The organism is Mycobacterium sp. NGS41, from assembly GCF_059812725.1.
This window is the reverse complement of record NZ_JCALDF010000028.1, coordinates 1-57,133: the sequence shown is the minus strand read 5'-3', so window position 1 is coordinate 57,133 and position 57,133 is coordinate 1. Positions and strand designations below refer to the sequence as shown.

The 57,133-nt window shown below is 66.6% G+C and carries 51 protein-coding genes, 2 tRNA genes and 2 pseudogenes; 38 read left to right on the top strand and 17 right to left on the bottom strand.

Translation table 11 applies throughout. The features are described 5' to 3' along the window. The first annotated feature begins 237 nt into the window (after positions 1-237). From AC5Y21_RS20880 to ilvC, 3 genes are read left to right on the top strand one after another with little or no spacing between them, the layout of a single operon-like run. On the top strand, positions 238-2,094 hold the full coding sequence (locus AC5Y21_RS20880; protein ID WP_499915103.1) for an acetolactate synthase large subunit: 1,857 nt from the start codon (positions 238-240) through the stop codon (positions 2,092-2,094). Further along, on the top strand, positions 2,094-2,612 hold the full coding sequence (ilvN, locus tag AC5Y21_RS20875) for an acetolactate synthase small subunit (RefSeq protein ID WP_499915102.1): 519 nt from the start codon (positions 2,094-2,096) through the stop codon (positions 2,610-2,612). Before AC5Y21_RS20880 ends, ilvN begins: the two co-directional genes overlap by 1 nt. A gap of 33 nt (positions 2,613-2,645) precedes the next feature. Beyond that, positions 2,646-3,647, top strand: a complete 1,002-nt coding sequence (gene ilvC / locus AC5Y21_RS20870) for a ketol-acid reductoisomerase (RefSeq protein WP_499915116.1) — start codon at positions 2,646-2,648, stop codon at positions 3,645-3,647. A gap of 85 nt (positions 3,648-3,732) precedes the next feature. Here ilvC and wrbA read toward each other — a convergent pair whose 3' ends face one another. From wrbA to AC5Y21_RS20855, 3 genes are read right to left on the bottom strand one after another with little or no spacing between them, the layout of a single operon-like run. Continuing rightward, positions 3,733-4,332: an NAD(P)H:quinone oxidoreductase gene (gene wrbA / locus AC5Y21_RS20865; protein WP_499915101.1), complete on the bottom strand. Its 600-nt coding sequence runs from the start codon at positions 4,330-4,332 to the stop codon at positions 3,733-3,735. Next, complete coding sequence (locus AC5Y21_RS20860) at positions 4,329-5,768, bottom strand: phytoene desaturase family protein (RefSeq protein ID WP_499915100.1); 1,440 nt, start codon at positions 5,766-5,768, stop codon at positions 4,329-4,331. Before AC5Y21_RS20860 ends, wrbA begins: the two co-directional genes overlap by 4 nt. Before the next feature lie 29 nt (positions 5,769-5,797). Beyond that, positions 5,798-6,256: a DUF4262 domain-containing protein gene (locus AC5Y21_RS20855; protein WP_499915099.1), complete on the bottom strand. Its 459-nt coding sequence runs from the start codon at positions 6,254-6,256 to the stop codon at positions 5,798-5,800. 239 nt (positions 6,257-6,495) lie between these two features. Between AC5Y21_RS20855 and serA the strand changes: the two genes are divergently transcribed. Beyond that, complete coding sequence (serA, locus tag AC5Y21_RS20850) at positions 6,496-8,082, top strand: phosphoglycerate dehydrogenase (RefSeq protein ID WP_499915098.1); 1,587 nt, start codon at positions 6,496-6,498, stop codon at positions 8,080-8,082. After that, positions 8,079-9,089 carry a 3-isopropylmalate dehydrogenase gene (locus AC5Y21_RS20845; RefSeq protein WP_499915097.1) on the top strand — a complete coding sequence of 337 codons (1,011 nt, stop codon included), beginning with the start codon at positions 8,079-8,081 and terminating at the stop codon, positions 9,087-9,089. Before serA ends, AC5Y21_RS20845 begins: the two co-directional genes overlap by 4 nt. On the opposite strand, the pseudogene AC5Y21_RS20840 reads toward AC5Y21_RS20845, so the two are convergent. Continuing rightward, a pseudogene (locus tag AC5Y21_RS20840) lies at positions 9,076-10,393 on the bottom strand (MFS transporter); the annotation flags it as partial. The gene AC5Y21_RS20845 and the pseudogene AC5Y21_RS20840 sit on opposite strands and share 14 nt — an antisense overlap. A gap of 232 nt (positions 10,394-10,625) precedes the next feature. On the opposite strand from AC5Y21_RS20840, the gene AC5Y21_RS20835 reads away from it, so the two are divergent. The 4 genes from AC5Y21_RS20835 to AC5Y21_RS20820 all read left to right on the top strand — a co-directional run bounded on the left by AC5Y21_RS20835 (position 10,626) and on the right by AC5Y21_RS20820 (position 13,266). Then, positions 10,626-11,432 carry a fumarylacetoacetate hydrolase family protein gene (locus AC5Y21_RS20835; protein ID WP_499915096.1) on the top strand — a complete coding sequence of 269 codons (807 nt, stop codon included), beginning with the start codon at positions 10,626-10,628 and terminating at the stop codon, positions 11,430-11,432. After that, positions 11,429-12,895, top strand: a complete 1,467-nt coding sequence (gene gltX, locus AC5Y21_RS20830; RefSeq protein WP_499915095.1) for a glutamate--tRNA ligase — start codon at positions 11,429-11,431, stop codon at positions 12,893-12,895. The genes AC5Y21_RS20835 and gltX overlap by 4 nt, the downstream gene beginning before the upstream one ends. A 131-nt stretch (positions 12,896-13,026) precedes the next feature. Next, positions 13,027-13,098 (top strand) — tRNA-Gln (locus AC5Y21_RS20825). 95 nt (positions 13,099-13,193) lie between these two features. Further along, positions 13,194-13,266 (top strand) — tRNA-Glu (locus tag AC5Y21_RS20820). A 77-nt stretch (positions 13,267-13,343) separates the two neighbouring features. On the opposite strand, the gene AC5Y21_RS20815 is transcribed toward AC5Y21_RS20820, so the two are convergent. Then, a complete protein-coding gene (locus AC5Y21_RS20815; RefSeq protein WP_499915094.1) occupies positions 13,344-13,844 on the bottom strand; it encodes a PPOX class F420-dependent oxidoreductase in 501 nt (166 codons plus the stop codon). A 125-nt stretch (positions 13,845-13,969) separates the two neighbouring features. Beyond that, on the bottom strand, positions 13,970-14,671 hold the full coding sequence (locus tag AC5Y21_RS20810) for an IclR family transcriptional regulator (protein ID WP_499915093.1): 702 nt from the start codon (positions 14,669-14,671) through the stop codon (positions 13,970-13,972). An 83-nt stretch (positions 14,672-14,754) separates the two neighbouring features. Between AC5Y21_RS20810 and leuC the strand changes: the two genes are divergently transcribed. The 3 genes from leuC to AC5Y21_RS20795 all read left to right on the top strand — a co-directional run bounded on the left by leuC (position 14,755) and on the right by AC5Y21_RS20795 (position 17,672). Then, positions 14,755-16,188 carry a 3-isopropylmalate dehydratase large subunit gene (leuC, locus tag AC5Y21_RS20805; RefSeq protein WP_499915092.1) on the top strand — a complete coding sequence of 478 codons (1,434 nt, stop codon included), beginning with the start codon at positions 14,755-14,757 and terminating at the stop codon, positions 16,186-16,188. A gap of 32 nt (positions 16,189-16,220) precedes the next feature. After that, positions 16,221-16,817 carry a 3-isopropylmalate dehydratase small subunit gene (gene leuD, locus AC5Y21_RS20800; RefSeq protein ID WP_499915091.1) on the top strand — a complete coding sequence of 199 codons (597 nt, stop codon included), beginning with the start codon at positions 16,221-16,223 and terminating at the stop codon, positions 16,815-16,817. Between the two features lie 213 nt (positions 16,818-17,030). After that, positions 17,031-17,672: an HU family DNA-binding protein gene (locus tag AC5Y21_RS20795; RefSeq protein ID WP_499915090.1), complete on the top strand. Its 642-nt coding sequence runs from the start codon at positions 17,031-17,033 to the stop codon at positions 17,670-17,672. Positions 17,673-17,735: 63 nt separating this feature from the next. Here AC5Y21_RS20795 and mutT1 read toward each other — a convergent pair whose 3' ends face one another. The 3 genes from mutT1 to cofC all read right to left on the bottom strand — a co-directional run bounded on the left by mutT1 (position 17,736) and on the right by cofC (position 21,712). Further along, positions 17,736-18,713: an 8-oxo-(d)GTP phosphatase MutT1 gene (gene mutT1 / locus AC5Y21_RS20790; RefSeq protein WP_499915089.1), complete on the bottom strand. Its 978-nt coding sequence runs from the start codon at positions 18,711-18,713 to the stop codon at positions 17,736-17,738. Positions 18,714-18,788: 75 nt separating this feature from the next. Continuing rightward, entirely contained in the window at positions 18,789-20,984 is a 2,196-nt protein-coding gene (locus AC5Y21_RS20785; RefSeq protein ID WP_499915115.1) for an RNA degradosome polyphosphate kinase, read from the bottom strand. A 77-nt stretch (positions 20,985-21,061) separates the two neighbouring features. Beyond that, positions 21,062-21,712, bottom strand: coding sequence for a 2-phospho-L-lactate guanylyltransferase (cofC, locus tag AC5Y21_RS20780; RefSeq protein WP_499915088.1), 651 nt, complete (start codon positions 21,710-21,712; stop codon positions 21,062-21,064). Positions 21,713-21,825: 113 nt separating this feature from the next. On the opposite strand from cofC, the gene AC5Y21_RS20775 reads away from it, so the two are divergent. Then, positions 21,826-22,842 carry an NAD(P)H-dependent glycerol-3-phosphate dehydrogenase gene (locus AC5Y21_RS20775; protein ID WP_499915087.1) on the top strand — a complete coding sequence of 339 codons (1,017 nt, stop codon included), beginning with the start codon at positions 21,826-21,828 and terminating at the stop codon, positions 22,840-22,842. Between the two features lie 128 nt (positions 22,843-22,970). Continuing rightward, positions 22,971-24,125 carry a D-alanine--D-alanine ligase family protein gene (locus tag AC5Y21_RS20770; RefSeq protein WP_499915086.1) on the top strand — a complete coding sequence of 385 codons (1,155 nt, stop codon included), beginning with the start codon at positions 22,971-22,973 and terminating at the stop codon, positions 24,123-24,125. A 9-nt stretch (positions 24,126-24,134) separates the two neighbouring features. Here AC5Y21_RS20770 and AC5Y21_RS20765 read toward each other — a convergent pair whose 3' ends face one another. Further along, positions 24,135-24,686, bottom strand: a complete 552-nt coding sequence (locus AC5Y21_RS20765; protein WP_499915085.1) for a DUF3515 domain-containing protein — start codon at positions 24,684-24,686, stop codon at positions 24,135-24,137. A 104-nt stretch (positions 24,687-24,790) separates the two neighbouring features. On the opposite strand from AC5Y21_RS20765, the gene AC5Y21_RS20760 reads away from it, so the two are divergent. The 3 genes from AC5Y21_RS20760 (at position 24,791) to AC5Y21_RS20750 (ending at position 26,838) form a co-directional block, all read left to right on the top strand. Then, on the top strand, positions 24,791-25,753 hold the full coding sequence (locus tag AC5Y21_RS20760) for a thiamine-phosphate kinase (RefSeq protein ID WP_499915084.1): 963 nt from the start codon (positions 24,791-24,793) through the stop codon (positions 25,751-25,753). Between the two features lie 114 nt (positions 25,754-25,867). Continuing rightward, a complete protein-coding gene (locus AC5Y21_RS20755) occupies positions 25,868-26,158 on the top strand; it encodes a DUF1330 domain-containing protein (RefSeq protein WP_499915083.1) in 291 nt (96 codons plus the stop codon). Continuing rightward, positions 26,155-26,838, top strand: coding sequence for a uracil-DNA glycosylase (locus AC5Y21_RS20750; protein ID WP_499915082.1), 684 nt, complete (start codon positions 26,155-26,157; stop codon positions 26,836-26,838). Before AC5Y21_RS20755 ends, AC5Y21_RS20750 begins: the two co-directional genes overlap by 4 nt. Positions 26,839-26,911: 73 nt before the next feature. Here AC5Y21_RS20750 and AC5Y21_RS20745 read toward each other — a convergent pair whose 3' ends face one another. Both AC5Y21_RS20745 and AC5Y21_RS20740 read right to left on the bottom strand, forming a co-directional pair. Then, a complete protein-coding gene (locus AC5Y21_RS20745) occupies positions 26,912-27,577 on the bottom strand; it encodes a response regulator transcription factor (RefSeq protein WP_499915114.1) in 666 nt (221 codons plus the stop codon). A gap of 5 nt (positions 27,578-27,582) precedes the next feature. Beyond that, positions 27,583-28,815 (bottom strand): sensor histidine kinase, encoded by a 1,233-nt coding sequence (locus tag AC5Y21_RS20740; protein WP_499915081.1) that lies wholly within the window; start codon positions 28,813-28,815, stop codon positions 27,583-27,585. A gap of 134 nt (positions 28,816-28,949) precedes the next feature. Between AC5Y21_RS20740 and AC5Y21_RS20735 the strand changes: the two genes are divergently transcribed. After that, positions 28,950-29,330, top strand: a complete 381-nt coding sequence (locus tag AC5Y21_RS20735; RefSeq protein WP_499915080.1) for a hypothetical protein — start codon at positions 28,950-28,952, stop codon at positions 29,328-29,330. Further along, positions 29,323-32,178 carry an MMPL/RND family transporter gene (locus AC5Y21_RS20730; RefSeq protein WP_499915079.1) on the top strand — a complete coding sequence of 952 codons (2,856 nt, stop codon included), beginning with the start codon at positions 29,323-29,325 and terminating at the stop codon, positions 32,176-32,178. The genes AC5Y21_RS20735 and AC5Y21_RS20730 overlap by 8 nt, the downstream gene beginning before the upstream one ends. 109 nt (positions 32,179-32,287) lie before the next feature. On the opposite strand, the gene rpmB is transcribed toward AC5Y21_RS20730, so the two are convergent. After that, positions 32,288-32,482 carry a 50S ribosomal protein L28 gene (rpmB, locus tag AC5Y21_RS20725; protein ID WP_066930307.1) on the bottom strand — a complete coding sequence of 65 codons (195 nt, stop codon included), beginning with the start codon at positions 32,480-32,482 and terminating at the stop codon, positions 32,288-32,290. Between the two features lie 235 nt (positions 32,483-32,717). On the opposite strand from rpmB, the gene AC5Y21_RS20720 reads away from it, so the two are divergent. From AC5Y21_RS20720 to AC5Y21_RS20700, 5 genes are read left to right on the top strand one after another with little or no spacing between them, the layout of a single operon-like run. After that, complete coding sequence (locus AC5Y21_RS20720) at positions 32,718-34,406, top strand: DAK2 domain-containing protein (RefSeq protein ID WP_499915113.1); 1,689 nt, start codon at positions 32,718-32,720, stop codon at positions 34,404-34,406. A 2-nt stretch (positions 34,407-34,408) separates the two neighbouring features. Continuing rightward, on the top strand, positions 34,409-36,628 hold the full coding sequence (recG, locus tag AC5Y21_RS20715) for an ATP-dependent DNA helicase RecG (RefSeq protein WP_499915078.1): 2,220 nt from the start codon (positions 34,409-34,411) through the stop codon (positions 36,626-36,628). An 8-nt stretch (positions 36,629-36,636) separates the two neighbouring features. Further along, the gene (locus tag AC5Y21_RS20710; protein WP_499915077.1) at positions 36,637-37,350 is read left to right on the top strand and encodes an HNH endonuclease family protein; all 714 of its coding nucleotides are present in this window, start codon (positions 36,637-36,639) and stop codon (positions 37,348-37,350) included. Between the two features lie 52 nt (positions 37,351-37,402). Continuing rightward, entirely contained in the window at positions 37,403-37,627 is a 225-nt protein-coding gene (locus AC5Y21_RS20705; RefSeq protein WP_499915076.1) for a FitA-like ribbon-helix-helix domain-containing protein, read from the top strand. Continuing rightward, complete coding sequence (locus AC5Y21_RS20700; protein WP_499915075.1) at positions 37,624-38,013, top strand: type II toxin-antitoxin system VapC family toxin; 390 nt, start codon at positions 37,624-37,626, stop codon at positions 38,011-38,013. The genes AC5Y21_RS20705 and AC5Y21_RS20700 overlap by 4 nt, the downstream gene beginning before the upstream one ends. A 14-nt stretch (positions 38,014-38,027) precedes the next feature. Here the strand turns inward: AC5Y21_RS20700 and AC5Y21_RS20695 are convergent, their stop codons facing one another. Next, positions 38,028-38,873, bottom strand: a complete 846-nt coding sequence (locus tag AC5Y21_RS20695; RefSeq protein ID WP_499915074.1) for an aldo/keto reductase — start codon at positions 38,871-38,873, stop codon at positions 38,028-38,030. Next, positions 38,873-39,060, bottom strand: a pseudogene (locus tag AC5Y21_RS20690) (aldo/keto reductase); the annotation flags it as partial. The pseudogene AC5Y21_RS20690 and the gene AC5Y21_RS20695, both read right to left, overlap by 1 nt. A 215-nt stretch (positions 39,061-39,275) precedes the next feature. On the opposite strand from AC5Y21_RS20690, the gene AC5Y21_RS20685 reads away from it, so the two are divergent. The 5 genes from AC5Y21_RS20685 to rsmD all read left to right on the top strand — a co-directional run bounded on the left by AC5Y21_RS20685 (position 39,276) and on the right by rsmD (position 45,927). Then, a complete protein-coding gene (locus AC5Y21_RS20685) occupies positions 39,276-40,415 on the top strand; it encodes an alpha/beta hydrolase (RefSeq protein WP_499915073.1) in 1,140 nt (379 codons plus the stop codon). Positions 40,416-40,493: 78 nt separating this feature from the next. After that, a complete protein-coding gene (locus tag AC5Y21_RS20680; RefSeq protein WP_499915072.1) occupies positions 40,494-41,297 on the top strand; it encodes a DsbA family protein in 804 nt (267 codons plus the stop codon). Further along, positions 41,294-41,935, top strand: coding sequence for a vitamin K epoxide reductase family protein (locus AC5Y21_RS20675; RefSeq protein WP_499915071.1), 642 nt, complete (start codon positions 41,294-41,296; stop codon positions 41,933-41,935). Before AC5Y21_RS20680 ends, AC5Y21_RS20675 begins: the two co-directional genes overlap by 4 nt. Before the next feature lie 40 nt (positions 41,936-41,975). Beyond that, on the top strand, positions 41,976-45,359 hold the full coding sequence (locus tag AC5Y21_RS20670; RefSeq protein WP_499915070.1) for a pyruvate carboxylase: 3,384 nt from the start codon (positions 41,976-41,978) through the stop codon (positions 45,357-45,359). 13 nt (positions 45,360-45,372) lie between these two features. After that, entirely contained in the window at positions 45,373-45,927 is a 555-nt protein-coding gene (gene rsmD, locus AC5Y21_RS20665; RefSeq protein WP_499915069.1) for a 16S rRNA (guanine(966)-N(2))-methyltransferase RsmD, read from the top strand. Positions 45,928-45,930: 3 nt separating this feature from the next. On the opposite strand, the gene AC5Y21_RS20660 is transcribed toward rsmD, so the two are convergent. Further along, entirely contained in the window at positions 45,931-47,298 is a 1,368-nt protein-coding gene (locus AC5Y21_RS20660) for an HNH endonuclease signature motif containing protein (protein WP_499915068.1), read from the bottom strand. Positions 47,299-47,578: 280 nt separating this feature from the next. Between AC5Y21_RS20660 and coaD the strand changes: the two genes are divergently transcribed. The 6 genes from coaD to mutM all read left to right on the top strand — a co-directional run bounded on the left by coaD (position 47,579) and on the right by mutM (position 51,870). Beyond that, on the top strand, positions 47,579-48,058 hold the full coding sequence (gene coaD, locus AC5Y21_RS20655; protein ID WP_499915067.1) for a pantetheine-phosphate adenylyltransferase: 480 nt from the start codon (positions 47,579-47,581) through the stop codon (positions 48,056-48,058). Then, positions 48,051-48,527: a nuclear transport factor 2 family protein gene (locus AC5Y21_RS20650; protein WP_499915066.1), complete on the top strand. Its 477-nt coding sequence runs from the start codon at positions 48,051-48,053 to the stop codon at positions 48,525-48,527. The genes coaD and AC5Y21_RS20650 overlap by 8 nt, the downstream gene beginning before the upstream one ends. 189 nt (positions 48,528-48,716) lie before the next feature. Further along, positions 48,717-49,454 carry a cell division protein SepIVA gene (gene sepIVA / locus AC5Y21_RS20645; RefSeq protein ID WP_499915112.1) on the top strand — a complete coding sequence of 246 codons (738 nt, stop codon included), beginning with the start codon at positions 48,717-48,719 and terminating at the stop codon, positions 49,452-49,454. 60 nt (positions 49,455-49,514) lie between these two features. Continuing rightward, entirely contained in the window at positions 49,515-50,105 is a 591-nt protein-coding gene (locus AC5Y21_RS20640) for a YceD family protein (RefSeq protein ID WP_499915065.1), read from the top strand. Next, entirely contained in the window at positions 50,102-50,839 is a 738-nt protein-coding gene (gene rnc, locus AC5Y21_RS20635) for a ribonuclease III (protein WP_499915064.1), read from the top strand. The genes AC5Y21_RS20640 and rnc overlap by 4 nt, the downstream gene beginning before the upstream one ends. Before the next feature lie 161 nt (positions 50,840-51,000). Next, positions 51,001-51,870, top strand: coding sequence for a DNA-formamidopyrimidine glycosylase (mutM, locus tag AC5Y21_RS20630; protein ID WP_499915063.1), 870 nt, complete (start codon positions 51,001-51,003; stop codon positions 51,868-51,870). On the opposite strand, the gene AC5Y21_RS20625 is transcribed toward mutM, so the two are convergent. Further along, positions 51,867-52,652 (bottom strand): PIG-L deacetylase family protein, encoded by a 786-nt coding sequence (locus AC5Y21_RS20625; RefSeq protein WP_499915062.1) that lies wholly within the window; start codon positions 52,650-52,652, stop codon positions 51,867-51,869. The two genes, mutM and AC5Y21_RS20625, sit on opposite strands and share 4 nt — an antisense overlap. A gap of 117 nt (positions 52,653-52,769) precedes the next feature. On the opposite strand from AC5Y21_RS20625, the gene AC5Y21_RS20620 reads away from it, so the two are divergent. The 3 genes from AC5Y21_RS20620 to smc are packed head-to-tail and all read left to right on the top strand — an operon-like array spanning position 52,770 to position 57,071. Further along, positions 52,770-53,192 carry an OsmC family protein gene (locus tag AC5Y21_RS20620; RefSeq protein WP_499915061.1) on the top strand — a complete coding sequence of 141 codons (423 nt, stop codon included), beginning with the start codon at positions 52,770-52,772 and terminating at the stop codon, positions 53,190-53,192. Beyond that, a complete protein-coding gene (locus AC5Y21_RS20615; RefSeq protein WP_499915060.1) occupies positions 53,170-53,460 on the top strand; it encodes an acylphosphatase in 291 nt (96 codons plus the stop codon). The genes AC5Y21_RS20620 and AC5Y21_RS20615 overlap by 23 nt, the downstream gene beginning before the upstream one ends. 11 nt (positions 53,461-53,471) lie before the next feature. Next, positions 53,472-57,071 carry a chromosome segregation protein SMC gene (smc, locus tag AC5Y21_RS20610; protein WP_499915059.1) on the top strand — a complete coding sequence of 1,200 codons (3,600 nt, stop codon included), beginning with the start codon at positions 53,472-53,474 and terminating at the stop codon, positions 57,069-57,071. The last annotated feature ends 62 nt before the right edge of the window (positions 57,072-57,133 follow it).

Genomic DNA, 57,133 nt, shown 5'->3' with positions numbered 1-57,133 from the left:
AGGGGGGCATCCGGGTCGCTCCCGATGCCGAGTGCGCGGCACCGGATTTGACTGCTGAACTGTGCGAAGGCTACCGTCGAACGCTATGGATACCGCCGGAAAGCCCGGAATGCTCGTAGTAATTGGTCGGCGCGTTGGTGCCTGACTAGCCCAATCGAGCACCAACGCGACCCTCGTGCAGCAGCAGAGCTGACGGGGGTTTTTTGTTGCCCCGAGATGTGAGGACCGAAGAAGACAGTGAGCGCACCCGCCAAGCCACACGCCCAGCCGCCGGGGGCCAATGGCGCGCCAGCTACGGCCAAACCAGCCGCAAAGCCCGCGAGCCAGCCGAAACGCATTGCCCCCGAGCAACTTACCGGTGCACAGTCGGTAGTCCGGTCATTGGAGGAACTCGGCGTCGACGTCATCTTCGGCATTCCTGGCGGCGCCGTGCTGCCGGTGTATGACCCCCTGTTCGACTCGCAGCGGCTCCGCCACGTGCTGGTCCGCCACGAGCAGGGCGCCGGTCACGCCGCCAGCGGCTACGCGCACGCCACCGGCAGGGTTGGCGTGTGCATGGCCACCTCCGGACCCGGCGCCACCAACCTGGTGACGCCGCTGGCCGACGCGCAGATGGACTCCGTGCCCGTGGTCGCCATCACCGGCCAGGTCGGACGGGGGCTGATCGGGACCGATGCTTTCCAGGAGGCCGACATCTCGGGCATCACCATGCCGATCACCAAGCACAATTTCCTGGTCCGCTCCGGCGACGACATTCCCCGGGTGCTGGCCGAGGCCTTCCACATCGCGGCGAGTGGACGTCCTGGGGCTGTTCTCGTTGATATCCCCAAGGACGTGCTGCAGGGCCAGTGCACGTTCAGCTGGCCGCCCCGCATGGACCTGCCCGGCTACAAGCCGAACACCAAGCCGCACAGCCGGCAGGTGCGCGAGGCCGCCAAGCTGATCGGGGCCGCCCGCAAACCGGTGCTCTACGTCGGCGGCGGCGTCATCCGCGGCGATGCGACCGAGCAGCTGGCCGAACTGGCCGAACTGACCGGTATCCCGGTGGTCACCACGCTGATGGCGCGGGGCGCATTCCCGGACAGCCACCCGCAGAACCTGGGCATGCCCGGCATGCACGGCACCGTGGCGGCGGTGGCGGCGCTGCAGCGCAGCGATCTGCTGATCGCGCTGGGCACCCGCTTCGACGACCGGGTGACCGGCAAGCTCGAGTCGTTCGCGCCGGAGGCCAAGGTCATCCACGCCGACATCGACCCGGCCGAAATCGGGAAGAACCGGCACGCCGACGTGCCCATCGTCGGCGACGTTCGGGCCGTCATCGCCGATCTCATCGCGATGCTGCGTCACTACGGGGACGCCACCCCGGACATGACCGAATGGTGGGCATATCTGGACAGCGTTCGGTCCACCTATCCGCTGAGCTACGGCCCGCAGAGCGACGGCAGCCTGAGCCCGGAGTACGTGATCGAAAAATTGGGTGAGATCGCCGGGCCCGACGCCGTCTACGTCGCGGGCGTGGGCCAGCACCAGATGTGGGCGGCGCAGTTCATCAAGTACGAGAAGCCGCGCACCTGGCTGAACTCCGGCGGCCTGGGCACCATGGGTTTCGCGATCCCGGCGGCCATGGGTGCCAAGATCGCTTGCCCGGACGCCGAGGTCTGGGCGATCGACGGCGACGGCTGCTTCCAGATGACCAACCAGGAACTGGCCACCTGCGCCATCGAGGGAGCACCGATCAAGGTGGCGGTGATCAACAACGGCAACCTGGGCATGGTGCGCCAGTGGCAGAGCCTGTTCTATCAGGAGCGCTACTCGCAAACCGACCTTGCCACGCATTCCCACCGCATCCCGGACTTCGTCAAGCTGGCCGATGCGCTGGGCTGTGTCGGATTGCGTTGCGAGCGTGAAGAAGACGTCGTCGACGTGATCAACCAGGCGCGCGCGATCAACGATCGCCCGGTGGTGATCGACTTCGTCGTCGGCGCCGACGCGCAAGTGTGGCCGATGGTGGCCGCCGGCACCAGCAACGACGAAATCCAGGCCGCCCGCGGCATCCGCCCGTTGTTCGACGACATCACCGAGGGCCACGCCTGATGAACAGCGCACACGCACAAAAAACGCACACGCTGTCGGTGCTGGTCGAAGACAAGCCGGGTGTGCTGGCGCGGGTCGCGGCGCTGTTCTCGCGGCGTGGTTTCAACATCGAGTCGTTGGCGGTGGGTGCCACCGAGCAGAAGGACATGTCGCGGATGACGATCGTGGTCTCCGCCGAGGAGACTCCGCTCGAGCAAATCACCAAGCAGCTCAACAAGCTGATCAACGTCATCAAGATCGTCGAGCAGGACGACGACAACGCGATGTCCCGCGAGCTGGCCCTGATCAAGGTGCGTGCCGACGCCGGTACTCGCAGCCAGGTGATCGAGGCGGTGAATTTGTTCCGCGCCAAGGTCATTGATGTATCGCCGGACGCGCTCACCGTCGAGGCGACCGGTGACCGCGGCAAGCTCGAAGCACTGCTGCGGGTATTGGAGCCGTTCGGTATCCGCGAAATCGCCCAATCCGGAATGGTGTCGCTGTCCCGCGGCGCCCGGGGCATCGGCACCGCCAAGTAACTGACAAGGAGAAATTCAACAGTGGCATTGGAAATGTTCTACGACGACGACGCGGATCTATCGATCATCCAGGGCCGCAAGGTCGGTGTGATCGGATACGGCAGCCAGGGGCACGCACACTCGTTGAGCCTGCGGGACTCGGGCGTGCAGGTGCGCGTCGGGCTCAAGGAGGGTTCGAAGTCGCGGGCCAAGGTTGAGGAGCAGGGCCTGACGGTCGACACCCCCGCCGAGGTCGCCAAGTGGGCCGACGTGATCATGCTGCTGGCACCCGACACCGCCCAGGCCGACATCTTCAAGAACGACATCGAGCCCAACCTCAAGGACGGCGATGCGTTGTTTTTCGGTCACGGCCTCAACATCCACTTCGACCTGATCAAGCCGCCCGCTGATGTCACCATCGCGATGGTCGCCCCGAAGGGCCCTGGCCACCTGGTGCGTCGCCAGTTCGTCGACGGCAAAGGGGTGCCTTGCCTGATCGCCGTCGACCAGGACCCGACCGGCAACGGTGAAGCGCTGGCCCTGTCCTACGCCAAGGCCATCGGCGGCACCCGCGCCGGGGTCATCAAAACCACCTTCAAGGACGAGACCGAAACCGATCTTTTCGGCGAGCAGGCCGTATTGTGCGGTGGCACAGAGGAATTGGTGAAGACCGGGTTCGACGTGATGGTCGAGGCGGGCTACCCGCCGGAGATGGCCTACTTCGAGGTGCTGCACGAGCTCAAGCTGATCGTCGATCTGATGTACGAGGGCGGCATCGCGCGGATGAACTACTCGGTGTCCGACACCGCGGAGTTCGGCGGCTACCTGTCCGGTCCGCGGGTCATCGACGCCGACACCAAGCAGCGGATGCGCGACATCCTGCGCGACATCCAGGACGGCAGTTTCACCAAGAAGCTGGTGGCCAACGTCGAGGGCGGCAACAAGCAGCTCGAGCAGCTGCGCAAGGAGAACGCCGAACACCCCATCGAGGTCACCGGCAAGAAGCTGCGCGATTTGATGAGCTGGGTCGACCGGCCCATCACCGAGACGGCTTAGCTCTTCCGCACTCTTCCGCCGAAAGTGAAGCTGTTGCGAACTTTCCGGCCATTTCTCGCAACAGTTTCACTTTCGGCGCGGGGGATTACCGCGCGAGGCGGCCCGCCGTCTGCACCACCCGGCGCGCCATGTGGTCGAGCGCGTTGACCGTGGCCTCGTCGAACTCGTGGATGTTGTCGTGGGTGGATACCAGACTCACCCCGTACGGGTTGCCGTCGACGAACTTGACCGGATCGGTGTATCCCGGCGGCACGATGATGCCGCCGAAGTGCATCAGCGTGATGTACAGCGACAACAGTGTGGTCTCCTGGCCGCCATGCAGCGTGTTGGACGACGTGAACGCCGCATACACCTTGTCGGCGAGCTTGCCTTCGGACCACAAACCGCCGAGCGAGTCGAGGAAGTCGCGCAACTGTGACGCAACCGAGCCGAACCGGGTGGGCGAGCCGAAGATCACCGCGTCGGCCCAGACGATGTCGTCGCCGGTTGCCGTCGGAAGGTCTTTGGTCGCTTCGTAGTTCGCCGTCCACGCAGGATTCCTGGCGAACGACTTCGGGTCGCGTGTTTCGGCGACGTGCCGCACCCGGACTTCGGCGCCTGCCGCCTCGGCCGTCGCAGCCACACGCTTGGCCATCGAGGTGCCGTGACCGGTGGCCGAGTAGTAGATGATCGCGAGTTTCGTCACGGAGCCATACTAGGCAGCTCCGTGATACCGAATTCGCGGCGCAGCAGCGTGCGCGCGGCGTAGTAGCCGGCCATGCCGTGCACGCCGCCGCCGGGCGGGGTTGCCGCCGAACACAGATACACCCTGGGAACCGGTGTGCTCCAAGGGTTCAGCCGCGGAGTGGGTCCGGCAATTGCACGCCAAGCGTTGTTTCCGCCCACCCCGATGTCGCCGCCGACGTAGTTGGCGTTGTGTCGGGACATTTGTGCGGCGGGCACGGCGCGAGCCGCCACGACGATGTCGCGGAAGTCGGGTGCGAACCGCTCGACCACCCCCACCACTGCCTCGGTTGCATCGAGCGGGGAACCCGACGGTACGTGGGCGTAAGTCCAGAACGGACGGCGGCCCTGGCCGTCTATGCGGCCTGGATCGCAGACATGCGGTGCGGAGGCCAGCACCATCGGCCACTCGGCGTGGCGTCCGGCCGCAACGTCTGCCTCGGCACGCGCCATCTGCTCGCGGGTGCCGCCGAGATGAAATGTCGGGACCTGCCGCAGTCTTGGGTCCGACCACGGAATGTCGTCGCTGAGCACGAAGTCGACTTTGGCAACTCCCGGCCCGAATCGGTAGCGGCGCAACGCTTTAGCATATCGAGACGGAAGCGCGTCACCGTAGACCCCCAGCAGCGCGGTGGGCGCGGTGTCGAACGCGACCACTGAGCCCGGCGGACCCGGTGGAGAAGTGACTTCGACGTCGGCGGTCAGCTCGCCGCCGTGCGCGCGCAGGTCGGCGATCAGGGCATCGCTGATCGCACGGGTGCCGCCCACCGGAATGGGCCAGCCGACCGCATGGGCGAGGATGGACAGCATCAAACCGGCGCCGGCCGCCGCGAGTGACGGCATCCGTGAAATCACATGCGCGGCAACGCCGGTGAACAATGCGCGGGCATCCTCGCCGATCAGCGTCCCCCACGCCGGGGTTCCCTGCGCCAGCGTCGCCAGCCCGAGACGCAGCGCGGGCAATGCCGAACGGGGCACCGAACGCTTGTCGCCGAGCAGCAATCCCACTACCGCCTGCCATTCGGACACCAACGGGCCCAGCAGGCGCCGCCAGGACGCGCCGTGGGCCAGCTCGGCGCAGGTGCGCTCGAGATCGAGGTACGCGATTGCCGCCGGACGCCCCGGCAGTGGGTTTCCGTAGGCGATCTCGGGTACCTGCAGCTGCACCCCGCGTGCGGGCAGGTCGAACTCCGCGAAGAACGGCGACGCCAGCGCCAGCGGGTGAACCGCCGAGCACACGTCGTGTAAGACTCCGGGATATTCGACGTCGGCCGCGGTACGGGCGCCGCCGCCAAAGGTCGGCTGAGCTTCGAGGACCTGGACCTTCAGCCCCGCACGGGCGCAGATTACGGCTGTGGCGAGCCCGTTGGGCCCGCTGCCGACGACGGTGACGTCCACCCTGCGATGGTAAGGACCCTGCGGTCAGGTCAGGTCAGGTCAGGGCGCACCCCCAGCACCGGTTGCCGGACCTCGCCGTTGCTGAATTCCGGGCACCACGGTCGGTGACCGCGGACGTCGGCCCATACCAGCTGCAGGGCGTGCAGCTGACGGCCGTAGAACGCCACTGCCACGCCCATATGCACGTCGGGATGCTCCACCTGGACCACTGCCAGCATCGGCCCATCAGTTATCGAGATCCATTCGCCGGGCACCGGTCGTCCGCCATTTATCAGATACTCGGCGACCGTGTTGAGCAGCCGGGCCGTCGGCTGCGGCGGAAGGCCGGTCACCAACAGCTCGGGCAGGCCATGTTCGTGCAAGCCGACCGTGTAGGCGTAGGGCGCGCAGTCACTCTCGACGTATTGCACCGCCCAACCGCGTTTTGACTTTGTTTTCTCAATCTCCGCGAACCACTCGTCAACGGTGCTCCCGGGGTGATCGCACATCCAGCACATGGGTGCCGTCCCTTCTCTCGTCGGACTTACCGTCACCATGCACCCGGGTACCGACAACCCCGACCGGCCGCTCCCGCGGCTTGCGTCCAGATTGACGTCAGCGCGAAAAAGGCCGAGTGGGCCGCACGCTAACGTCGATCTCGGCGTAGTTTTCCGCCCGGCTACGCCCGATGGCGGTGACCCGCAGCGCCCGGCTCCGCCGCGCTCGCGATCACCGCTACGCTGGCCGCGTGAACCTGCCTGTTGTATTAATCGCCGACAAACTCGCCCAATCAACCGTTGCCGCCCTGGGAGACCAGGTCGAGGTGCGCTGGGTAGACGGTCCCGACCGAGAGAAGCTGCTGGCCGCGGTGCCTGAGGCCGACGCGCTGCTGGTGCGGTCGGCCACCACTGTCGACGCTGAGGTGTTGGCAGCGGCCTCCAAGCTGAAAATCGTCGCCCGCGCCGGAGTGGGGCTGGACAACGTGGACGTGGATGCCGCCACCGCACGCGGCGTGTTGGTGGTCAACGCGCCGACGTCGAACATCCACAGCGCCGCCGAACACGCCCTGGCCCTGCTGCTGGCCGCGTCCCGGCAAATTCCGGCGGCCGACGCCTCGCTGCGCGAACACGCCTGGAAGCGGTCTTCCTTCTCAGGCACCGAGATCTTCGGCAAGACCGTCGGCGTCGTGGGGTTGGGCCGGATCGGCCAGCTGGTTGCCCAGCGGATCGCGGCCTTCGGCGCCCACGTCGTCGCCTACGACCCATATGTGTCAGCTGCGCGCGCCGCGCAGCTCGGCATCGAACTGCTGTCCCTCGACGAGCTGCTGGCCCGGGCCGACTTCATTTCCGTGCATCTGCCCAAGACGCCCGAGACCGCAGGCCTGATCGACAAGGAGGCGCTGGCCAAGGCCAAGCCCGGCGTGATCATCGTCAACGCCGCGCGCGGCGGCCTGGTGGACGAGGCGGCACTGGCGGAAGCGATCACCAGCGGACATGTGCGCGCCGCCGGTATCGATGTGTTCGCCAGCGAGCCCTGCACTGACAGCCCGCTATTCGAGCTCCCGCAAGTGGTGGTCACTCCGCATCTGGGGGCGTCAACCGCCGAGGCACAGGATCGAGCCGGCACCGACGTGGCCGAGAGTGTGCGGCTGGCGCTGGCCGGGGAGTTCGTGCCCGACGCGGTCAACATCGGGGGCGGGGTGGTCAACGAAGAGGTGGCGCCCTGGCTGGATCTGGTGCGCAAGCTCGGAGTGCTGACCGCCGCGCTGTCCGACGAATTGCCGGCATCGCTATCGGTGCAGGTTCGTGGTGAGCTGGCCGCCGAAGATGTTGAGGTGCTGAAGCTTTCGGCTTTGCGCGGCTTGTTCTCGGCGGTCATCGAGGATGCCGTGACGTTCGTCAACGCGCCGGCACTGGCCGCCGAACGTGGCGTTTCCGCCGAGATCAACAAGGCCTCCGAAAGCCCGAACCACCGCAGCTTGGTCGACGTCCGGGCGGTCGCCGCCGACGGGTCCGTGGTCAATGTGGCCGGCACGCTGTCCGGGCCGCAGGAGGTGCAAAAGATCGTGCAGATCAACGGCCGCAACTTCGATCTGCGTGCTCAGGGCACCAACCTGGTGATTAACTACGCCGACCAGCCGGGAGCGTTGGGCAAGATCGGCACCCTGCTCGGCGCCGCCGGGGTGAACATCCAAGCCGCGCAGCTGTCCGAGGACGCTGAGGGCCCCAGCGCCACGATCCTGTTGCGGCTGGACCAAAACGTGCCAGACGACGTCCGTTCGGCGATCAGCGCGGCGGTGGGGGCCAACATGCTCGAAGTGGTTGATCTGTCGTGAAACTGGCGGTTATCGCGGGCGACGGGATCGGTCCGGAGGTAACTGCCGAGGCGATCAGGGTGCTCGATGCCGTCCTGCCCGGTGTGCAGAAGACCGACTATGACCTGGGCGCTCGCCGGTATCACGCCACCGGCGAGGTGCTACCGGACTCGGTGGTCCCCGAGCTGCGCCAGCACGACGCGATTCTGCTCGGCGCCATCGGTGACCCGTCGGTCCCCAGCGGCGTCCTGGAGCGAGGCCTGTTGCTACGACTGCGCTTCGAGCTGGATCATCACGTCAACCTTCGGCCCGGGCGGCTATACCCCGGGGTGAGCAGCCCGCTCGCCGGAAAGCCTGACATCGACTTCGTGGTGGTGCGCGAGGGCACCGAAGGTCCGTACACCGGCAATGGCGGCGCAATTCGCGTCGGCACGCCCAACGAAGTCGCGACCGAGGTCAGCGTGAACACCGCCTTCGGCGTGCGCCGAGTGGTAGTCGACGCGTTCGAGCGGGCCCTGCGGCGTCGCAAACACCTGACGTTGGTGCACAAGAACAATGTGCTGGCGTTCGCCGGGAAGCTGTGGTCACGCATCGTGGCCGAGGTCGGCGAAGAATATCCCGACGTCGAAGTGGCATATCAACATGTCGACGCTGCGACGATCTTCATGGTCACCGACCCCGGACGGTTCGACGTGATCGTCACCGACAACCTGTTCGGCGACATCATCACGGACTTGGCCGCGGCGGTCTGCGGCGGAATCGGCTTGGCCGCCAGCGGAAATATCGATGCGACACGGACAAATCCGTCGATGTTCGAGCCGGTGCATGGCAGCGCGCCGGATATCGCCGGGCAGGGCATCGCCGATCCCACCGCGGCGATCATGTCGGTCGCGCTGCTGCTGGCCCATCTTGGCGAGGACGAGGCAGCCGCCAGGGTGGATCGGGCCGTCGCGACGTATCTGGCAACTCGCGGCGACGAGCGGCTGGCCACCCGCGCCATCGGCGAACGAATTGCCGCCGCGCTCTAACCTTGCTCACTTGGGGAACGGGCCGTCGAGGCCTGCCTGGCGCGGGAGCGAATAGCTTGCCGCCAGCGATGTCGGCGAATCGACTGCCGTCGCGCTCTGGTCTCCAATCCGGGCGGTAGCAGTCGGATCGGCACAAATGGCACCGCGATCAGCGGGAACAATCCGCACAGCGCCCACGCGGGCGGGTACCTGGCGGCGCTGATCAACGCGCCGAAGAGCGGGGGACCGGCGGCCGCCATGAGCCGCTGCGTGGTGTTCTGGACGCCCAGCGCGCGTCCGCTCCAGAACGGCCCGGCGAACTCGGTGATCGCCGTTGCCTCAAGCCCGTTGTCGAGCACCGCGATCACCGAGATAAGGATCATGAGCGGCACCTCGTAACGCGAACCCTGGTGATCGGCGTAGGCCAGCAGGAACAGGGTCAGGGCGGCGCCGGCGGCGATGACGGCGACGGGCTGCATTCGCGAGCCGATCCGATCAGACCAGCGGCCGACCAGAATACGGCCAAGCGCGCCGAGCAGCTGAGAGATCGTCATCACCCCACCGGCGGCGGCGATGGACCAGTGGTCGTTTCTGACCAGCCAGACGAGCATGAACGTCACGGTCACCGTCTGCGGCATCATCAGCAGCGCCGATACCACGTGGATTCGCCATAGCACCGACGACCCGCGATAGGGGCTGGCCAGTTCCTGCTCGGTGGCCGTCGCACGCGATTTGCGCGGCGGGTCTACGACGCCGACGAGGCTGACCACCGCGGCTACCGCGCACGCGATCGCCGGGAACATCAGGCCGGCGCGAGCGCCATGTTCGGCCAGCTTTGGGATGACCAGCGCGCCGAGGGCGATTCCAAGTGGCTGTGCGGTCTGGCGGATTCCCATGGCCAGGCCGCGCTGCTCCGGTGGAAACCAGCCTGACACCAGTCGCCCGCCGGCACTGTTACAGCTGGCGGTGGCCATGCCACCGAGAAACAGGAAAACGCCGATCCACAGCAGTGAATGCATGGATGCTGCGGCGTAGGCCGCCGCCGCGGTCAGGGCCGAGCCGACCGTCATGACGATCCGCTCACCCAGGCGGTCGAGTACGTAGCCCCACGCGACCAGGGTGACGACCATGCCCCAACTGGGCATCGACGCCAACAGACCTGCCTGTGTCAGCGGGGTTCCGCGCGCGGCTTCCAGCCGGGGGATCAAAAAAGCTGGACCGTTGATGAAGACAAACGAACTCGCCGTCACTGCCAGCGAGACGATGAGGATCCGCCAGCGTGCGCCCGTAGTCAGCGGGCCCGTGTCGGTCGGGTCCTTTGGCATCCGCTCATGCTCGCATGTGACACGCGCGGCTCAAAGGCGACTGTCGGTAAGAGTGCTGGATTGCGAGTGCCCCGCTGCACCCGGCTACGCCGCCCTCGCGACCCTCGCTGTGCTGATGGCGAGGGCCTGCTGCGGCCGGCTGCGCCGGCCTGACAACCCTCGCTGTGCTGATGGCGGCGCTCCTCGTCGGGCCGATCCGGCCCGAATCGTCGCCGCCGCTAGGCTCAACCGAATGCGCCTTGGTCGAATCGCCAGCCCAGACGGCGTCGCCTTCGTCAGCATCGAGGGAGACCCGGACGATTCCGGCGGGATGACTGCCCGCGAGATCGCTGAGCATCCGTTCGGCACGCCGACCTTCACCGGCCGATCCTGGCCCTTGGCCGATGTCCGGCTGCTGGCCCCGATCCTGGCCAGCAAGGTCGTCTGCGTCGGCAAGAACTACGCCGACCACATCGCCGAAATGGGTGGCGCAACCGGATCAGCGCCCGCGGATCCGGTGGTTTTCCTCAAACCCAATACCGCGATCATCGGACCGAACGTGCCGATTCGCCTGCCCGCCAACGCATCACCCGTCCACTTCGAGGGCGAATTGGCGATAGTGATCGGCCGGGCGTGCAAAGACGTCACAGCCGCCCAAGCCGCTGAGAACATCCTCGGTTACACCATCGCCAATGATGTGTCGGCGCGCGATCAGCAGCAGTCGGACGGCCAATGGACCCGGGCCAAAGGCCACGACACCTTCTGCCCGGTCGGGCCGTGGATCGTCACCGACCTGAATCCTCTCGACTCGGCCGACCTCGAGCTGCGCACCGAGGTCAACGGCGAAGTCAAACAGAACAGCCGCACCTCGTTGATGATTCACGACGTCGGCGCCATCGTCGAATGGATTTCGGCGGTGATGACGTTGCTGCCCGGTGACCTCATTCTCACCGGAACACCTGCCGGTGTCGGTCCTCTCGAGGACGGTGACACCGTTGCGATAACTGTGCAGGGTATCGGTACTCTGACCAATCCCGTAGTCCGCAAAGGAAAGTCGTGACCGCATCTGACCAAGTCCGGGTCCGGTTCTGTCCGTCGCCAACCGGCACTCCGCACGTCGGCATGGTCCGCACCGCGTTGTTCAACTGGGCCTACGCCCGTCACACCGGCGGCACCTTCGTGTTCCGCATCGAGGACACCGACGCCGAACGAGACAGGGAGGAAAGCTATCTGGCGCTGCTCGACGCGTTGCGCTGGCTCGGCCTGAACTGGGACGAGGGGCCCGGGGTCGGCGGACCGTACGGCCCCTACCGGCAGTCGGAGCGCACCGAAATCTACCGTGACGTGGTCGACCGGCTGCTGGCGGCAGGAGAGGCCTACTACGCGTTCTCGACATCGGAAGAGGTTGAAGCCCGCCACATCGCGGCAGGACGCAATCCCAAACTGGGCTATGACAATTTCGATCGTCAGCTGACCGACTCGCAGCGCGCGGCATACCTGGCGGAGGGTCGTCAGCCGGTGGTGCGGTTACGGATGCCCGACGAAGACCTCCGTTGGAATGATTTGGTGCGTGGGACCACCACGTTCGCGGGCGGCACGGTGCCCGATTTCGCGCTGACCCGCGCGAGCGGAGATCCCTTGTATACCTTGGTCAACCCGTGCGACGACGCGTTGATGAAGATCACGCACGTGCTGCGCGGCGAGGACCTGCTGCCGTCGACTCCGCGGCAGCTGGCGCTGTATCAGGCGCTGATCCGAATCGGGGTCGCGGAGCGTATTCCGGAATTCGCCCATCTCCCAACGGTGTTGGGCGAGGGAACGAAGAAACTTTCGAAGCGCGACCCGCAGTCGAATCTTTTCGCCCATCGTGAACGCGGTTTCATCCCCGAGGGGCTGCTGAATTATCTTGCGCTGCTCGGCTGGTCGATCGCCGACGATCGCGACCTGTTCAGCCTCGACGAGATGGTGGCCGCCTTCGACGTCGCCGACGTCAACTCCAACCCCGCACGGTTCGACCAGAAAAAGGCCGACGCGCTCAACGCCGAACACATCCGGATGCTCGACCCCGACGATTTCACCACCAGGCTGCGCGACTACTTGGATGTGCACGGCCACCACATCGATTTAGACGACGCGCGATTCGGCGTGGCGGCTCAGTTGGTGCAGACCCGCATCGTCGTCCTCGGTGACGCGTGGGATCTGCTGAAATTCCTCAACGACGACCAGTACGCAATCGACCCCAAGGCCGCCGCCAAAGAGCTGGGACCCGACGGGGACCGAGTGCTCGACGCCGCGCTGGCCGCGCTGGACGGCGTGGCGGACTGGACCGCGGCAAATATCGACACCGCTCTCAAGTCGGCGCTGATCGAGGGTCTGGGTCTGAAGCCGCGCAAGGCGTTCGGCCCGATCAGGGTTGCGGCGACGGGAACCTCGATCAGCCCGCCGTTGTTCGAATCACTCGAGCTGCTGGGCCGTGACCGCAGTTTGCAGCGGCTGCGGGCCGCCGTCGGCCGCCAGCACTGATGGCACTGAATGAGGAGTGCGCGTCGAGTCTTTGGTAGTCTGCACGTCGGCCCACAACGGCGGGCAGCGGCGTTCGCAGGACTCGGTTGAGGTCCGCGAAAGCGGTCTGACCAGCGGTTTTAGGCAGCCAATGGGGTATGGTGTAATTGGCAACACAGCTGATTCTGGTTCAGCCATTCTAGGTTCGAGTCCTGGTACCCCAGCAAAGTTCGTGTTGTTGTGAGCAGCCGCTAAGGCCAGTCCAAGCGATTAGGTGGCCCTTTCCGGGTGAGATATGCTGACTGCTCGGATCGGTTCTGGCCCCGTCGTCTAGCGGCCTAGGACGCCGCCCTCTCACGGCGGTAGCGTGGGTTCGAATCCCATCGGGGCTACAAAACCGAGCAGACGCAGAATCCCCCAATTTCGTGCCGAAACGGGGGATTCTGCGTCTGCTCGCCGTTGCTAGTCGTCAGCCGACCGCAGGCGCGGTGGAGCCGCCCACCGGCATGTGCGGCAAGCCGAGCTTGCGATGATCCCACGAGCGGGCCCGCCGGCTGACAATCCGCACGCCGACGCGCTTGTTCATCATCTGGTCGACCATCGGCTTCAAATCGTCGGTGTACGGACCGGTATAGCGCTCCCACACACTGACCCCGACCCGATGTAATGCGTCGGGGTCATCGACGATCTCCGCAACGCCTTCGAAGGACACGCCGCGCAGCGTGTCATAGGTATCGCCGTCCTCGATCATGAAGCTAACCCGCGGATCGCGTTTGAGATTGACCGCTTTCTGCGACTTTGCCTTGGTCTCCAGCCAGACTTCGTCGTCGACCACGGCGTACCACATCGCCGTCAAATGGGGTTGGCCGTCAGGACCAATGGTGGCAAGGGTGCCAGTACGGCTCTTGACGACGAAATCGATGATTTCGGCCTCGGACATGACGATGCTCGCGCGCTGGTTGGTTCCCATGGCGTCAGTTTGTCAGGCCGTCTGCATCGACTCTGCAGTGGTGGCATCCATCCTGCGGCCAGGGGCGGGTTTCGGCGATGCACCCGCCCTGGATGCAGTCTCGACGCCCAGGACCGAAGCGCCGATCAAAGCCGACGAGTGAGCGCGTCGGCCGCGGCCACCAAATCGGCTGCCCAACGTACGCCGGGACGTCGCCCCATCCGGTCGATGGGTCCAGATACCGAGATCGCAGCAATCACCGCACCGCGGCCGTCGCGCACCGGCGCCGACACACTGGCGACCCCGGGCTCGCGCTCGGCAACGCTTTGCGCCCATCCGCGCCGGCGCACTTCAGCCAGCACCCGGCCGGTGAATTTCGCCGTCGGCAACACGGCCGCCTGGATGGCCGCGTCGCTGTGGGCCAATAGGACTTTCGCGCCCGAGCCAGCCGTCATCGGCAGTCGTGCACCAACAAGGACCGTATCGCGAAGGCCTGCAGGCGGTTCCACTGCGGCAATGCAGACCCGCGAAATGCCCTCTCGACGGTACAACTGCACGCTTTCGCCGGTGGTCTCGCGCAGCTGGGGCAACACCGCTGAACTCGCCGCCAGCAGCGGATCGTCGACGTGTGCCGCGAGCTCGGTGACCGCGGGCCCAAGGCACCACCTGCCCTCGTCGTCGCGGCCCAGCAGGCGATGAAACTCACAGGCGGCCGCCAACCGGTGCGCGGTGGCCCTGGGCAAGCCGGTTCTCTCACACAATTCGGCCAGACCGCACGGAGATTCCGCGATGGTGTGAAGTATGTCCACGGCTTTGTCGAGCACGCCGATACCGCTATGCTGTCTCACAAGGAGATACTAGCGTCTCGCATTTTGAGATCCAATCCAGATGCCCGGCGAGCCGCGAAAGACCGAACAGAGGCGACTTCGAGATGGAATCCACTACCGGCAAGCCGCGCACGCTGGCCGAGAAGGTCTGGGACGACCACGTTGTGGTAGGAGGCAAGGATTTACAGAAGGGCACAGCGCCCGACTTGATCTACATCGATTTGCATCTGGTGCACGAGGTGACCAGTCCGCAGGCGTTCGACGGCCTGCGCCTGGCGGGCCGCCCGGTCCGCCGGCCCGACCTGACGCTGGCCACCGAGGATCACAACGTGCCCACCATCGACATCGACAAGCCGATCGCCGACCTGGTGTCGCGAACCCAGGTGGAGACATTGCGCCGGAACTGCGCGGAATTCGGTGTCCGGCTATATCCGATGGGTGATATCGAGCAGGGCATCGTGCATGTCGTGGGACCGCAACTGGGTCTCACCCAACCGGGCATGACGGTCGTTTGTGGCGACAGTCACACCTCTACCCATGGCGCATTCGGCGCGCTGGCGATGGGTATCGGAACCTCGGAGGTTGAGCACGTGCTCGCCACCCAGACGCTGCCGCTGCGCCCGTTCAAAACCATGTCGGTCAATGTCGATGGCCAGCTGCCCGACGGCGTGACGGCCAAGGACATCATTTTGGCGTTGATCGCCAAGATCGGTACCGGCGGCGGACAGGGTCATGTCATCGAATATCGGGGCAGCGCCATCGAATCGCTGTCCATGGAAGGGCGGATGACGGTCTGCAACATGAGCATCGAAGCCGGCGCCCGTGCCGGCATGGTTGCTCCCGACCAGACCACCTACGAGTTCCTGCGCGGCCGCCCGCACGCTCCGACGGGTGCGCAGTGGGACACCGCCGTCGCGTACTGGGAGCAGTTGCGCACCGACGCCGGAGCCGTCTTCGACACCGAGGTCTATCTCGATGCCACCTCGTTGAGCCCCTTCGTCACCTGGGGCACCAACCCCGGCCAGGGCGTGCCGTTGGCCGCGGCCGTGCCGGATCCCGAGCTGATGGCCGACGACGCCGCGCGTCAGGCCGCCGAGAAAGCATTGGCATACATGGACCTTCGACCTGGAACGGCGATGCGCGATATCGCGGTCGACGCCGTGTTCGTCGGATCCTGCACCAACGGTCGCATTGAAGATCTGCGGGTGGTGGCCGACATATTGCGCGGCAACCAGGTGGCGCCAGGGGTGCGGATGCTGGTGGTGCCGGGTTCGATGCGGGTGCGCGCGCAGGCCGAAGCCGAAGGGCTGGGTGAGGTTTTCACCGCCGCAGGTGCCGAATGGCGGCAGGCGGGATGCTCAATGTGCCTGGGGATGAACCCCGATCAACTTGCACCCGGGGAGCGGTGTGCCGCCACGTCCAACCGCAATTTCGAAGGGCGGCAGGGCAAGGGAGGCCGGACACACCTGGTGTCCCCGGCTGTCGCCGCCGCCACCGCGGTTCGCGGCACACTGTCCGCGCCGGCCGACTTGAACTGAACTACCCGACAGACCCAGAGGACGAAACCAATATGGAAGCCTTTCACACCCACACCGGGATCGGCGTGCCGCTGCGGCGGTCCAACGTCGACACCGACCAGATCATCCCTGCGGTCTTTCTGAAGCGCGTAACCCGAACCGGTTTCGACGACGGCTTGTTCGCCACCTGGCGATCGGATCCGTCATTCGTGCTAAACCTCAGCCCTTTTGACAAGGGCTCGGTCTTAGTCGCTGGACCCGATTTCGGCACCGGGTCGTCGCGTGAGCATGCGGTGTGGGCGCTCATGGACTACGGGTTCCGGGTCGTCATCTCATCTCGATTCGGTGACATTTTCCGGGGCAACGCGGGCAAGTCGGGTCTGTTGGCTGCCGAAGTTTCTCAAGAGGGTGTCGAACTACTTTGGAAGCTCATCGAGCAGAGTCCGGGATTGGAAATCACTGCCAATCTTCAAGATCGAAATATCACCGCGGGAACAGCGGTGCTGCCGTTCAAGATTGACGATCACACCGCGTGGCGACTGCTCGAAGGACTTGACGATATAGCCCTTACGCTGCGGAAACTCGACGAGATCGAGGCATTCGAGGCGACTTACCCGGACTGGAAACCGCGCACTTTGCCCACCTCCTGACTCCTCGGAGAGCGGCGAATTCGCCTCCGCCGCGGCGACCACACCGGGCCGATTTCTCGGCTGCGCCACCGATCAAGGGCGGCAACCGGATTGCGAAAATTCTGATTGCTGGTGCCTGAAATTGCGCGTGGCTCTTGGAAATCAAGTGGGTAAGGGTTTACCGTGTCTGCTAGTCGGTTCCGAAACGAGGACCACTGGCTTGGAGGGTTTTGGATGAACAAAGCAGAGCTCATAGATGTGCTCACACAGAAATTGGGCTCGGACCGTCGGCAGGCGACCGCCGCCGTCGAGAATGTCGTCGACACCATTGTGCGTGCGGTGCACAAGGGTGACAGCGTCACCATTACCGGGTTCGGTGTGTTCGAGCAGCGGCGCCGCGCGGCGCGGGTTGCCCGCAATCCCCGTACCGGCGAGACGGTGAAAGTGAAGCCGACTTCCGTCCCGGCGTTCCGGCCGGGTGCTCAATTCAAAGCGGTTGTCTCTGGGGCACAAAAACTTCCGTCGGAAGGACCTGCTGTGAAGCGTGGCGTCGCAACAAGCGCAGCCAAGAAGACCGCCAAGAAGGCGCCGGCCAGGAAGGCCGCGAAGTCCACGGCCCGGAAGGCTGCAAGCAAGGCTCCGGCCAAGAAGGCCGCGAAGTCCACGGCCCGGAAGGCTGCAAGCAAGGCTCCGGCCAAGAAGGCCGCGAGCAAGGCACCGGCCAAGAAGGCCAGCAAGGCTCCGGCTAAGAAGGCCGCCAGCAAGTCGACGGCCCGGAAGACGGCGAGCAAGGCTCCGGCCAAGAAGGCTGCGGCAAAGAGGTCGGCCAGCAAGGCACCTGCCAAGAAGGCGACCGCACGGCGGGGCCGCAAGTAACGCAGTAAGTCTCAGGCACAGATACCCTTCGGGTGGCAAGCGCCCCCGAAGGGTATCTGCGTGTTAGGTCGGCTCCTTCACGCCCAGTGCACCGCCGATGTGGTCGGCTGACACCAGGCGGCCCGCGGCCAGTGACAGCACCCAGGTACTGCCCTTGTGGTTGCGGGATTTGTCGGCACGTATCCCGTCGCGCTCACACCACCACGCGATCAGGTCCGGAATCACCTTGCCCTGCGAGCAGATCACCGGTGTGCCCGACCGTTCGGCGATCTGCAGCATCCGGTTTCGGGCGCGTTTGGGGTTCTTGGCGTAAGCCTCCTCGGTAAGGCTCGGCTCGTTTTCGATAGGCACACCCAGTTCGGCGGCGAGGGGTTCCAGCGTCTGGTGGCAGCGCACCCGGTCGGCCGCAAAGGCGTCGGTGGCGCCAAACGCCAGCAGCTGCGCAACCAGCGCCTCGGCCTGTGCACGTCCCTTCTTGTCCAGCGGTCGTTTAGTGTCATCGCCTTTGTAGCGTGCTTTGCTGCCCGCTGTTCCATGCCGGACCACCAGCACGGTATGCGTGTCGACCGGTTGTTTGCCAAACCGGCGCAAGACCTTTCGATCCTGCGGATAGTCGAGCTTCTTCATCGCATCGGCGAACGGCAGCCAGACCAACTCGTCGACCTCGTTACCGGGGACGAAGTTCCCGCCGGTGCTGCGCGCCGCCCAGTAGCACACCTTCTTGACGCCTCCAGCGGGTGAGGCGATCGGATAAGTCACCGTGGTCAGCCGCCGGCCAAGTACGGCACGGTGACCGGTCTCCTCGAATATCTCGCGCGCCGCGGCCACCGCAGACGTCTCGCCGGGGTCCACTTTGCCCTTGGGCAGCGACCAGTCGTCGTATCGGGGCCGGTGGATCACCGCGATTTCAGTGGCTTCCTTGGCGGTCTTGGCGGTGTTCTTGGCCGATTTGGTCGGCGCGGGTCGCCACAACACCGCGCCCGCGGCGCAGACGATCCGATTCCCCGAGCGCCGGCGGCTGGACGAGTTCTGGGGCGACACCTCAACTCCTGCAGGTCAATTCGGGCAAGGGCAATGTGCTCTTGGATGTGGCGATATGGCCTGATAACGGCGGTGTCAGGGGCTGCGGTGTCGCTCCATCAGCGATACCTGGTGGTCGCGCACGTTCTCGCCTTCCTGCGGCGCGGCGGTCCACTGTCCGTCGGACCCGAGCTCCCAGCACCGGGTGGCGGGGTCCAACGCCGACTCGAACAACTCGTCCAGTTGGGCGGTGAGTCTCGGGTCTTTGACTTGCGCCATCACCTCGACCCGACGGTCCAGATTGCGGTGCATCATGTCGGCGCTCCCGATCCAGAACTCGTCGATGGCATTGAAGTGGATGATTCGCGAGTGTTCCAGGAAGCGGCCAAGAATCGAGCGGACGACAATGTTCTCGGAAAAGCCTTCGGTGCCGGGGCGCAGTGCGCAGATGCCGCGCACCACGATCTCGACCCGCACACCTTCCTGCGATGCGCGATACAGTGCGTCGATAACCTGTTCGTCGACAAGCGCGTTCATCTTCAGCCGAATCCGCCCCTTGCCGTTTGCCCGGTGCGCGGCAACCTCCTGCTCGACACGTTCGATGATGCCCGTGCGAATGCCTTGCGGGGCTACCAAAAGATTGCGGTAAGCCAACTTACGCGAATAGCCCGTCAGCGAATTGAACAAGTCGGTCAGGTCGGCACCGATGTCGGGCGCGGCCGTCAGCAAACCGACGTCCTCGTACAGCCGAGCGGTCTTGCCGTTGTAGTTGCCGGTCCCGATGTGGCAGTAGCGCCGGATCGTCGGTCCCTCGCGGCGCACCACCAGGCACGTCTTGCAATGTGTTTTGAGTCCGACGAATCCGTATACGACGTGCACGCCCGCCTGCTCGAGCTCACGCGCCCAACGGATATTGGCCTGTTCGTCGAAGCGCGCCTTGATCTCGACCAGTGCCACGACTTGTTTTCCGGCTTCCGCGGCGTCGATGAGCGCTCTGACAATCGGCGAGTCACCGGAGGTGCGGTATAGCGTCTGTTTGATCGCCAGCACGTTGGGATCGAGGGCGGCCTGCTCGATGAATCGCTGCACGCTGGTGGAGAACGAGTCATACGGATGGTGAACCAGCACATCGCCTTCGCGCAGCGTCGCGAAGATGCTCTTGGGTGTTTCGCCTTCGGCGAAGGCGGGATGGGTGGCGGGAATGAACGTCCGGTCTTTGAGGGCCGGCCGGTCCAGGCCGTAGATCTGCCACAACGACGACAAGTCCAGCAGTCCGGGCACTTCGATGACATCCCCGGGATCCACGTCGAGCTCGCGCAGCAGTAACTCGAGCATGCTCTCGGTCATGTCGTCGGCGACCTCGATTCGCACTGGCGAGCCGAACCGGCGTCGCGCCAATTCCCGCTCCAGCGCCTGCAGCAGGTCTTCGTCGCGGTCCTCCTCGACCTCGAAATCGGCGTTGCGGGTAATGCGAAAGGCGTGATGCTCGACAATCTCCATGCCTGGAAACAGCACCGGGAGGAAGGCCGCGATCAATTCCTCCATCGGCAGGAATCGCACTTCGACTCGATCCTCGCCGTCATCAGCGCTATCCCGGGCCTCCAACTCGACGAAGCGATCGACGTTGTCGGGCACCTTGACCCGGGCGAAGTGCTGGCCGCCGTCGTCGGGTTGCCTGACGGTGATTGCCAGGTTCAGGCTCAGCCCGCTCACAAACGGGAAGGGGTGGGCGGGGTCGACCGCAAGCGGTGTCAGGACCGGGAAGACCTGCTCGTTGAAATACGTCGACAATTGGTCGCGCTCAGCCGGATCCAGATCCTCCCACGTGACGATCGAGATGCCCTCCTCGCCGAGCGCCGGCAGCACCGAATCCAGGAAGACCCGCGCGTGCCGGCTGGCGATGTGCTGTGTCTGTTCACCGATGCGGCGCAATTGCTCACGCGGGGTCAGACCGTCGGCGGACCGCACCGATAGACCCATCTGGTCGCGGCGTTTCAGGCCGGCCACCCGGACCATGTAGAACTCGTCGAGATTGGACGCGAAGATCGCCAGGAACTTCGCTCGCTCGAGCAACGGCAGTGAGTTGTCGTCGGCCAGCGCGAGCACCCGCGCGTTGAAGTCCAGCCAGCTCAGTTCGCGGTTGAGGTAGCGGTCTTCTGGCAGTTGGTCGGTGATCGCCGCGGGAGTGGCGGCCGGTGGTGCTGCCAGGGCCGAGTCGCCGGGCGACCACAGGCTCTCGTCGGGCCGCACCTCAGCTTCGATTTCAGTCACCCTGCGATCATTGCTCATCACCCATCGGTGCGGCCAGCGGTCGAACGACATCCATCGGACGTTGTTTGCCGTTCACCGGCTGGCCAGGTGCCGGACGGTCAATGCTGTGCGACGGCGCGCGCGGTTGCGGGCCCGACGCCGAGCCGGCGGGCGGCCGCGAGGTCGGCGGGTGTGTCGACGTCACATCGCAGTCCGGGCCAGGCGCCGGTGAGCTCGATGGCGCCCGAACGGCGATGCCGCGCCGACGAATCCGGCCCGAACTGCGGATCGAGTGCGGTGCCGAACGCGCAGAGCGCCGAGGTGCCGGTGCCCAGCCGGTCGGCGACGAAGCTGCGCCGGTGGTGGCGTGCCGCCGCGATCGCCTCGTGCAGCTCCTGCGTCTGTAGGGCGGGCAGATCACCTTGCAGCACAACGAAATTGGCAGACGAGCCGGAGACCGCGCCTTCCGCGGCGGCGATGGCGTGGTTGAGCGGGTCGCGATGCCCCTCGGGCGTCGGGTCGGTCAGCACCTCGGCGCCGAGGTCGGCTGCGGCGGCCGCCGCGGCTTCGTCGGGCGTGACGACGGTGATCGAGCGCAGTGATCGAACGCGTGAGGCCGCGGTCAGCGTGTCGATCAACATTGCCAGCACCACGTTCTCCCGGGTACGCGCCGAGAACACCGGTGCCAGCCTCGTCTTGGCGGCGGCCAATCGCTTGACGGCGATGATCAACGCGATATCGCTTGCACCATCGGCCTGTGTGCCGCTCATGAGGTCATCCTGCCAGCGGCGCCGTTCGTCCCCCGCGAGTGTCACGCTAGCGTGATCCAGACAGCGGAGCGTCACGCCAGCGTGACGACCGGCGACGAGACCCGGGAGCGTGTATGGCCGTTGCGGTGATGGGCGCCGGTGCGTGGGGCACCGCGCTGGCCCGGGTGCTGGCTGAGGCCGGCGGGCCAGAGACCCAGGTCATCCTGTGGGCGCGCCGCCCTGAGGTCGCCGAGCAGATCAACACCACCCGATACAACCCCGGCTACCTGCCCGGCGCGCTGCTGCCAGCGAGCATCCGTGCCACCACTGACGCCGAGGAGGCGCTGCACGGCGCGACGACGGTGTTGCTGGGCGTGCCCGCGCAGACGATGCGCAGCAATCTCGAGCAGTGGGCTCGGCTGTTGCCGCATGGCGCGACCCTGGTCAGTCTGGCCAAGGGCATCGAGTTGGACACGCTGATGCGGATGAGTCAGGTCATCGTTTCGGTGACCGATGTGGACCCGAGTCAGGTCGCGGTGATCTCCGGACCGAACCTGGCCACCGAGATCGCCCAGCGCCAGCCCGCCGCCACCGTCGTCGCGTGCAGCGACTCCGGTCGGGCGGTCGCCGTGCAACGCATGCTGAACAGCGGGTACTTCCGGCCGTACACCAACGCCGACGTCGTCGGCACCGAGATCGGCGGGGCGTGCAAGAACGTCATCGCACTGGCGTGCGGGATGGCGGCCGGCGTCGGCCTCGGCGAGAACACCGCGGCCGCGATCATCACCCGGGGCCTGGCGGAGATCATGCGGCTCGGCATAGCGCTCGGGGCCAAGGGCGCGACCTTGGCCGGACTGGCCGGAGTCGGCGACCTGGTAGCCACGTGCACCTCCCCGTATTCACGCAACCGTTCGCTGGGCGAACGCCTGGGCCGGCGTGAGAATGTGCAGGAGGCGTTGCAAGCTCGCCCCAATGGCGGGGACGGGCATGTCGTCGAGGGGGTGACGTCGTCTCAGTCGGTGCTCGCGCTGGCGTCCAGCTACGACGTCGAGATGCCACTTACCGACGCCGTGCACCGGGTCTGCCACAAGGGGCTGTCGGTCGACGAGGCGGTGGCGCTACTGCTGGGGCGCAGCACAAAGCCCGAATGAGCAACTGGTGGGGCGTTCAGCGCATCGCTTCCGTGGCCGGGGCGGACAAGCGCGAGTAGGCGCGCCACGAGCGCACAGTTAACGGCAAAAACCCCCGGTAGCGCCCTACCCGGTAGCCTCTGTAGGTTGTGACCGCATCCGAGACGCCCCCGACGTCGCGCGACCGGCGCGTGCGCGTGGCTGTCGTGTTCGGCGGTCGCAGCAACGAGCACGCCATTTCGTGTGTGTCCGCGGGCAGCATTCTGCGCAATCTCGACCCGGAGCGCTTCGACGTGATCGCGGTGGGCATCACCCCGGAAGGTTCCTGGGTGCTCACCGACGGCAACCCGAGTGCGCTGGCCATCACCAACCGGGAGCTGCCCGCTGTGACCTCCGAGTCGGGCACCGAGCTGGCGCTGCCAGCCGATCCCCGCCGCAGTGGTCAGTTGGTGTCGTTGACGTCGACGCCGGCCGCCGCCGGTCAAACGGCAGGCGAGGTGCTGACGTCGGTCGACGTGGTCTTCCCGGTGCTGCACGGGCCCTACGGCGAGGACGGCACCATCCAGGGGCTGCTCGAGCTGGCCGGTGTGCCCTACGTCGGCGCTGGTGTGCTGGCCAGCGCCGCGGGCATGGACAAAGAATTCACCAAGAAGCTGCTGGTCGCCGATGGGCTTCCGGTTGGTCCGCATGTGGTGTTGCGCCCGTCGCGGCCGACGCTGCATCCCGAGGAGTGCGAGCGGCTGGGCTTGCCGGTCTTCGTCAAACCCGCCCGGGGTGGCTCGTCGATCGGCGTGAGCCGGGTGTCGAGCTGGGATCAGCTGCCCGCCGCGATTGCCGGCGCTCGTCGCCATGACCCGAAAGTGATCGTCGAAGCGGCAATCAGCGGCCGCGAGCTGGAGTGCGGCGTTCTCGAAATGCCGGACGGCACAGTGGAAGCCAGCACGCTGGGCGAGATCCGGGTGGCCGGGGTGCGTGGACGCGAGGACGCGTTCTACGACTTCGCGACCAAATATCTGGACGAGGCAGCCGAATTGGACGTGCCCGCCAAGGTCGACGATGACGTTGCCGACGCGGTGCGGCAGTTGGCGGTACGGGCGTTTCGGGCGATCGACTGCCAGGGCCTGGCCCGGGTGGATTTCTTCCTCACCGACGAGGGACCGGTGATCAACGAGATCAACACGATGCCCGGCTTCACCACCATCTCGATGTACCCGCGGATGTGGGCGGCCAGCGGTGTCGACTACCCAACGCTGTTGACCACCATGGTGGAAACGGCGCTGGCTCGCGGCGTGGGACTGCGGTAATTTGGGTCGCTAACGCGCGGGCGCCGGGTCGATAGGGACCGCGCCGACGGTGTGATCGATCACGTCGGAGAGCTCCTGGATCGGCGTTGGTCCGGAGCCCGACGGCAGCGTCAACGCCAGGTACACCGGCCGATCCACCGTGTACCAGGTGGATCTACTCGCGTCGGCTTCCGGCTGCGCTTTCACCTGGAACCACTGCACCCGGTCGACCACCTGGATTGGGGAACCCACCACGAAGTCGGCCGGACGGTCCAGCCCGCAGCGCAGCACAACCGGCTCGCTGTCCGGGCCGGCCCGCCAAGCCGCGGCCCCTTCGGGTGCAGGTTGCGCCAAGGTCGCGCGCTCAAAGCGCCCGAGCCGCTGCGGCAGCGCAGCCGTCACGGCTTTACATGCGGGAGCGGAGGCCTGCGGCGCGACGACGCCGGGAAGGGCAACGGGCTGTGGTGGTGCCTCACGGCGCGCGGCGATGACCAGGATGACGCCGATCGCCGTCACGCCCAGCAACACCGCGGCGATGATCAGCGCGCGTGGCGGACCGTCTGAATCGGTATGCGGTGTCATCGGGCCTGTCACCTGCGTGGCTACCTCGGACTCTCATACACTGGCGCCGTCTGCCCGGGCGGGCGGGCATCCAACTTACCCGAGGTCGGGGGCGTGGAGGTGGCGTGCGCGACGACACAGCACGGGAGTCTTCGACGCTGCAGCAGCTCGGTGAGTTCGCCGTGATCCAGCGGTTGACGCGGGGCCGCCGACAACCCGACGCGGTGCTGCTGGGTCCCGGCGACGACGCGGCGGTGGTTGCTGCCAACGACGGGCGTGCCGTCGTGTCGACCGATGTGCTGGTGCAGGATCGGCACTTTCGGCTGGACTGGTCGACACCTCACGACGTCGGCCGCAAGGCGATCGCGCAGAATGCCGCCGACATCGAGGCGATAGGCGGACGGGCCACCGCGTTCGTGGTGGGCTTCGGGGCGCCGGGCGACACGCCGGCGGCGCAGGTGGATGCGCTGGCCGACGGGATGTGGGACGAGGCGGAGCGGATCGGCGCCGGCATCGTGGGCGGTGATCTGGTCAGCTGCCCGCAGTGGGTGCTGTCAGTGACCGTCCTGGGCGAGCTCGACGGCCGCGCGCCGGTGCTGCGGTCCGGGGCGAAAGCCGGGTCGTTGCTTGCCGTCACCGGCGAGCTGGGCCGTTCGGCTGCCGGTTATGCGTTGTGGCGCAACGGGATTGAACAGTTCGACGATCTGCGGCAACGCCACCTGGTGCCGCAACCGCCCTACGGCCAGGGAGCGGTGGCCGCCACCGCCGGAGCCGAGGCGATGATCGACGTGTCCGACGGTCTGATTGGCGACCTGCGGCATGTCGCCGAGGCTTCCGGAGTAGGCATCGACCTGTCCGCGGCGGCGCTGGCGGCAGACCGCGACGCACTGGCAGCGGCGGCTGAGGTGGTGGGCGCGGACCCGTGGGGATGGGTGCTGGGTGGCGGCGAAGACCACGCCCTGGTGGCCTGTTTCGGCAGTTCGGCGCCTGACGGGTGGCGTGTCATCGGACGCGTGCTCGACGGTCCGGCCCGGGTCCTCGTCGACGGCGAGGTGTGGGGAGGGCATGCGGGCTGGCAGTCCTTTTAAGGGGTAGCGAGATCCCGAGCGTGCGCAGAATGCCAGTCCACACGGAGTGTCGCTGTACAGACACGCACGCTCGCGGGCGAAAACCCCGACATCGGGGTGGCTTAGGGTGGGCCCGTGACCGTCTACGCGATCGCGCAGCTGAGATTCACTGACCGGGCAGCTTACGACCGGTACCAGGCGAAGTTCATGGAAGTCTTCCGTCGTCACCCGGGAACACTGCTGGCGGCCGACGAGTCGCCTCAGGTCATCGAGGGTCAGTGGGACCGCGAGAAGGTGGTGGTGATGTCGTTTCCCGACGAGGCCGCGTTCGACGGCTGGGCGCAATCGGCGGAGTACCAGGACATCTCGAAGGATCGCCACGCGGGCGCCGACACGGTGGTGCTGCTGGTCAAGGGTTTGCAGTGACCGCGCGGCCGCTGAGTGAACTCGTCGAACCCGGCTGGGCGGCGGCACTCGAGCCGGCCGCCGGCCAGGTCGCCCAGATGGGGCAGTTTCTGCGGGACGAGCTGGCGGCCGGGCGCAGATATCTGCCGGCGGGCCCGAACGTTTTGCGCGCCTTCACTTTCCCGTTCGACCAAGTCCGGGTGCTGATCGTCGGGCAAGACCCCTACCCGACTCCGGGACATGCTGTGGGCCTTAGCTTCTCGGTTGCTCCCGAGGTGCGGCCGCTGCCCCGCAGTCTGGCCAACATCTTCGACGAGTACAGCGCCGACCTGGGCTACCCCCAGCCGATGTGCGGGGACCTGACGCCCTGGGCGCAGCGCGGTGTGCTGCTGTTGAACAGGGTGCTCACGGTGCGCCCCAGCAATCCGGCGTCGCATCGGGGCAAGGGCTGGGAAGCGGTCACCGAGTGCGCGATCCGGGCGCTGGCCGCGCGCGCAGAGCCGATGGTGGCGATTTTGTGGGGGCGTGACGCGTCGACGCTCAAGCCCATGTTGGCCGCGGGCAAGTGCGTCGCCATCGAGTCGCCGCACCCGTCGCCGTTGTCGGCGTCGCGCGGGTTTTTCGGGTCGCGTCCGTTCAGTCGTGCCAACGAGCTGCTCGCAGGGATGGGTGCGGACCCTATCGACTGGCGCCTGCCCTGAATCTGTGCCGAGCAGACGCAAAAGCACCCGCACGCACGGCGTGTCGGGTGCTTTTGCGTCTGCTCGCGGCGGGTTAGCGCGGGGCGACGACGCCGTTGTCGTAGGCGTAGACGATCGCCGCGGCGCGATCGCGCAGGTCCAGCTTTACGAAGATCCGGCCGATGTGGCTCTTAACGGTGACCCCCGAGATGCACAGTTCGTCTGCGATCTCGTTGTTGGAGAGGCCTTTTCCGATCAGGGTGAGTACGTCCAGCTCGCGGGCGGTCAGCCCGGCGATGTCGTTTCCGTGCTTTTCCAGCGGGGTGTGGACCGCCTTGCGGTAGGTGCTGAGCACGCGTGAGGTCACCGCGGGGTCCAGGTAGCTGTCGCCGCGCGCGACGGCCCGAACCGCGCGGATCAGCTCCTCGGCAGAAGAGTCCTTGAGCACAAAGCCCGCCGCCCCCGCGCGCAGCGCGCCGGAGAGCAGCTCGTCCTCGTTGAACGTCGTCAGTGCCAGCACCGGCGGCGTCCCACCCAGCCTCCGCGTCGCCTCGATGCCGTCGACTCGCCGCATTCGCAGGTCCATCACCACGACATCGGGTTGGTGCCGGGCAACGGCGTCAGGCACCTCGTCGCCGTCGGCGCATTCGGCGACGATGGTGAAACCGTCTTTGCGGCGCAGGATTCGGCGCAGCCCGGAGCGCACCAGGTCCTGGTCGTCGACGAGCAGCACGGCGATATCAGGCGTTTCCTCGGTCATGCGGGTCATGTCGAATGACACCACCAGGGGCGCCATCCGGTGTTGCCCTCCTCCAGCGGTATTTCGGCGTTCACCGACCACCCGTCATGACTCGGCCCGGCCTCGATGGCCCCGCCGAGCAGCTCGACGCGCTGGCGCATGCCGCGCAGCCCGCGACCCTCCGGGGAGTCGGCGGCCGCAACGGTGGCCGGGAGCTGATTGTTGATGGCGAGCTTCGCTGATGCCGTCGAAATATCCAGCACCACTGCAGATCTGGAATCGGGTGCGTGCTTGGCGATGTTGGCCAACGACTCCTGGGTGATCCGGTACAGGGCGAGGCCGACCGCGGCCGAGACGCGGCTGGTGGGGCCGTCGATGCGCAGCGCGACGGCCAGGCCTGCCCGTGCGAAATCCTCGACAAGAACACCGATGTCGTCGATGCCGGGTTCGGGTGCGGTCTGCGCGGCTTTCCTTAAGCCGTTCGAGGGCCCCGAGTCCAGTAGGCCGACGGTACGGCGAATGTCGGCCATCGCCTGGCGGCCGAGCCGCTCGGCCTGCTCCAGCGCCTCGATGGCGTCGTCGACGTCGCGATCCTGCTGTAGCGCCCGCCGCGCGCCGGTCATGTGCAGCAGTGTGACGGAAAGCGAGTGGGCGATCACGTCGTGCACTTCGCGCGCGATACGCCGTCGCTCATCGGCCGCGGCATGCTCGGCTAACGCTTCCTGCGCCTGGATCTGTTCGGCCAGCAGCATCCGTTGGGTGTGCATCAGGTAGCCGATCAGCCAGCCGCCCGCGACGAACAACAGATACAGCGCCACCACATCCAGCCGGTGCAGCCCAGCGGCGGTGAGCAGCAGCGCGGTTGCCGACACCGCGGCCAGGAACCCGCCGACACCGGAGGTCAACGTACCTACGACGCCGACCATCAGCACCAGCAGCGCCGGCGCGAAATCGGCGCGTATAGGGGTTGATGTGGCGAACAGCATCACCGCCGTGGCCGTCGACCAGGTGACCCACATCAACGCGGGGCGGAACTTCATGTTGAAGAAGAAGAACGCCAGCAGCGGAGACACCGCGATCGCGGACGCGAGCAGGACGGCGGGCAGATCCGACGAAGGTCGTTGCAGTACCGCGATCGCCCCGCCGAACAGCAAAAGGCCGTCGGTGATGATCACGAACGGCCAGGTGATCCCGACCGGGATCCGCTCACCCCGTTGGCGCAGCCTCTCTCGCAGATAGCCCGTCGCGGCACGCAACATCGTCCAATCCTAAAAGAGCCGCGTGCCCGTCCACATCATGCTGGGGTCCATATCGGCCTCATACCGTGGTAGGAGACAAAGACCGAACCTCGGCACGACGCGCGGCAGCGGTCCGCATTCCTAACGTTTCGGCTATGACATGGAAACTTCTGCACGAGCGCATGGCCTTCATGGCCGAAATGATCCAGGCCGCCGAGATCGACCCAGATGCGGCGCTTGATTTGGCCGACAAGGCATCCGAGGTGTCCCGGCTGTTCGGCGACGAGGAGGGGCTGCTGCTCTCGCTGCGACAGCGTTGGCTGACGATGCTGTACGCGAGGCTGGATCAGGCGGAGTACGACGGCCTTACGGACAAAGAGGCGATGGCCGAGCTGGCCGTCGCGAATCCCGGACTGCGCGCGCTGTTGGACGCAGCTTCCCGACGATCACTGCGGCTGCGTGCGCTATCTCACGTCGACCACCGGGTCGTGGGTCTCTTCGACGGATCGACGAGCGATCGGCTGACCGTTGCGTGACCAGAAGACACGGCGATATGCGATCCTGGTCATCGGCCTCTGGGTTCTCGCGGCGGCCGTCGGCAATCTGGCTGTGCCGCAACTGGAGCGAGTCGTCGACTCGCACTCCCGGTCCTTCATGCCTCCCCACGCGCCCAGCTCGATCGCCGCCAACCGCGCCGCCCAGCTGTTCGGCCAAACTCCGAGCAACAACTTCATTTTCGTGGTGCTGGAACGAAACGCACCGCTGACATCGCAAGACCGCAAGTTCTACGACGCGCTGACGGCCGCGCTGGAATCCGATCGCCGTCATGTGTATTCGGTGACGGACCTGTGGTCGCAGCCCGCGACCGCCGCCGGTGCTCAGAGTCGCGACGGGCATGCGGTCAGCGTCATGGTCCGGCTCGCCGGCATGCTCGGCACCTCCCAAGCGCGCGATTCGGTGAATTTCGTGCGCAATACCGTCACCGCGCTGTCGCCACCGGCGGGTCTGCAAGCTCGTGTCACCGGACCCGGCGCCACGATCGTCGACGAATTCGCCGCCATCGACCGGCAGATGCTGTCGATCACCGCGGCAACGGTCGCCCTGATCCTGATGCTGCTGCTGGTGGTGTACCGGTCGCCGATCGCCGCTGCGGTCCCGCTGCTATCGGTCGGTCTGGCCCTGGCCGTAGCGCGTTCCGTCGTTGCGGCACTTGGGTTGTCCGGCACGGTTGAGGTGTCGCTGTTCTCGGTGGCGCTGATGGCGGCGATGACGCTGGGTGCGGGCACCGACTACGCGATCTTTCTCGTCGGCCGCTACCAGGAGGGCCGGCGCCGCGGTGTGGTGCCGGCGCAGGCGTTGAGCGACGCCTACCGCGCCGTCGCACCCGTGATCATCGGATCGGCACTGACGGTGTCGGTGGCGCTGGCCTGCCTGGGCTTCGCCGAGGTGGGGATGTTTCGTAGCGCCGGAATACCCTGCGCCGTGGGAATTCTCGTGACAATGGCGGCGGCGTTGACGCTGACGCCCGCGCTTATGGGACTGGCGGCGCAACGCGGAATGCTCGAACCGCGACCATCGAAGACGGCGCGGCGCTGGCGGCGCGTCGGAGCCGCGGTGGCGCGGTGGCCGGGGCCGGTCCTGATCACCGCCGGCGCGCTTATTCTGCTGGTGGCGCTGCCACTGGCGGGGCTTCGGGTCGGCTGGAATGAGCCGGCGGCCACACCTTCTGACGCCGAATCCAGCCGTGGCTATGCGGCCACCGATCGGCACTTCGCGGCCAACACACTGCTGCCCGACGTCATCACGATTGAGGCCGACCACGACCTGCGCAACCCGGCAGGGCTTATCGCGATCGAGCGGATCACCCGCCAGATCATGGCTGTTCCGGGTGTGCGGTTGGTGCAGTCGGCGAGCCGCCCGGACGGTAGGGTGCCCGAACAGGCGACGCTGAGCTACCAAGCCGGGACGCTCGGTCGTCAGTTCGGCGAGGCGGTCGACTCGTTGACCCAACGGCTGAGCCGGATCTCCGAACTGGACAGCGCGTTGGCGCAAACCCAGGCGGCGGTAAACCAACTCGGCAGCGGCCTGCGCGGCGGCAGCGTGGGACTGGCCGACATGTCCGCAGCCGCAACCGATATGCGCAGCGGTCTCGACGGGGTGCAGCGCACGGTCACCACGGTGTCGAGCTACCTGGACCCACTGCGGGACTTTGTCACCCGGACTCCGGACTGCGCCGCGAATCCGTTGTGCGAAACGGTCAATCGGGTACTGGAACCCGTCGACGGTCTGCTGCAGACCTCGACGCGCCTCGGTGACGGCGCCGCCAAGCTCACCGGCGGGTCGAACACGGCCGCCCAGGCGCTGGCGGGCATGCCGCAGGCCGTCGCATCGATGAACGCCGCACTGGCGCAAGCACGTTCGGCCACCCACGACTTGCTGGGGCTCAATGACACCATCGGGCCGCAGCTGCGCCAGCTGACCGACTACCTCACCGAGATCGACGCACAGTTCCAGGGCAGCGCCGCCTCGGGCTTCTACCTGCCGCAGCGAGCGCTCTCTGACCCGCGCTACATCGCCGTGCTGCACAACCTGGTTTCCGCGAACGGACGTGCCACCTATCTGCTTGTCTACGGCGATGGTGACGAGTGGGGAAGTGACGGCGCCAAACGGGCAGAGCAGGTGCGCGTCGCGATCAAGGAGGCCACCAAGGAGGGGACACTGACCCCGACGGGAGTCGACCTGGCCGGCGTCGGACCCGCGACAGCCGACCTGCAGCGCTCCGTCGCCCGCGACACGGCACTGCTGGTGGGAGCGGCGCTGGTACTGATTTTCCTGATCGTCATGACGATGCTGCGCAGCCCGGTTGCCGGATTGGTTGTCGTGGGTACCGTCGTCGCGTCCTACGCGTCGGCGCTGGGGGCCAACGTGCTGATCTGGCAGTACCTGTTACATCAGCCGCTGCACTGGGCGGTGGCGCCGATCGCCTTCATTGCGTTGATCGCCGTCGGCGCGGACTACAACCTGCTGTTGGCGCTGCGGATCAAACAGGAAGCGGAGGCGGGCCTGAAGACGGGCATCATTCGTGCCTTCGGCGGGACGGGCGGCGTGGTCACCACCGCGGGCATCGTCTTCGGGATCACCATGCTGGCGCTGCTGGCCAGTAGCGTGCTCAGCATCGCCCAAGTCGGCACCACCATCGCGGTCGGTCTGTTGATCGACACCCTCGTGGTGCGGGCGCTGGTCGTGCCGTCCATCGTGGCGCTGCTGGGCCGGTGGTTCTGGTGGCCGCGTCGCGTGACGGTGAAACGTACGGCGCGGGCCGAACCGCTTAGCCATACTGAGCCAGCAGCCTTGCTCGACGCTGCCGGTACAGCCAGCCGTTGACCGAAGCGAACTCGTCGTCGCGAGACTGAAAATACGCAGACCCGCCCCGGCGTGTCTTGTGTGTGGTTGCAGTGTCGCGGGTGTCGGTCGCGGTGTGACGGCCGATAGGTCAGCCGCGGACGACCTTGCCGGCCTTGATGCAGGATGTGCAGACGTTGAGCCGCTTCTTGTTGCCGCCGGGCCGCGTCACGACGTGCACGGTCTGAACGTTGGGGTCCCACCGGCGGCTGGTGCGGCGGTGGGAGTGCGACACCGACTTGCCGAAGCCGGGGCCTTTCCCGCAGATATCGCACACAGCGGCCATTCTGAGCTCCTCAAATCTCTGGGGTCCGGCAATATCGGACAAGCTCTGCCGGGACAGCCCGGACCTGCCGGGCCGTCCCAGGATAGCCGGGGCCGGGCGCAACCACCAAAACGATCCACCGCCGCAGATGCGTCATGGCCTGTGCTGTCGGGGTCGCTGGTTAGGCTCAATGCGCTGGGCTGGAGCGTAGGAAGGGAGGTCAGCAGTGGGCAGTTGCGCCGGACAAGATCGTCCGCTGGACGCATCCGCGCTGCGTGACTGGGCGCATACCGCCGTCAGCGACCTGATCACCCATATCGACGAGATCAACCGGCTCAACGTCTTCCCGGTCGCTGACGCCGACACGGGCGCCAACCTGCTGTTCACCATGCGTTCCGCGCTGGCCGAGGCCAATGCGGGCTCAGAGGGCGGCCACGGCGACGTCACCCGGGTCGCGGCCGCCCTGTCCACCGGCGCGCTCAACGGCGCCCGCGGCAACTCCGGGGTCATTCTGTCCCAGATCCTGCGCGGCATCGCCGACGTCACGGCGACGGCGGCCGCGGACCGTGGCGGTGAGCTGCCCGACATCGACGCGGCCATGCTTGGGGCGGCGCTGCGGCGCGGCGTCGAACTGGTCATCGCGTCGATGGGCGGCCAAGAGGTGCCGGGGACCATCGTGTCGGTGTTGCGGGCCGCCGCCAGGGCCGTCGAGGAGTGCGGCACAGACGGAACGGGCCTGGCCCGGGCGGTCACCGCCGCCGGCAATGCGGCGGTCGTGGCGCTGGAGAAGACCACCGAGCAGCTGGACGTGCTCGCCGATGCGGGCGCGGTGGACGCCGGCGGGCGTGGCCTCCTGGTCTTGCTGGACGCGCTGCGCACGACGATCACCGGCCAGGCACCCGCCCGCGACGTGTACGAGCCGTCGCCGCGCGCGCAGGCCGCGGAGGCCGGGGAGGCCGTGGCGCGGCCCGCACCGCAGTTCGAGGTCATGTACCTGCTGGACGGTTGTGACGCCGCAACCGCCGACGCACTGCGCGACCGCCTGGCGGACCTGGGTGAATCCGTGGCCATTGCCGCCGCGGCTTCTTCTTCACAGGCCACCGGCGGCGCTTATTCGGTGCACGTGCACACCGATGACGCGGGCGCGGCCGTCGAAGCCGGATTGGCGGCCGGGCAGCTGAGCCGCATCGTGATTTCGGCCCTGAGTTCCGGCGTCAACGGGGTGCCCGCGGGTGGCTGGACGCGGGAACGGGCGGTGCTGGCCGTCGTCGACGGCGACGGTGCGGCCAACTTGTTCGCTGACGAGGGCGCCTGCGTGCTGCGACCTGGCTCCGACGCCGTCGACCCGGCCACCGATATCAGCGCCCATCAGCTGGTCCGGGCCGTGGTGGACACCGGTGCGGCGCAGGTCATGGTGCTGCCCAATGGCTATGTGGCGGCGGGGGAGCTGGTAGCCGGCTGCACCGCGGCCATCGGCTGGGGTGTGGACGTGGTACCGATCCCGACGGGGTCGATGGTGCAGGGGCTGGCCGCGCTGGCCGTGCACGATCCGGGCCGGCAGGCGGTTGACGACGGCTACACCATGGCCCGCGCGGCGGGTGCCGCCCGGCACGGCTCGGTACGCGTCGCGACCGAGACGGCGCTGACCTGGGCGGGCAGCTGTCAACCTGGTGACGGCCTGGGCATCGCGGGTGACGAGGTGCTGATTGTCGCGGCCGACGTCGCGACGGCTGCGGCCGGTCTGCTCGACCTGCTTTTGGCTTCCGGTGGCGAGCTGGCCACGGTGCTGGTCGGCGCCGACGTGAACGGACAAGAGGGCGCCGACGGCGTCGAGGTCCTGGTCGACATTCTGCAAAAGCACGTGCACGACAATCATCCGGGGACCGAGCTGCTGACCTACTGCACCGGCCATCGCGGTGACGCGCTGCTGATCGGGGTCGAGTAGCCATGGTGTCACTGGGCGATCGGCTGCATTACCTCATCGGCGCCAACGCCGCCGACCCGCTCGACGAGGTGTTCGGCATCCGGACCGTCGACGACCTGCTGCGCCACTACCCGCGCAGCTACGTCGAGGGTGCGGCGGTGCGAGGTGCCGATGACGAACGGCCGGAAGCCGGTGAACACATCACCATCGTCGACGTCATCACCGACGCGGTGACGAAACCGATGAACAAGAACCCGCGGCGGAAATTCCTGCGTATCACCGTCGGCTCCGGCCGCAACAAGGTGACCGCCACGTTCTTCAACGCGGGTTTCATCAGCAAGGAACTCACCAAGGACACCAAGGTGATGCTCTCCGGGGAAGTCGGGTTCTTCAAGGGCGTCATGCAACTCACCCACCCCGCGTTCCTCATCCTCGACTCGCCGGACGGAAAACACCGCGGCACCAGTTCGCTGAAGAACATCGCCGTCGCCTCGGAGAGAAGCAGGGGCGAGTTCGCGATCGAGGACTTCGAACGTCGCTTCTTCCCGATCTACCCGGCCAGCGCCAAACTGCAGAGCTGGGAAATCTACCGGTGCGTGCGCCAAGTGCTCGATATCCTCGATCCGGTCGACGATCCGTTGCCTGCGGACCTGCGCGCCCAGCATCACCTGATGTCCGAAGACGAGGCACTGCGCGCGATCCATCTCGCCGAGAGCGCCGCGGTGCGCCGGCGCGCCCGCGAGCGGCTGACCTTCGACGAGGCCGTCGCCCTGCAGTGGGCGTTGATAGCACGTCGGCACGGCGAACTCTCCGAATCAGGGCCGGAGGCGCCGCGGCGGTCGGACGGTATGGCGGCAGAACTGTTGCGGCGGTTGCCGTTCGAGTTGACAGCGGGGCAGCGAGAAGTGCTCGACGTGCTGTCCGGGGAGCTTGCGGCGATCCGCCCGATGAACCGTCTGCTGCAAGGTGAAGTCGGATCGGGCAAGACGATCGTCGCGGTGCTGGCGATGCTGCAGATGGTCGATGCGGGCTACCAGTGCGCTCTACTGGCGCCGACGGAAGTTCTTGCCGCGCAACATCTCCTGTCGATCAGCGACGTCCTCGGCCCGTTGGCCATGGGCGGCCAGCTGGGCGGCGCTGAAAATGCGGCCCGGGTGGCGTTGCTCAGCGGCTCGATGACGGCCGGCCAGAAGAAGTACCTGCGGGCCGAGATCGCCGCCGGTCAGGTCGACATCGTCATCGGCACCCACGCGCTGTTGCAGGACGCGGTGGAATTCCACAACCTGGGCATGGTGGTCGTCGACGAGCAGCACCGGTTCGGTGTGGAGCAGCGAGACCGATTGCGCGCCAAAGCGCGGGCGGGCATTACCCCGCACCTGCTGGTGATGACGGCCACACCGATACCGCGCACGGTGGCACTTACCTATTACGGGGACCTGGAAACCGCGACGCTGCGCGAACTCCCGCGCGGACGCCAGCCCATCACCACCAAGACGATCTTCGTCAAGGACAAGCCCGCGTGGCTCGACCGGGCCTGGCACCGCATCAACGAAGAGGTCGCCGCGGGACGTCAGGCTTACGTCGTCGCACCCAGGATCGACGAGACCGACGAACCCGGAAGCGCCCAGTCCGGCTTGAGGCCTTCGGAGACCGCCGAAGGGTTGTTCGCCCGATTGCGGTCCGGTCAGCTGGCCAACCTGCGGCTGGGACTCATGCACGGCCGGTTGCCCGCCGACGACAAGGCCGCAGCGATGGCGGCGTTCCGTGCCGGCGAGCTCGACGTGCTGGTGTGCACCACGGTGATCGAGGTGGGCGTCGACGTCCCCAACGCGACGGTCATGTTGGTGATGGACGCTGACCGCTTCGGAGTCAGCCAATTGCATCAGCTGCGCGGCCGCATCGGCCGTGGCGAGCACCCGAGCCTGTGTCTGCTGGCCAGCTGGGTCTCGCCCGGATCGCCGGCGGCCCGCAGGCTGTGCGCGGTCGCCGACACCCTGGACGGGTTTGCCCTCGCCGACCTGGACCTCAAGGAACGCCGCGAGGGAGATGTACTGGGCCGCAACCAATCCGGCAAGCAAATTGTCTTGCGGTTGTTATCGCTGACCGATCACCTGGAAGTCATCCTGGCCGCCCGCGACTTCTGCACGGCGGCCTATGAAGACGCGAATCCGAACTCCGGATTGTCCGTGCTTGCGGCACGATTCGAGAAACCTGACCGCATCGAGTATCTGGACAAGGCATGAGGCACGTCATGAACCGCAAAGTACTGCTGTGGTTGTCGGCAATCGCGGTGCTCGCACTGGTGGTGGCCTATCAGACGCTTGGATCGTCGGCGGCCAGGCACGACAAGGAGTTCGCGGCGCGCGCCGATGTCCCGACGGTGCAGCCCGGTACCGACGTGCTCGCCGGAATCACCGTGCTGCCGCAGCGGCAGCACCGCTACGACTACCGCAGGTCGGCCTATGGCGAAGCGTGGGACGACGACAACGACGCCCCGGGCGGGCACAACGGCTGCGATACCCGCGACGACATCCTCAACCGCGATTTGGTCGACAAGACGTACGTGATCACCAAGCGGTGCCCGGACGCAGTGGCCACCGGCGTACTGCACGATCCGTATACCAACATCACGGTGATGTTCCAGCGCGGCGCCAAGGTCGGCGAATCGGTGCAGATCGACCACATCGTCCCGCTCGCCTACGCCTGGGACATGGGCGCCTATGCCTGGCCGGGACCCCAGCGGCTGCGTTTCGCCAACGATCCGGCCAACCTGCTGGCCGTGCAGGGCCAGGCCAACCAGGACAAGGGCGATTCGCCGCCGGCTCGATGGATGCCGCCGAATCTTGCGTTCGGGTGTCAGTACGCCATGCAGTTCATCGCCGTGCTGCGCGGCTACCAGTTGCCGGTGGAAGAGGCTTCAGCCGACGTGCTGCGTCAGGCCGCTGCCACCTGCCCGCCCGGCTGACCCGTAGCAAGACCGAGATGCATGCTCACTGCATGCTGACTATGCTGGATTCATGTCAGCGATCCAGATCCGGAATGTGCCCGATCAGCTAGTGCACGAACTAAAGGCCCGGGCAGCGGCGCAGCGGATGACCCTCAGCGACTTTTTACTGGCACGATTAGCCGATTTCGCCGCCGAACCAGTCCTCGACGAGGTGCTGGATCGCCTCGCCGCCACGCCTCGGCGCGAACTACTCGTGAGCGCGGCTGAATTGGTGGACGAAGCTCGATCAAAGTGATCGTGCTCGATGCTTCGGCAGCAGTCGAGCTCGTCCTTGCGACGCATCGAGGAGCGGCGGTGGCATCGCGGTTACGGGGTGAAACGGTCCATGCTCCCGCCCACCTCGACGTTCAGGTGGTTGGGGCGATACGGGGGGCCGTGGTGAGACGAGTGATCACCGATCATGAAGGGCTTGTCGCTGTCGCCGATTTCCGGAGCTTGCCCGTCCGACGTTGGCACACGGCGGCGTTCATGCAGCGCGCCTACGAGTTGCGCAGTACGCACACGGTGGCCGACGGCGTGTATGTCGCCCTTGCCGAAGGCCTCGCCGCGCCGCTCATCACCTGCGACGGCCGACTGGCCCAATCCCATGGCCACAACGCGGAGTTGCAGCTGATCGGCTGATCAATACGGCGCTGCTAAGCGCCCTCGTAGGTCTCCGGATCGGGGCGCAACCGGGTGCCGTCGTTCAGACCGTCGATCGCGTCCATGTGCTCTGATGCCAATTCGAAGTCGAAGACGTCGATGTTGCCGGCGATGTGCTCGGGCGTGGCCGACCGGAAGATGACTGCGTTGCCCAGCTGCAGGTTCCAGCGCAGCAATACCTGCGCGGGCGTCTTGCCGTATTCGGCAGCAATCGACGTCACAGTCTCGTTGTCCATCAGCCTGCCGAGTACCAGCGGCGTGTACGACTGCGTAACGACGTTGTGCTGCGCGTTGGCTTTCCGCATCTCGTTCTGGTTGAGCAGCGGGTGCAGCTCGATCTGGTTGACCGCAGGCGTGAAGAAGGCGAGATCGATCACCGTCGTCAAATGATCTTCGGTGAAGTTGGACACGCCGATCGAACGAGCATGCCCGGCCGCGTGGCTCTGGATCAGACCCCCAAACGAATTCACATAGTTGCCCAGCGAGGGTGCCGGCCAGTGAATCAGGTACAGGTCGACGTAGTCGAGGCCGAGCCGCTCCAAGCTGGCCTGGCAGGCCTCTTGAGCACTGGAGAAACCCTGGTCGGCAGTGGCCAACTTGGTGGTGACGAACAACTCCGCGCGCGGAATTCCCGACGCCGCGATGGCGCGGCCGACCGCGGCTTCGTTGCCGTAGACGGCGGCCGTGTCGATAAGCCGGCAGCCGATCTCCAGCGCAGCCGACACCGCGCGTTCGGTCTCGTCGTCGGACAGATCCGCGACGCCCAGGCCAAGCACCGGCATGGTGTTGTCGTCATTGAGGGATATGGAAGGGATAGAGGTGCCAGCGGCGCCCGCCATCAGCTCACCTGCCTGTTGGAATTGAAGGTTCGAGGGTTGGGGCCAAGCCGGGTTCCGAACACGTCGAAGTTGCTCGCAATTCGTGAGGGGTGCACCGACTTGGAGATCACGATATTACCGAGTTGAATATGCCACCTAAGCAACGCCTGCGCAGGTGTCGGCCGCATTCTTCGGCGACGGCCGTGATCGCACCCATCCGGGCCCCAGCCGGATCTTGACAATTTCGGCACCACGTACAGTTGGTCGCGGGCCGCGGCGTCGATATGTCGATAACCGCGTGCAGCGCGGCATTCGCCACCTGCTCGGTGCCTGAGGGTGCGACCTGGGAAGCATCGGGCCCGACAACGGGTATCTAATTACCGTCGTTCAGTGTGACCACGGGATCGAACAGGGGATCAGCCCATGACAAAGACTCTGCCAGGCGCGCCTGACCTCAATCTTGGAGCAAAAGGCACACCTTTGCGGTGGGCGAGCCGATTGCAAGGCAAGGTCACCACCGTCGGCGTCAAGGTGATTCCGTGGATCCCGGCTCCCGCAAAGCGGGTGCTGTCGGGCGGTCGTTCGGTGATTATCGACGGCAACACGCTCGACCCCACGCTTCAACTGACGTTGTCGGGTCTGCGGCTGGCCGGTATCGACGGGCTGGCCGTCGACGACGACCCGGTCGCCTCCCGCGCCCAGATGCGCGAGACGATTTTGGAGCTTCCGGGCCCCCAGATTCACGTCGACGTGCGCGAACTGTCCATACCGGGCCCTGCAGGCGAATCCCATGAGATCGGCGCGCGGCACTACCGTCCCGCCGGTGACGCCCCGGCGCCGCTGCTGGTCTTCTACCACGGCGGCGGCTGGTCAATCGGCGACCTGGACACCCACGACGCGTTGTGCCGGTTAACCTGCCGCGACGCCGGCGTGCATGTGCTGTCGATCGACTACCGACTGGCGCCCGAGCATCCGGCTCCGGCCGCGGTCGACGACGCCTATGCGGCGTTCAAGTGGGCCTACGAGCACGCCGCCGAACTCGGTGCCATCCCGGGGCAGGTCGCGGTCGGCGGAGACAGTGCGGGCGGCAACCTGGCGGCCGTGGTGTGTCTGCTGGCTCGTGACGAGGCCGCTGCACAGGGCGGGCCCGTCCCGGTTTTGCAGTGGCTGCTGTACCCGAGGACCGATTTCACCGCACACACTCGGTCCATGAGCCTGTTCGCCACCGGCTTCCTGCTGACCAAGCGGGACATGGATTGGTTCCATGCTCAATACCTCAGGGGTACCGATCTCGATCCGGCAGATCCGCGCTTTTCGCCGTTACTGGCCGACTCGCTGGACGGGCTGCCGCCGGCGCTGATCGCGGTCGCCGGTTTCGATCCCTTGCGCGACGAGGGCGAGAGCTACGCGGCGGCGTTGCGGGCCGTCGGGACTCCGGTGGACCTGCGGTACCTGGGTTCGCTGACGCATGGCTTCGCCAATCTGTTTCAACTCGGCGGCGGCAGTGCGGAAGGAACCAGCGAGCTGATCTCCGCGCTGCGTGCGCACCTGACCCGGGTGTGACGTGTGCCGCCGGTACGCTAGAGGCGCCGCCGCCCGTGTGCGGTCGGGACAAGCCGACACCGAAGGATCAGCAAACCTGTGGCCGACAAATCGAAACGTCCCCCGCGAATCGACCTGAAGAACCCCGACGGCAAATTCGGCCGGTTGGTCCAGATCGGGGGCACCGCGATAGTGGTGATCTTCGCGGTCGTTCTCGTCTTCTACATCGTGACGTCGAATCATGACAAAAAGAATCCTGCGCCCCCCGTCAACGGCCAGAGCGACACGGTGCGGGTGACGTCGGACAAGCTGGTCAACAAGCCCGGGACCACCGAGCCCAAAGTCGTCATGACCTTCTACGAGGACTTCCTGTGCCCGATATGCGGCGATTTCGAGCATAAGTTCGGGCCGACGGTGAGCAAGCTGATCGACATCGGCGCCATTGCGGCCGATTACTCCATGTTGGCGATTCTCGACCACCCGCCCTTCAACCCCAGCCGGGACTATTCGTCGCGGGCGGGCGCCGCGGCGCGCTGCGTCGCCGACGAGTCCAAGGAAGCGTTCCGCGTTTTTCACTCCGAGCTGTTTGACCCGAATCTCCAGCCCTCCGAGACGGCCCGCAGCTACCCCGACAACAAGTGGCTGATTGAGCGCGCCCGCGAGGCCAGTGTCAACGTCGGACCCGGCTCCAAGGTCGTCGACTGCATCAACAGCGGCAAGTACGTCGACCTGGTCGCCGGGCAGGCGAGACTTGTGGGTGTCGACGGAACTCCGGTGATCAAAATCAACGGCGAGGAATACACGTACACGCGTTCTACGCCGCAGGAGCTGGTTGCCAAGATCAAGGGGATCGTGGGCGATGTGCCGGGCATTGACACGGCCGCCGCCCCTGCGGCGTCGTGACCGCCGCGGTGGCAGCTGAGCCCGGCGAACCTTCCGCCGCGGTGCCAGTTGCTGCCCGTGAAGCGCAGGTGCCCGCGCCCAGCGCCTGGGCTGTGCTGATCGCGGGAGTCGTCGGCTTGGTGGCTTCGATGACGCTCACGGTCGAAAAGATCGACATTCTGATCAACCCGTCGTACCGGCCGTCGTGCAACCTGAACCCCATCCTCTCGTGCGGGTCGGTGATGAAAACGCCGCAGGCGTCGTTACTGGGGTTCCCCAACCCGCTGCTCGGCATCATCGCCTTCACCGTGGTGCTGGTCACCGGTGTGCTGGCGGTCTCGAAAGTCGCTTTGCCCCAGTGGTATTGGGTCGGGCTGTTGGTCGGGACCCTGATCGGTGCGGGGTTCGTCCATTGGTTGATCTTCCAGAGTCTGTACCGCATCGGGGCGTTGTGCCCGTACTGCATGGTGGTCTGGGTGGTGACCATCTCGCTGCTGGTGGTGACCGCGTCGATCGTGGCGCGTCCGATGCTCCAAGGCCGGAGCACAGTGGTGCGCGTGTTCTACCAATGGCGATGGTCGATTGCCACGCTGTGGTTCACCGCGGTGTTCCTGCTGATCATGGTGCAGTTCTGGAACTATTGGTCGACACTTATTTAGTTCGGGTGTCGCTGACCGACGACGAGGGCAAGGGGCCACGATGATCTCCAAAGTGCTGGTGGCCAATCGGGGGGAAATCGCAATCCGCGCGTTCCGCGCGGCCTACGAGCTGGGTATCGGCACGGTGGCCGTCTACGCCTACGAGGATCGCAACTCGCAGCACCGGCTCAAGGCCGACGAGTCGTACCAGATCGGCGAGACGGGCCACCCGGTGCGGGCATACCTGTCAGTCGACGAAATCGTCGAAACCGCCCGCCGGGCAGGCGCCGACGCCGTCTACCCCGGCTACGGCTTCTTGTCGGAGAACCCGGAGTTGGCCGCCGCCTGCGCGGCCGCCGGCATCACCTTCGTCGGCCCCAGCGCCGAAGTCCTCAAACTGACCGGACACAAGTCCCGGGCCATCGCTGCGGCCCGCGAAGCCGGCCTGCCGGTGCTCATGTCCTCGGCTCCCTCGGGTTCCGTCGACGAACTGGTTTCCGGCGCGTCCGACATGCGATTTCCGTTGTTCGTCAAGGCGGTTGCGGGTGGCGGCGGACGAGGCATGCGCCGTGTCAACGACATCGCCGCGTTGCCCGACGCAATCGAGGCCGCCAGCCGGGAAGCCGCGTCCGCATTCGGCGACCCGACGGTCTATCTCGAGCAGGCGGTGCTCAAGCCGCGGCACATCGAGGTGCAGATTCTGGCCGACACCCACGGCAACGTCATCCACCTCTACGAGCGCGACTGCAGCGTGCAGCGCCGCCACCAGAAGGTCATCGAGCTAGCGCCGGCACCGAACCTGGATAGCGAATTACGCGACAGAATCTGTTCGGACGCAGCTGCTTTCGCCCGCCACATCGGGTACAGCTGCGCCGGCACGGTGGAATTTCTGCTCGACGAAGACGGCCACTACGTGTTCATCGAGATGAACCCACGGATTCAGGTCGAGCACACCGTGACCGAGGAGATCACCGACGTCGACCTGGTCTCCAGCCAGTTGCGCATCGCCTCCGGGGAGACGCTCGAGGGCCTCGATCTGCGGCAGGAGGACATCCGGCCGCACGGTGCCGCGTTGCAGTGCCGGATCACCACCGAAGACCCCGCCAACGGCTTCAGGCCCGACACCGGCCGGATCAGTGCTTTGCGCAGCCCGGGCGGTGCCGGTATCCGCCTGGACGGCAGCACCAACCTGGGGGCGGAGATCAGCGCGCACTTCGACTCCATGCTGGTCAAGCTGACCTGTCGGGGGCGTGACTTCCCGACCGCGGTGGCCAGGGCGCGCCGGGCGATAGCGGAATTCCGGATCCGTGGCGTGTCGACGAATATCCCCTTCCTGCAAGCGGTTCTGGATGACCCGGACTTTCAGGCCGGCCGCGTCACCACATCGTTCATCGATGAGCGACCGCAACTGCTCACCGCACGCGGTTCGGCCGACCGGGGCACCAAAATCCTCAACTATCTGGCCGATGTCACCGTCAACCAGCCGCACGGCGCCCGGCCGTCGAAGGTGTACCCGCACGACAAGCTGCCCGATATCGATCTGGAGGTGCCGCCGCCCGCCGGGTCCAAGCAGCGACTGGTCGAGTTGGGCCCCGAGGGGTTCGCAAGCTGGATGCGGGAGTCGCCGGCAGTGGGCGTCACCGACACGACGTTCCGCGACGCCCACCAGTCGCTGCTGGCCACCCGGGTGCGAACCAGCGGGCTGATGATGGTGGCGCCGTATCTCGCCCGCACGATGCCCGAACTGCTGTCGGTGGAGTGCTGGGGTGGTGCGACTTACGATGTGGCGCTTCGCTTCCTCAAGGAGGATCCGTGGGAACGGCTGGCGGCACTGCGTGAAGCGATGCCCAACATCTGCCTGCAGATGCTGCTGCGGGGCCGCAACACGGTCGGCTACACGCCCTATCCGGACGTCGTCACGTCGGCGTTCGTGGAGGAGGCAACGGCCACCGGCATCGACATCTTCCGCATCTTCGACGCGCTCAACAACGTCGAGGCGATGCGCCTCGCGATCGACGCCGTCCGCGAAACCGGCTCTGCCATAGCAGAAGTCGCGATGTGCTACACCGGTGACCTGTGCGATCCGGACGAGCGCCTCTACACGCTCGACTACTACCTGAAGCTGGCCGAGCAGATCGTGGACGCCGGAGCACACGTGCTGGCCATCAAGGACATGGCCGGGCTGTTGCGGCCGCCGGCGGCCAAGCGGCTGGTGGGTGCGCTGCGCAGCGGCTTCGACCTGCCGGTGCACGTGCACACTCACGACACACCAGGTGGCCAGCTGGCGAGCTACGTGGCCGCCTGGCGGGCCGGGGCCAGCGCCGTCGACGGCGCCGCGGCCCCGATGGCTGGGACCACCAGCCAGCCCGCGCTGAGCTCGATCGTCGCCGCGGCCGCGCACACCGAGTACGACACCGGCCTGTCGCTAGCGGCGGTATGCGCGCTGGAGCCCTACTGGGAAGCGCTGCGGAAAGTCTATGCTCCCTTCGAATCTGGGCTGCCGGGCCCGACGGGGCGGGTGTATCACCACGAGATTCCGGGCGGCCAATTGTCCAACCTGCGTCAGCAGGCCATTGCGCTGGGTCTGGGGGACCGGTTCGAGGAGATCGAAGACGCCTATGCCGGTGCCGACCGGGTGCTGGGCAGACTGATCAAGGTCACTCCATCGTCGAAGGTGGTCGGCGATCTGGCGTTGGCACTGGTCGGTGCGGGGGCCAGTGCGGACGAATTCGCCTCCGAGCCAGGGCGATTCGATATCCCGGAATCGGTGATCGGGTTTCTGCGCGGCGAACTGGGCGACCCGGCCGGCGGATGGCCCGAGCCGCTGCGCACGGCGGCGCTGGCGGGCCGCGCGCCCGCCAAGCCCACCGAGCAGCTGGCGCCGGACGACGAGGCCACCTTGGCCTCGGCCGGCCCCAAGCGACAGGCCACGCTGAACCGGTTGTTATTCCCGGGCCCGACAAAGGAATTTGAGGAGCATCGGGAAAACTACGGCGACACTTCACAATTGTCGGCCAACCAGTTCTTCTACGGCCTGCGCCAAGGCGAAGAACACCGAGTGAAATTGGAGCGCGGCGTTGAGCTGTTGATCGGGCTGGAGGCCATCTCCGAACCCGACGAACGCGGCATGCGCACGGTGATGTGCATCATCAACGGCCAGCTGCGGCCGGTGCTGGTACGCGATCGCAGCATCGCCAGCGCGGTTCCGGCTGCGGAGAAGGCCGACCGCGGCAACCCCGGACACATCGCCGCACCATTCGACGGAGTGGTCACCGTTTCAGTGTCCGAGGGCGACGACGTGACCGCCGGGCAGATCATCGCGACCATCGAAGCGATGAAGATGGAGGCCCCGATCACTGCACCGAAAGATGGTGTCGTGGAGCGGGTTGCGGCGTCGGACACCGCGCAGGTGGAGGGCGGAGACCTGCTGGTGGTGCTGAACTGACCGCGCGGCGCAGGTGACGAGGATCATCGGCGGCGTCGCCGGGGGCCGGCGCATTGCGGTCCCGTCGCGGGGAACCAGGCCGACCACCGACCGGGTTCGCGAGGCGCTCTTCAACATCGTGACGGCGCGCCGGGATCTGACCGGCTTGGCGGTGCTGGACCTCTACGCCGGCTCGGGCGCACTCGGCCTGGAGGCGTTGTCGCGCGGCGCCGCGTCGGCGTTGTTTGTGGAGTCTGATCCCCGCACGGCGGCCGTCGTCGCCCGCAACATCGAGGCTTTGGCACTGACCGGTGCGACGCTGCGCCGGGGGGCGGTGGCTGCCGTTCTCGCGCAAGGTGCTTCGTCCCCGGTCGACCTCGTGCTGGCCGATCCGCCGTACGACATTGAGACCGCCGACGTCGACGCCGTGCTGGCCGATCTGTGCACCCACGGCTGGGTGCGGGAAGGCAGCATCGCGGTGGTGGAGCGAGCGGTGGGCAGCGCGCCGTTAGCCTGGCCGGCCGAATGGACGGTGTGGCCGCAGCGTGTTTACGGCGACACCCGGCTGGAGCTCGCCGAACTGGGGTGAGGGTTACGGGTCATCTTCGTTGTCGTCGTCGCGGAGCAGTTTTTCGGGGTGGTGGTAGGGGTTTGTTCGTGGTTGGCCGTGGTCGAGGTGTGGGGGTGGGATCCATTCGGTGTCGCCGTGGGCGTTTTTGCGGGTGGTGAAGCCGCCGGGTTCGATGAGTGGGTGGTCGGCTCCGCAGGCGAAGGCGAGGGTGTTGACGTCGGTGTGCTGGGTGGTTGCCCAGGGTTCGGTGTGGTGGACTTCGCAGTGGTAGCCCGGTACGGGGCAGCCGGGTCGGGTGCAGCCGCGATCTTTGGCGTACAGGACGATTCGTTGTGCTGGTGAGGCCAGCCGTTTGGTGTGGTAGAGCGCCAGGGCTTTGCCGTTGTGGAAGATGGCCAGGTAGTGGTGGGCGTGGCGGGCTAGGCGGATGACATCACTCATGGGCAGGATGGTGCCGCCGCCGGTCAGTGCGGTGCCCGCGGCGGCTTCGAGGTCTTTGAGGGTGGTGGTGGCGATGATGGCGGCGGGCAGTCCGTTGTGCTGGCCCAGGTTTCCCGAGGCCAGCAGGGCGCGTAGGGCGGCGTTGAGGGCGTCGTGGTGGCGTTGGGCTGCTGAGCGCAGATCGCGTCGTGCGGCCTGTTCGGGTGCGGGGTCATCGATGACGGGGGTGGGGTCGTCGGGGTTGCACATGCCTGGGGCGGCCAGTTTGGCCCAGACTGCTTCGATGCTGGCTCGGGTTTCCGGGGTGAGGTAGCCGCTGAGCCGCGACATCCCGTCGGGGCCTTGTTTGGCCAGCCACAGTCCGCGCCGTCGTGCGCGGTCGAGGTCGGTGTAGTCGCCGTCGGGATGGATGCAGTCCATCGCGTGCTCGGCTAGTTGGGCCAGGTCGTCGGGTCCGAACTGGGTGGCCTTGTCGGCCAGGTGGGCCTGGACGTGCTCGCGGGTGGCCAGGTCGACGAAGTCGGGCAGTCGGTGCAGAAAACTGCGGATAATTTTGATGTGCTCGGCCCCGATGCGTCCCTGGCGTTGGGCGGCGGCGGTGGCGCTCAACAGTGGCGGCAATGTTTGGCCGGTCAGGGCATGGCGGGGGCCCAGGTCGGCGGCCTCGGCCACCCGCCGGCGGGCCTCAGCGCGGCTGATGCGCAGTCGCCCGGCCAGTACTGCGGGCAAGCGCCCGCCCAAGGTTGTCGCATCGGCCTGCTCGCCGATCTGATTGATCAGTGCGTGGGCGGCCACCGATGCTCGGCGCGCATCCTGCTCAAGATGTTCTAGGTAGGTCAACCGTTCGGGGGTGGTCAGTGCGTCGAAGGACAGGGCGTTGACGCGCGCGCGGGCGGCGTGCAGCGCCTCGAACGCCTCGGCGATCTCCTCACGACTATCCGAACGCATGTTCGAATGCTATGCCGACCCACCGACAGGAATCGCGACCACGAGGCCACTGAAACCACAGTTACACAAGTGATTTGAGCTGATCTGACTTGGCCTGTCGAATGTCGGTATAGGTCGCTGCCCGTTTTCGCGACACCCGCTTGAAGCTGGCCCAACGCTTGTGAGGTGGACGTGTAGCGTCATCAGCCATGCGCCGCTCCTCCTCATCGCTTCGCTCTGCAGCGTCACTGGCGCGGGCCATGCGCAAGCGGGAGGTGCCCGCACTGCATCGGCGCGGGTCATGACCGGCGCGGTATGCCCGGGATCGTTTGACCCGGTGACGTTGGGCCATATCGACGTATTCGAACGCGCCTGCGCCCAGTTCGACGAGGTGGTGGTGGCGATCCTCGTCAACCCAGCCAAGAAGGGCATGTTCGACCCCGACGAGCGGATCGCAATGATCGAGGAGTCGACCGCGCATCTGCCCAACTTGCGGGTGGAAACCGGACAAGGTCTGGTCGTGGACTTCGTCAGAGCGCACGGGATGACCGCGATTGTGAAGGGCCTGCGCACCGGCACCGACTTCGAGTACGAGCTGCAGATGGCGCAGATGAACAGGCATGTCGCCGGCGTGGACACCTTTTTCGTCGCGACCGCACCGCGGTACTCGTTCGTGTCGTCGTCGCTGGCCAAGGAGGTCGCGATGCTGGGTGGTGATGTGTCGGAGTTGCTGCCCGAACCGGTGAACCGTCGACTTCGCGAAAAGCTTTCCCGTGGTTGATGATCCCCGACCCATCGTAGACAGCTTCGTGAAGGCGATGGTCGAGGATAGGTTCGATGACGGCCGCAGTCTGTTGCATGAGGATTTCGTGGTGTACGAAGCGGGCGGCCTGCCGTACAGCGGCGAATACCACGGCCCGGATGGCTTTTTCGAGCTTTTCGGAAAGATGAACGAAGCCATGGAGCTTGCACCGGGCGAAAGCGTTCAGTATCTCCTGGCGGGCGACAGTGTCGCGATACGCGGCCGGCTGAAATTCACCGCCCGAGCGTCCGGCAAGAGCGTTGAGATGTGCTTGGTCGAAATCTATACCGTCCGTGACGGATTGATCGCGGAGCTCGACGTGTACTACAAGGATCCCTCGGCGGTAGCGGCGCAGTGGCGGAGTAATTCACTGCCGGCCGTCTCGCCTTCGGCGTTGCGGGTCCTCGGACCGCGGGTTCGACCAGCGGGTACTTCAGCAGCGCCCTGAAACGCCTGCCGCGGCCGTGCTGGGATCCGCGGCGATACGCTGTAGCAATGCCACGTGGGTAGGAGTCGTCCTACGTGCCTGCGGAAATATGAAAAGGCCGACACACCGGCTCGCCACCACAGTCACAAAGGTAACACCAGGCACACTGGTAACAACCGGGATTTTGCAAGATGCCAGGAGGGTATGGCCGTGTACCGAGTGTTTGAAGCGCTGGACGAATTGGGCGCCATTGTGGAAGAAGCCCGTGGCGTGCCGATGACGGCAGGCTGTGTGGTACCCCGCGGCGATGTCCTCGAGCTGATCGACGACATCAAGGACGCGATACCCGCCGAGCTGGACGACGCGCAGGATGTGCTCGACGCCCGCGATTCGATGCTCCACGAGGCCAAGACGCACGCCGACTCCATGGTGTCCACGGCGACCACCGAATCGGAGTCGATGCTGAACCATGCCCGCGCGGAGGCCGACCGCATCCTCGCTGACGCAAAATCGCAGGCTGACCGGATGGTGGCCGAGGCGCGGCAGCACAGCGAGCGGATGGTCGGCGAGGCCCGCGAGGAGTCGATCCGGCTGGCCGCCGCGGCGAAACGCGACTACGAAGCCAGCGTCAGCCGCGCCAAAGCCGAAGCCGACCGGCTGATCGAGAACGGCAACATCTCCTACGAGAAAGCCGTGCAGGAAGGCATCAAGGAACAGCAGCGCCTGGTGTCGCAGAACGAGGTGGTGCAGGCGGCCAATGCGGAATCCACCCGCCTCATCGACACGGCGCACGCCGAGGCCGACAGGCTGCGTGGCGAATGCGACGTCTACGTCGACACCAAGCTCGCCGAGTTCGAGGAGTTCCTCAACGGCACGATCCGTTCCGTCAGCCGCGGCCGTCACCAGCTGCGCACGGCGGCCGGCACCCACGACTACGCGACCCGGTAACCGCGTTTCAGGGCCTGACGGGCCCTAGCGCTATAGGACAAGCGCCGTAGGATTTCTGCTATGGCGCGGCAGCACAGCACTACAGCGCACCGGCATCCGACGTCGCCGATGGTGGTCGACATCGCGCGGCTGGGCCGACGGCCGGGCTCGATGTTCGCCATGCGTGACACCATCCCCAGTCCCGGGCGCATCGGGCTGGAGCTGATCGCGATCGAGCGTGGTGCTCCATTGGAGCTGGATTTGCGGGTGGAGTCGGTGTCCGAGGGCGTGCTGGTGACCGGGACGGTGGCCGCACCCACCGTCGGTGAGTGCTCGCGTTGCCTGACCGCGGTCGAAGGGCACGTGCAAGTCGCCTTGACCGAACTTTTCGCGTACCCGGAGAGCGCGACCGAAGCAACGACCGAGCAAGACGAGGTCGGCCACGTCGTGCACGACACCATCGACCTCGAGCAGGCCATCGTCGACGCCGTCGGGCTGGAGCTCCCGTTCTCGCCGGTATGCCGGCCGGACTGCCCTGGACTGTGCCCCGAATGCGGTGTGGCGCTGGCCGCCGAGCCCGGTCATCACCATGACCGCATCGACCCGCGGTGGGCCAAGCTGGCGGAAATGCACGGTCCGGACATGCCGAAGACCGGGCAGGATGAGCGGTGACGCCGTCACGACAGGGTCTGCTCGACGCCCTCGGAGTCGAACTGACTGACGAGCTGGTCTCGCTGGCTTTGACCCACCGCAGCTATGCCTACGAGCACGGCGGACTGCCGACCAACGAGCGCCTTGAGTTCCTCGGCGACGCAGTCCTGGGCCTGACCATCACCGACGAGCTGTTTCACCGTCATCCCGACCGTTCCGAAGGAGATTTGGCGAAACTGCGCGCCAGCGTCGTCAACACCCACGCACTGGCCGACGTCGCACGAAACCTTTCCGACGACGGTCTCGGCGCCCACATGTTGCTGGGACGCGGCGAAGCGAACACTGGCGGAGCGAATAAGTCGAGCATCCTGGCTGACGGGATGGAGTCGCTGCTGGGGGCGATCTACCTGCAGCATGGCATCGACGTGACTCGGGAGGTGATCCTGCGGCTGTTCGGGGCGCTGCTGGACGCCGCGCCCACGCTGGGAGCCGGACTGGACTGGAAGACCAGCCTGCAAGAGCTGACCGCGGCCCGCGGCCTGGGCGCGCCTTCCTACGTGGTGACCTCCACCGGCCCCGACCACGACAAGGAGTTCACCGCCGTGGTCGTCGTGATGGAGACCGAATACGGCTCAGGCGTGGGCCGCTCCAAGAAGGAAGCGGAGCAGAAAGCCGCATCTGCGGCCTGGAAAGCGCTCGACACGCTCGAAGCTGTGGAAGCGCTGGACGTGCGCGATGCGGCGGATCATCACTAGATCGATGGTGATGACCCGCTGCGCCCGGCTTCGCCGCGCTTGCGATCACCTAGATCGATGGTGATGACCCGCTGCGCCCGGCTTCGCCGCGCTTGCGATCACCTAGATCGATGGTGATGACCCGCTGCGCCCGGCTTCGCCGCGCTTGCGATCATCACTAGATGCCCGAACTGCCTGAAGTCGAGGTGGTACGACGCGGCCTGCAGACCCATGTGGTGGGCAAGACGATCACCGCTGTTCGGGTCCACCATCCCCGGGCGGTACGCCGCCACGAGGCCGGTCCCGCCGACCTGACGGCCCGATTGCTTGGCGCGCGGATCAGCGGAACCGATCGGCGCGGCAAATACCTGTGGCTGCTGCTGGAAACCGGAAACGACGGCGACGAGCCGGACACCGCGCTGGTGGTTCACCTCGGCATGAGCGGGCAGATGCTGCTGGGCGCAGTGCCGCGCGCCGATCACGTCCGGATCTCGGCTCTGCTCGACGACGGGACCGTGCTGAGCTTTGCCGACCAGCGGACGTTCGGTGGCTGGCTGCTTGCCGATCTGGTGACTGTGGACGGCAGCGTGGTGCCGGCGCCTGTCGCGCACCTGGGCCGTGATCCGCTGGACCCGCGGTTCGATGCCGAGGCTGTGGTAAAGGTGTTGCGGCGCAAGCATTCCGAACTCAAACGCCAGCTGCTGGACCAGCAGGTGGTGTCGGGAATCGGCAATATCTACGCTGACGAAGCGCTGTGGCGTGCCAAGGTGCATGGCGCGCGGGTAGCTGCCACGCTGACCCGCCGGCAGCTGATCACCGTCCTCGATGCCGCCGCCGACGTGATGCGCGAGGCACTGGCGAAGGGCGGGACGTCGTTCGACTCGCTGTACGTCAACGTCAACGGCGAGTCCGGATACTTCGACCGATCGCTGGATGCCTATGGCCGCGAAGGTGAAAGCTGCCGGCGCTGCGGCGCAGTGATGCGGCGGGAAAAGTTCATGAACCGCTCGTCGTTCTACTGCCCGAAATGCCAGCCGCGGCCGCGGGCTTAATCAAAGATGTCGCGGCGCACGGCTCCCGCACGTGGCGATGGCAGGGCCGGATCGACAAACCATTCACGGGCAAAAATTAGGCCGAACACCTGGGGTGGCAGCCGACGCAGAACGGCGAACATGCGGGCCGCCAGGCCGGAGTTGCCGACCTGCGAGCGGTGGGCGGCAATCGCGTCCCGCTTCTGGCGCGCGAAACGGAAAACGTCAATCCGGTGAGTGATGGTCGCTCGCGGCGCGTATGCAGCGCGGGCGACGTCCGGCTCGTAGGGTGCCGGTAGTCGCAGCAGGTGAGCGACGCGACTGGTCCAAAGCAGCATTTCGCGCGGCATTGTCGCCTCGAGTACTCGTGGGGTCGCCGCAAGCTCGGCGGCCCGCTTGCCGACGCGATGAACCTGGACATGGTCGCGGTGGCCGTAGCCACCGTTGGCCTGATAGTTGAGCAGCAGATCGGCGCGTTCATCGCGCAGAATCGTCGCGAGCCGCTGCGCCGCCTCCTCGACGTCGGCTCGGCCAAACCTGACCCGCCCAGGTGGATCGGGATAGAACACCGGGCCGTAGCCACTGTCGGCATAGCCGAGGCACTCAACCCGGCTCGCTGCGAGAATGCCTGCACTCGAACGTAATTCGTCCAGCCGCACGTCGTCTTCGTCGTTGTCGATCCGCCCGTCAGTCGCGGTGACGATGACCACGCGATGGCCGGCAGCTGCCGCCCGTGCGAGCGTGCCGCCGGTGAGGACCACTTCGTCGTCGGGATGGGCGTGGAAGGCGACGACGGTGGCCATGCAACGCAGTATGCCTGCCCGCCGCAGGCGCCGAAACCGACGCTAGCGCGTTGCTCTCTCGGACTTTTCCGCGCTGCTGTCGATCTCGACGCGAAAGCCACCCGGTAGAAAAGAGCCATGACGCAACTGTGGGTCAAACGCACCGGAACGCGCCGGTATACGGGACACAGCTCAAGAGGCGCGCAGGTACTCGTCGGCTCCGAGGATGTCGACGGCGTTTTCACCCCGGGCGAGCTGCTCAAGATCGCGCTCGCCGCGTGTAGCGGGATGGCCAGCGACGAGCCGCTGGCCCGTCGGCTCGGCGACGACTACCGGGCTGTGGTGCGGGTGTCCGGTCCGGCCGACCGTGACCAGGAGCGCTACCCGCTGCTGAAGGAGACCCTGGAATTAGATCTGTCGGGAGTGTCTGCGGAGGACAAGGAGCGGCTGTTGGTCGTCGTGCAGCGCGCCGTCGACCTGGTCTGCACCGTGGGGCGCACGCTCAAGTCGGGAACCACCGTCACGTTCGAGGTCGCTGATGCCGGACCCGTCGAATCCTGAGGTCCGGCTCACCGCCTGGGTGCACGGGTACGTCCAGGGAGTCGGCTTTCGCTGGTGGACGCGGTGCCGGGCGTTGGCGCTGGGTCTTACCGGTTACGCCGCCAACCAGGACGACGGCCGTGTGCTGGTGATAGCCCAGGGGCCGCGCGAAGCGTGCGAGAAATTGCTCGGACTGTTGCAGGGCGACACCACGCCCGGTCAGGTCGACAAGGTCGTCGCCGACTGGTCGCAGCCACGGGAGCGGTTCAGCGGGTTCGTCGAGCGGTAATCTGGCCCCTCGTGTACCTCAAGAGTCTGACGCTGAAGGGTTTCAAGTCCTTCGCATCGCCGACGACTCTGCGTTTCGAGCCGGGCATTACCGCCGTCGTCGGCCCTAACGGCTCGGGCAAGTCCAACGTGGTGGATGCCCTGGCCTGGGTGATGGGGGAGCAGGGAGCAAAGACGTTGCGCGGCGGGAAGATGGAAGACGTCATCTTCGCCGGCACCTCGTCGCGCGCGCCGCTGGGCCGCGCCGAAGTCACCGTCACGATTGACAACTCCGACAACGCGCTGCCCATCGAGTACTCCGAGGTGTCCATCACGCGGCGGATGTTCCGCGACGGCGCCAGCGAGTACGAAATCAACGGCAGCAGTTGCCGTTTGATGGATGTTCAGGAGCTGCTCAGCGACTCCGGCATCGGCCGCGAGATGCATGTGATCGTCGGGCAGGGCAAGCTCGACGAAATCCTGCAGTCACGACCCGAGGATCGCCGGGCGTTCATCGAAGAAGCCGCCGGCGTGCTCAAGCATCGCAAGCGTAAAGAAAAGGCGCTCCGCAAACTCGACGCGATGTCGGCGAACCTGGCCCGGCTCAGCGATCTGACCACCGAACTGCGGCGTCAGCTCAAACCGCTGGGCCGGCAGGCCGAAGTGGCGCGCCGCGCCCAGACCATCCAGGCCGATCTGCGTGACGCCCGGCTGCGGCTGGCCGCCGACGACCTGGTCAGCCGGCAGGCGGAGCGGGACGCAATCTTCAAGGCCGAGGAGGCGATGCGTCGCGAGCACGACGAGGTCGCCGCCCGGCTGGCGGGGGCGTCTGGGGAGCTCGCCGCCCACGAGGCAGTGCTGGCCGAGCTCTCGGAACGCGCCGAGTCCATCCAGCACACCTGGTTCGGGTTGTCGGCGTTGGCCGAACGGGTGGGCGCCACGGTGCGCATCGCGACGGAACGCGCGCAGCATCTTGATGTCGAGCCGGTAACCAGCAGCGACACCGACCCCGACGCATTGGAGGTCGAGGCCCAGCAGGTAGAGATCGCCGAGCAGCAGCTGCTGGCGGAGCTGGCCGCGGCGCGAAGCCGGCTGGACGCCGCCCGGGCGGAACTGGCCGACCGTGAGGCCCGCGCCGCGGAGGCCGACCGCGCCCATCTGGCGGCGGTACGGGCCGAGGCGGATCGGCGGGAGGGGTTGGCGCGGCTGGCCGGCCAGGCCGAGACGATGCGGGCGCGCGTCGAGTCGATCGACGACAGCGTCACCCAGTTGTCCGAGCGCATCGAGGAGGCCGCGGCCCGCGCGCAGCAGACCCGAGCGGAGTTCGAAACCGTGCAGGGTAAGGCAGGCGAACTCGATCAGGGCGAGGCCGGCCTCGACGAGCACCACGAGCGGACCGTGGCCGCGCTGCGACTGGCCGACGAACGCGTCGCCGAGCTGCAAGCCGCCGAGCGGGCCGCCGAACGTGAGGTGGCGTCGCTGCAGGCCCGCATCGATGCGCTGTCGGTTGGGCTCGAGCGTAAGGACGGCGCGGCGTGGCTCACCCAGAACCACCGCGGTGCAGGGCTTTTGGGGCCGATCGCCAAACTGGTGAAGGTCCGCTCGGGGTATGAGGCAGCGCTGGCCGCGGTGCTCGGATCGGCGGCCGACGCCGTGGCCGCCGACAACCTGGGCGTTGCGCGTGTCGCGGTCGCTGCCCTCAAGGAAGCCGACGCGGGCCGCGCGGCGCTGGTGCTGGGCGACTGGCCGGCCCCGGAGGACCGCCCGGCCGCCGAGCTGCCCGCCGGGGCGCTGTGGGCGCTGGACCTGATCGACGCGCCGCCGCGGCTGCGGGGCGCGATGATCGCGATGCTCTCCGGTGTCGCGGTGGTTCCTGATCTGGGCGCAGCACTGGATCTGGTGACGATCCACCCGCGGCTGCGTGCCGTCACGGTTGACGGTGACCTGGTGGGCGCCGGCTGGGTGAGTGGGGGTTCGGACCGCAAGCTGTCCACCCTGGAGGTCACCTCCGAGATCGACAAGGCCGGCGGTGAGCTGGCCGCCGCCGAAGCGCAGGTAGCTCAACTGACCGCGGCCTTGTCCGGCGCGCTGGCCGAGCAGGCCGCCCGGCAGGACTCCGCCGAGCAGGCATTGGCCGCGCTCAACGAATCCGACACCACCATCTCAGCGATGTACGAGCAGCTCGGCCGCCTCGGGCAGGACGCCCGCGCCGCCGACGAGGAGTGCAGCAGGTTGCTGCGGCAGCGCGAAGAACTGGAAGCCGCGCGCGCTCAGACCCTGCAAGAGGTCGTCGAGCTCGAGACGCGGCTGCGCAACGCCGAAGCGACCCAGCAGGTGTACGAAACCGAGCCGGTCGATCGGCAAGAAATCGGCGCTGCCGCCGAAACCGCCCGCGGTGTCGAAGTCGAAGCCCGGCTGGCGGTGCGAACGGCCGAGGAACGGGCCAACGCGGTGCGTGGACGCGCGGATTCGTTGCGTCGCGCGGCCGCTGCCGAACGCGAGGCGCGGGTGCGGGCCCAGCAAGCCCACGCCGCACGGCTGCGCGCGGCCGCCGTGGCCGCGGCGGTCGCCGACGCCGGGCGACTGCTGGCGTCGCGGCTGAACCAGGTGGTCGACGCGGCGTCGCAGATGCGTGATGCCCTGGCCGCGGACCGTCACCAGCGGTCCGAAGCGCTGGTGACGGTCCGCGGCGAGGTGAACGCGTTGAACGCCCGAGTGGCGATGCTCACTGATTCGCTGCATCGCGACGAGGTGGCCAACGCCCAGGCGGCACTGCGAATCGAGCAGCTGGAGCAGACCGTGCTGGAGCACTTCGGCATGGCGCCGGACGACCTGGTCGGCGAGTACGGTCCGCATGTCGCGCTGCCGCCGAGCGACCTCGAAATGGCCGAGTTCGAGGAGGCGCGAGAGCGTGGCGAGCAGGTGGTGGCGCCGGCGCCGATGCCGTTCGACCGGCCAACCCAGGAGAGGCGGGCCAAACGCGCCGAGCGTGAGCTCGCCGAGCTGGGCAGGGTCAATCCGCTGGCGCTGGAGGAGTTCGCTGCGCTGGAGGAGCGCTACAACTTCCTGTCCACCCAACTCGAGGACGTCAAGGCTGCCCGCACGGATCTGCTCGACGTGGTCGCCGACGTCGATGCCCGCATCCTGCAGGTGTTCAGCGACGCATTCGCCGACGTGGAACGCGAATTCCGCGGCGTGTTCACCGCCCTGTTCCCCGGCGGCGAAGGCCGGCTGCGGCTGACCAACCCCGACGACATGCTCACCACCGGCATCGAGGTGGAGGCGCGACCACCCGGCAAGAAGATCACCCGGCTGTCTTTGCTGTCCGGCGGCGAAAAGGCGCTGACGGCGGTGGCGATGCTGGTGGCCATCTTTCGGGCCCGCCCGTCGCCGTTCTACATTATGGACGAGGTGGAGGCCGCCCTCGACGACATGAACCTGCGCCGCCTGCTGGGGCTGTTCGAACAGCTGCGTGCCCATTCGCAGCTGATCATCATCACGCACCAAAAGCCCACGATGGAGGTCGCTGACGCGCTGTACGGCGTCACCATGCAGGGCGATGGCATCACCGCGGTGATCTCGCAGCGGATGCGCGGCCAGGAGGTGGATCAGCTGGCCTCGACGTCTAGCTAGGGTTCGACGGCTTTCGGCGTGAATCCTGGGCTTTCGGAGTGAACTGGTGGCGGAATTTCGGC

Coding starts and splice junctions, on each gene's coding strand:
- AC5Y21_RS20625 (WP_499915062.1), bottom strand. CDS start 52,652: ATGGCCACCGTCGTCGCCTTCCACGCCCATCCCGACGACGAAGTGGTC.
- AC5Y21_RS20705 (WP_499915076.1), top strand. CDS start 37,403: ATGTCAGCGATCCAGATCCGGAATGTGCCCGATCAGCTAGTGCACGAA.
- AC5Y21_RS20795 (WP_499915090.1), top strand. CDS start 17,031: ATGAACAAAGCAGAGCTCATAGATGTGCTCACACAGAAATTGGGCTCG.
- AC5Y21_RS20685 (WP_499915073.1), top strand. CDS start 39,276: ATGACAAAGACTCTGCCAGGCGCGCCTGACCTCAATCTTGGAGCAAAA.
- AC5Y21_RS20835 (WP_499915096.1), top strand. CDS start 10,626: ATGCGCCTTGGTCGAATCGCCAGCCCAGACGGCGTCGCCTTCGTCAGC.
- AC5Y21_RS20640 (WP_499915065.1), top strand. CDS start 49,515: ATGGCGCGGCAGCACAGCACTACAGCGCACCGGCATCCGACGTCGCCG.
- ilvN (WP_499915102.1), top strand. CDS start 2,094: ATGAACAGCGCACACGCACAAAAAACGCACACGCTGTCGGTGCTGGTC.
- leuC (WP_499915092.1), top strand. CDS start 14,755: ATGGAATCCACTACCGGCAAGCCGCGCACGCTGGCCGAGAAGGTCTGG.
- cofC (WP_499915088.1), bottom strand. CDS start 21,712: ATGAGCGGCACACAGGCCGATGGTGCAAGCGATATCGCGTTGATCATC.
- AC5Y21_RS20620 (WP_499915061.1), top strand. CDS start 52,770: ATGACGCAACTGTGGGTCAAACGCACCGGAACGCGCCGGTATACGGGA.
- AC5Y21_RS20615 (WP_499915060.1), top strand. CDS start 53,170: ATGCCGGACCCGTCGAATCCTGAGGTCCGGCTCACCGCCTGGGTGCAC.
- coaD (WP_499915067.1), top strand. CDS start 47,579: ATGACCGGCGCGGTATGCCCGGGATCGTTTGACCCGGTGACGTTGGGC.
- AC5Y21_RS20695 (WP_499915074.1), bottom strand. CDS start 38,873: ATGGCGGGCGCCGCTGGCACCTCTATCCCTTCCATATCCCTCAATGAC.
- AC5Y21_RS20735 (WP_499915080.1), top strand. CDS start 28,950: ATGACATGGAAACTTCTGCACGAGCGCATGGCCTTCATGGCCGAAATG.
- AC5Y21_RS20740 (WP_499915081.1), bottom strand. CDS start 28,815: ATGTTGCGTGCCGCGACGGGCTATCTGCGAGAGAGGCTGCGCCAACGG.
- rpmB (WP_066930307.1), bottom strand. CDS start 32,482: ATGGCCGCTGTGTGCGATATCTGCGGGAAAGGCCCCGGCTTCGGCAAG.
- ilvC (WP_499915116.1), top strand. CDS start 2,646: ATGTTCTACGACGACGACGCGGATCTATCGATCATCCAGGGCCGCAAG.
- AC5Y21_RS20710 (WP_499915077.1), top strand. CDS start 36,637: ATGAACCGCAAAGTACTGCTGTGGTTGTCGGCAATCGCGGTGCTCGCA.
- AC5Y21_RS20815 (WP_499915094.1), bottom strand. CDS start 13,844: ATGGGAACCAACCAGCGCGCGAGCATCGTCATGTCCGAGGCCGAAATC.
- AC5Y21_RS20775 (WP_499915087.1), top strand. CDS start 21,826: ATGGCCGTTGCGGTGATGGGCGCCGGTGCGTGGGGCACCGCGCTGGCC.
- AC5Y21_RS20765 (WP_499915085.1), bottom strand. CDS start 24,686: ATGACACCGCATACCGATTCAGACGGTCCGCCACGCGCGCTGATCATC.
- AC5Y21_RS20670 (WP_499915070.1), top strand. CDS start 41,976: ATGATCTCCAAAGTGCTGGTGGCCAATCGGGGGGAAATCGCAATCCGC.
- leuD (WP_499915091.1), top strand. CDS start 16,221: ATGGAAGCCTTTCACACCCACACCGGGATCGGCGTGCCGCTGCGGCGG.
- AC5Y21_RS20855 (WP_499915099.1), bottom strand. CDS start 6,256: ATGTGCGATCACCCCGGGAGCACCGTTGACGAGTGGTTCGCGGAGATT.
- AC5Y21_RS20745 (WP_499915114.1), bottom strand. CDS start 27,577: ATGACCGAGGAAACGCCTGATATCGCCGTGCTGCTCGTCGACGACCAG.
- recG (WP_499915078.1), top strand. CDS start 34,409: ATGGTGTCACTGGGCGATCGGCTGCATTACCTCATCGGCGCCAACGCC.
- AC5Y21_RS20660 (WP_499915068.1), bottom strand. CDS start 47,298: ATGCGTTCGGATAGTCGTGAGGAGATCGCCGAGGCGTTCGAGGCGCTG.
- mutM (WP_499915063.1), top strand. CDS start 51,001: ATGCCCGAACTGCCTGAAGTCGAGGTGGTACGACGCGGCCTGCAGACC.